General features: G+C 45.3%; 51 protein-coding genes, 4 tRNA genes, 1 riboswitch and 2 other annotated features (2 of these 58 cut by a window edge). Of the genes, 20 read left to right on the top strand and 35 right to left on the bottom strand.

The genetic code is table 11. The annotated features are described in order from the left end of the window. Positions 1-147, bottom strand: the 5' end (the start) of a protein-coding gene (locus tag AAA939_RS06615; RefSeq protein ID WP_338209182.1) for an EAL domain-containing protein. Its footprint begins 555 nt before the window's first position; the window shows 147 of its 702 coding nt (coding positions 1-147); it begins with the start codon at positions 145-147; the stop codon falls past the left edge of the window. A 138-nt stretch (positions 148-285) separates the two neighbouring features. On the opposite strand from AAA939_RS06615, the gene AAA939_RS06610 reads away from it, so the two are divergent. Then, positions 286-1,641: an FAD-dependent oxidoreductase gene (locus AAA939_RS06610; protein ID WP_338209184.1), complete on the top strand. Its 1,356-nt coding sequence runs from the start codon at positions 286-288 to the stop codon at positions 1,639-1,641. Between the two features lie 223 nt (positions 1,642-1,864). Here AAA939_RS06610 and AAA939_RS06605 read toward each other — a convergent pair whose 3' ends face one another. Together AAA939_RS06605 and AAA939_RS06600 are read right to left on the bottom strand one after the other, a co-directional pair. Then, positions 1,865-3,868, bottom strand: a complete 2,004-nt coding sequence (locus AAA939_RS06605; RefSeq protein ID WP_338209186.1) for an ABC transporter ATP-binding protein/permease — start codon at positions 3,866-3,868, stop codon at positions 1,865-1,867. A gap of 199 nt (positions 3,869-4,067) precedes the next feature. Further along, entirely contained in the window at positions 4,068-4,634 is a 567-nt protein-coding gene (locus AAA939_RS06600) for a TetR/AcrR family transcriptional regulator (protein ID WP_338209188.1), read from the bottom strand. 115 nt (positions 4,635-4,749) lie between these two features. Here AAA939_RS06600 and AAA939_RS06595 point away from each other — a divergent pair, with 115 nt between their 5' ends. Then, a complete protein-coding gene (locus AAA939_RS06595; protein WP_338209189.1) occupies positions 4,750-5,487 on the top strand; it encodes a sulfite exporter TauE/SafE family protein in 738 nt (245 codons plus the stop codon). 504 nt (positions 5,488-5,991) lie between these two features. Here AAA939_RS06595 and argS read toward each other — a convergent pair. The 6 genes from argS to AAA939_RS06565 all read right to left on the bottom strand — a co-directional run bounded on the left by argS (position 5,992) and on the right by AAA939_RS06565 (position 10,429). Further along, entirely contained in the window at positions 5,992-7,680 is a 1,689-nt protein-coding gene (argS, locus tag AAA939_RS06590) for an arginine--tRNA ligase (RefSeq protein WP_338209191.1), read from the bottom strand. Between the two features lie 268 nt (positions 7,681-7,948). Then, positions 7,949-8,395 carry a GNAT family N-acetyltransferase gene (locus AAA939_RS06585; protein WP_338209193.1) on the bottom strand — a complete coding sequence of 149 codons (447 nt, stop codon included), beginning with the start codon at positions 8,393-8,395 and terminating at the stop codon, positions 7,949-7,951. A 76-nt stretch (positions 8,396-8,471) separates the two neighbouring features. Next, positions 8,472-8,546 (bottom strand) — tRNA-Asp (locus AAA939_RS06580). Positions 8,547-8,590: 44 nt separating this feature from the next. Further along, positions 8,591-8,661, bottom strand: a tRNA-Gly gene (locus AAA939_RS06575). Between the two features lie 63 nt (positions 8,662-8,724). Continuing rightward, positions 8,725-8,970: a DUF2187 domain-containing protein gene (locus tag AAA939_RS06570; RefSeq protein WP_338209195.1), complete on the bottom strand. Its 246-nt coding sequence runs from the start codon at positions 8,968-8,970 to the stop codon at positions 8,725-8,727. Between the two features lie 67 nt (positions 8,971-9,037). After that, entirely contained in the window at positions 9,038-10,429 is a 1,392-nt protein-coding gene (locus tag AAA939_RS06565) for an MATE family efflux transporter (RefSeq protein WP_338209197.1), read from the bottom strand. A 283-nt stretch (positions 10,430-10,712) separates the two neighbouring features. Here AAA939_RS06565 and AAA939_RS06560 point away from each other — a divergent pair, with 283 nt between their 5' ends. The 4 genes from AAA939_RS06560 to AAA939_RS06545 all read left to right on the top strand — a co-directional run bounded on the left by AAA939_RS06560 (position 10,713) and on the right by AAA939_RS06545 (position 16,690). Further along, positions 10,713-11,504 (top strand): tyrosine-protein phosphatase, encoded by a 792-nt coding sequence (locus AAA939_RS06560; RefSeq protein ID WP_338209199.1) that lies wholly within the window; start codon positions 10,713-10,715, stop codon positions 11,502-11,504. 289 nt (positions 11,505-11,793) lie between these two features. Continuing rightward, positions 11,794-12,033 (top strand) — a binding site (T-box leader). Between the two features lie 49 nt (positions 12,034-12,082). Then, positions 12,083-14,389 (top strand): 5-methyltetrahydropteroyltriglutamate--homocysteine S-methyltransferase, encoded by a 2,307-nt coding sequence (gene metE / locus AAA939_RS06555; protein ID WP_338230640.1) that lies wholly within the window; start codon positions 12,083-12,085, stop codon positions 14,387-14,389. Positions 14,390-14,403: 14 nt separating this feature from the next. Further along, positions 14,404-16,260 (top strand): bifunctional homocysteine S-methyltransferase/methylenetetrahydrofolate reductase, encoded by a 1,857-nt coding sequence (locus tag AAA939_RS06550; RefSeq protein WP_338209202.1) that lies wholly within the window; start codon positions 14,404-14,406, stop codon positions 16,258-16,260. A 70-nt stretch (positions 16,261-16,330) separates the two neighbouring features. Beyond that, on the top strand, positions 16,331-16,690 hold the full coding sequence (locus tag AAA939_RS06545) for a DUF1516 family protein (protein WP_338209204.1): 360 nt from the start codon (positions 16,331-16,333) through the stop codon (positions 16,688-16,690). Between the two features lie 36 nt (positions 16,691-16,726). On the opposite strand, the gene AAA939_RS06540 is transcribed toward AAA939_RS06545, so the two are convergent. After that, the gene (locus tag AAA939_RS06540) at positions 16,727-17,200 is read right to left on the bottom strand and encodes a GtrA family protein (RefSeq protein WP_338225928.1); all 474 of its coding nucleotides are present in this window, start codon (positions 17,198-17,200) and stop codon (positions 16,727-16,729) included. A 162-nt stretch (positions 17,201-17,362) separates the two neighbouring features. Between AAA939_RS06540 and AAA939_RS06535 the strand changes: the two genes are divergently transcribed. The 4 genes from AAA939_RS06535 (at position 17,363) to AAA939_RS06520 (ending at position 19,724) form a co-directional block, all read left to right on the top strand. Next, entirely contained in the window at positions 17,363-18,379 is a 1,017-nt protein-coding gene (locus tag AAA939_RS06535; RefSeq protein WP_338209207.1) for a hypothetical protein, read from the top strand. 153 nt (positions 18,380-18,532) lie between these two features. Next, positions 18,533-18,952: a hypothetical protein gene (locus AAA939_RS06530; RefSeq protein WP_338209368.1), complete on the top strand. Its 420-nt coding sequence runs from the start codon at positions 18,533-18,535 to the stop codon at positions 18,950-18,952. 312 nt (positions 18,953-19,264) lie between these two features. Continuing rightward, positions 19,265-19,348, top strand: a tRNA-Leu gene (locus tag AAA939_RS06525). A 303-nt stretch (positions 19,349-19,651) separates the two neighbouring features. Further along, positions 19,652-19,724, top strand: a tRNA-His gene (locus tag AAA939_RS06520). A gap of 488 nt (positions 19,725-20,212) precedes the next feature. On the opposite strand, the gene AAA939_RS06515 is transcribed toward AAA939_RS06520, so the two are convergent. From AAA939_RS06515 to AAA939_RS06505, 3 genes are all read right to left on the bottom strand, one after another. Continuing rightward, entirely contained in the window at positions 20,213-20,950 is a 738-nt protein-coding gene (locus tag AAA939_RS06515) for a hypothetical protein (protein WP_338209209.1), read from the bottom strand. 141 nt (positions 20,951-21,091) lie between these two features. Further along, the gene (locus AAA939_RS06510; RefSeq protein WP_338209211.1) at positions 21,092-23,356 is read right to left on the bottom strand and encodes an ATP-binding cassette domain-containing protein; all 2,265 of its coding nucleotides are present in this window, start codon (positions 23,354-23,356) and stop codon (positions 21,092-21,094) included. 89 nt (positions 23,357-23,445) lie between these two features. Continuing rightward, positions 23,446-23,733, bottom strand: a complete 288-nt coding sequence (locus AAA939_RS06505; protein ID WP_057705861.1) for a hypothetical protein — start codon at positions 23,731-23,733, stop codon at positions 23,446-23,448. A 118-nt stretch (positions 23,734-23,851) separates the two neighbouring features. Here AAA939_RS06505 and AAA939_RS06500 point away from each other — a divergent pair, with 118 nt between their 5' ends. Together AAA939_RS06500 and AAA939_RS06495 are read left to right on the top strand one after the other, a co-directional pair. After that, positions 23,852-24,364 (top strand): hypothetical protein, encoded by a 513-nt coding sequence (locus AAA939_RS06500; RefSeq protein WP_338209215.1) that lies wholly within the window; start codon positions 23,852-23,854, stop codon positions 24,362-24,364. Between the two features lie 117 nt (positions 24,365-24,481). Next, positions 24,482-24,958, top strand: coding sequence for a MarR family winged helix-turn-helix transcriptional regulator (locus AAA939_RS06495; protein ID WP_338209217.1), 477 nt, complete (start codon positions 24,482-24,484; stop codon positions 24,956-24,958). 43 nt (positions 24,959-25,001) lie between these two features. On the opposite strand, the gene AAA939_RS06490 is transcribed toward AAA939_RS06495, so the two are convergent. From AAA939_RS06490 to AAA939_RS06450, 9 genes are all read right to left on the bottom strand, one after another. After that, positions 25,002-25,697, bottom strand: a complete 696-nt coding sequence (locus tag AAA939_RS06490) for a CPBP family intramembrane glutamic endopeptidase (protein WP_338209219.1) — start codon at positions 25,695-25,697, stop codon at positions 25,002-25,004. Positions 25,698-26,303: 606 nt separating this feature from the next. Further along, the gene (locus tag AAA939_RS06485; RefSeq protein ID WP_057705815.1) at positions 26,304-26,675 is read right to left on the bottom strand and encodes a hypothetical protein; all 372 of its coding nucleotides are present in this window, start codon (positions 26,673-26,675) and stop codon (positions 26,304-26,306) included. Positions 26,676-26,840: 165 nt separating this feature from the next. Continuing rightward, positions 26,841-27,185, bottom strand: a complete 345-nt coding sequence (locus AAA939_RS06480) for a hypothetical protein (protein ID WP_338209222.1) — start codon at positions 27,183-27,185, stop codon at positions 26,841-26,843. Positions 27,186-27,347: 162 nt separating this feature from the next. Beyond that, the gene (locus AAA939_RS06475; RefSeq protein WP_057705817.1) at positions 27,348-28,115 is read right to left on the bottom strand and encodes a LytR/AlgR family response regulator transcription factor; all 768 of its coding nucleotides are present in this window, start codon (positions 28,113-28,115) and stop codon (positions 27,348-27,350) included. A 7-nt stretch (positions 28,116-28,122) separates the two neighbouring features. Further along, positions 28,123-29,385, bottom strand: a complete 1,263-nt coding sequence (locus tag AAA939_RS06470; RefSeq protein ID WP_338230638.1) for a sensor histidine kinase — start codon at positions 29,383-29,385, stop codon at positions 28,123-28,125. 259 nt (positions 29,386-29,644) lie between these two features. After that, positions 29,645-30,247 (bottom strand): hypothetical protein, encoded by a 603-nt coding sequence (locus AAA939_RS06465; RefSeq protein ID WP_338209226.1) that lies wholly within the window; start codon positions 30,245-30,247, stop codon positions 29,645-29,647. A gap of 140 nt (positions 30,248-30,387) precedes the next feature. Beyond that, positions 30,388-31,209 (bottom strand): Cof-type HAD-IIB family hydrolase, encoded by an 822-nt coding sequence (locus AAA939_RS06460; protein WP_338230636.1) that lies wholly within the window; start codon positions 31,207-31,209, stop codon positions 30,388-30,390. A gap of 202 nt (positions 31,210-31,411) precedes the next feature. Beyond that, positions 31,412-32,347 (bottom strand): alpha/beta hydrolase, encoded by a 936-nt coding sequence (locus tag AAA939_RS06455; protein ID WP_338209229.1) that lies wholly within the window; start codon positions 32,345-32,347, stop codon positions 31,412-31,414. After that, positions 32,344-32,724 (bottom strand): MerR family transcriptional regulator, encoded by a 381-nt coding sequence (locus AAA939_RS06450; protein WP_338209231.1) that lies wholly within the window; start codon positions 32,722-32,724, stop codon positions 32,344-32,346. Before AAA939_RS06450 ends, AAA939_RS06455 begins: the two co-directional genes overlap by 4 nt. A gap of 268 nt (positions 32,725-32,992) precedes the next feature. Between AAA939_RS06450 and AAA939_RS06445 the strand changes: the two genes are divergently transcribed. Next, a complete protein-coding gene (locus AAA939_RS06445; protein WP_338209233.1) occupies positions 32,993-34,108 on the top strand; it encodes an SWIM zinc finger family protein in 1,116 nt (371 codons plus the stop codon). A gap of 92 nt (positions 34,109-34,200) precedes the next feature. Here AAA939_RS06445 and AAA939_RS06440 read toward each other — a convergent pair whose 3' ends face one another. The 4 genes from AAA939_RS06440 to AAA939_RS06425 form a co-directional block, all read right to left on the bottom strand. Continuing rightward, positions 34,201-35,244 carry a WxLIP family cell surface protein gene (locus tag AAA939_RS06440; protein ID WP_338209235.1) on the bottom strand — a complete coding sequence of 348 codons (1,044 nt, stop codon included), beginning with the start codon at positions 35,242-35,244 and terminating at the stop codon, positions 34,201-34,203. Between the two features lie 62 nt (positions 35,245-35,306). Then, on the bottom strand, positions 35,307-35,918 hold the full coding sequence (locus AAA939_RS06435) for a WxL domain-containing protein (protein WP_420914922.1): 612 nt from the start codon (positions 35,916-35,918) through the stop codon (positions 35,307-35,309). Then, on the bottom strand, positions 35,915-36,274 hold the full coding sequence (locus AAA939_RS06430) for a cell surface protein (protein WP_338209237.1): 360 nt from the start codon (positions 36,272-36,274) through the stop codon (positions 35,915-35,917). Before AAA939_RS06430 ends, AAA939_RS06435 begins: the two co-directional genes overlap by 4 nt. Before the next feature lie 105 nt (positions 36,275-36,379). After that, complete coding sequence (locus AAA939_RS06425; protein WP_338230634.1) at positions 36,380-39,097, bottom strand: BspA family leucine-rich repeat surface protein; 2,718 nt, start codon at positions 39,095-39,097, stop codon at positions 36,380-36,382. Positions 39,098-39,804: 707 nt separating this feature from the next. On the opposite strand from AAA939_RS06425, the gene mscL reads away from it, so the two are divergent. Further along, positions 39,805-40,188: a large-conductance mechanosensitive channel protein MscL gene (mscL, locus tag AAA939_RS06420; RefSeq protein WP_338209241.1), complete on the top strand. Its 384-nt coding sequence runs from the start codon at positions 39,805-39,807 to the stop codon at positions 40,186-40,188. A 365-nt stretch (positions 40,189-40,553) separates the two neighbouring features. Then, the gene (locus tag AAA939_RS06415; RefSeq protein ID WP_338209243.1) at positions 40,554-41,201 is read left to right on the top strand and encodes a deoxynucleoside kinase; all 648 of its coding nucleotides are present in this window, start codon (positions 40,554-40,556) and stop codon (positions 41,199-41,201) included. A 191-nt stretch (positions 41,202-41,392) separates the two neighbouring features. On the opposite strand, the gene AAA939_RS06410 is transcribed toward AAA939_RS06415, so the two are convergent. The 3 genes from AAA939_RS06410 to pepV form a co-directional block, all read right to left on the bottom strand. Then, on the bottom strand, positions 41,393-42,079 hold the full coding sequence (locus tag AAA939_RS06410; RefSeq protein WP_338209245.1) for a glycerophosphodiester phosphodiesterase: 687 nt from the start codon (positions 42,077-42,079) through the stop codon (positions 41,393-41,395). 254 nt (positions 42,080-42,333) lie between these two features. After that, the gene (locus AAA939_RS06405) at positions 42,334-42,840 is read right to left on the bottom strand and encodes a universal stress protein (protein WP_338209247.1); all 507 of its coding nucleotides are present in this window, start codon (positions 42,838-42,840) and stop codon (positions 42,334-42,336) included. 25 nt (positions 42,841-42,865) lie between these two features. Next, entirely contained in the window at positions 42,866-44,269 is a 1,404-nt protein-coding gene (pepV, locus tag AAA939_RS06400) for a dipeptidase PepV (protein ID WP_338209249.1), read from the bottom strand. 125 nt (positions 44,270-44,394) lie between these two features. On the opposite strand from pepV, the gene AAA939_RS06395 reads away from it, so the two are divergent. Continuing rightward, positions 44,395-45,234, top strand: coding sequence for an NAD(P)H-hydrate dehydratase (locus tag AAA939_RS06395; RefSeq protein WP_338209250.1), 840 nt, complete (start codon positions 44,395-44,397; stop codon positions 45,232-45,234). A gap of 116 nt (positions 45,235-45,350) precedes the next feature. Here AAA939_RS06395 and AAA939_RS06390 read toward each other — a convergent pair whose 3' ends face one another. Further along, positions 45,351-46,091: a 16S rRNA pseudouridine(516) synthase gene (locus tag AAA939_RS06390; protein WP_338209251.1), complete on the bottom strand. Its 741-nt coding sequence runs from the start codon at positions 46,089-46,091 to the stop codon at positions 45,351-45,353. A gap of 8 nt (positions 46,092-46,099) precedes the next feature. Then, complete coding sequence (locus AAA939_RS06385; protein WP_338209253.1) at positions 46,100-47,770, bottom strand: putative polysaccharide biosynthesis protein; 1,671 nt, start codon at positions 47,768-47,770, stop codon at positions 46,100-46,102. 239 nt (positions 47,771-48,009) lie between these two features. On the opposite strand from AAA939_RS06385, the gene AAA939_RS06380 reads away from it, so the two are divergent. After that, on the top strand, positions 48,010-48,348 hold the full coding sequence (locus AAA939_RS06380; protein WP_338209255.1) for a bacteriocin immunity protein: 339 nt from the start codon (positions 48,010-48,012) through the stop codon (positions 48,346-48,348). A 371-nt stretch (positions 48,349-48,719) separates the two neighbouring features. On the opposite strand, the gene leuS is transcribed toward AAA939_RS06380, so the two are convergent. Continuing rightward, complete coding sequence (gene leuS / locus AAA939_RS06375) at positions 48,720-51,143, bottom strand: leucine--tRNA ligase (protein ID WP_338209258.1); 2,424 nt, start codon at positions 51,141-51,143, stop codon at positions 48,720-48,722. A 115-nt stretch (positions 51,144-51,258) separates the two neighbouring features. Further along, positions 51,259-51,468: a binding site (T-box leader), on the bottom strand. A 144-nt stretch (positions 51,469-51,612) separates the two neighbouring features. Here leuS and AAA939_RS06370 point away from each other — a divergent pair. Next, positions 51,613-52,269, top strand: coding sequence for a phosphatase PAP2 family protein (locus tag AAA939_RS06370; RefSeq protein ID WP_338209259.1), 657 nt, complete (start codon positions 51,613-51,615; stop codon positions 52,267-52,269). 8 nt (positions 52,270-52,277) lie between these two features. Beyond that, positions 52,278-52,865 carry a tRNA 5-(aminomethyl)-2-thiouridylate-methyltransferase MnmM gene (gene mnmM, locus AAA939_RS06365; protein WP_479464431.1) on the top strand — a complete coding sequence of 196 codons (588 nt, stop codon included), beginning with the start codon at positions 52,278-52,280 and terminating at the stop codon, positions 52,863-52,865. Positions 52,866-53,288: 423 nt separating this feature from the next. Here mnmM and AAA939_RS06360 read toward each other — a convergent pair whose 3' ends face one another. Both AAA939_RS06360 and metK read right to left on the bottom strand, forming a co-directional pair. After that, a complete protein-coding gene (locus AAA939_RS06360; RefSeq protein ID WP_338209260.1) occupies positions 53,289-54,797 on the bottom strand; it encodes an MDR family MFS transporter in 1,509 nt (502 codons plus the stop codon). Positions 54,798-54,967: 170 nt separating this feature from the next. Beyond that, the gene (gene metK / locus AAA939_RS06355; protein WP_338209261.1) at positions 54,968-56,158 is read right to left on the bottom strand and encodes a methionine adenosyltransferase; all 1,191 of its coding nucleotides are present in this window, start codon (positions 56,156-56,158) and stop codon (positions 54,968-54,970) included. Then, positions 56,156-56,260, bottom strand: a riboswitch (SMK box riboswitch). Its footprint overlaps the gene before it by 3 nt. A gap of 110 nt (positions 56,261-56,370) precedes the next feature. Here metK and AAA939_RS06350 point away from each other — a divergent pair. Then, complete coding sequence (locus tag AAA939_RS06350; RefSeq protein WP_338209262.1) at positions 56,371-57,090, top strand: hypothetical protein; 720 nt, start codon at positions 56,371-56,373, stop codon at positions 57,088-57,090. Positions 57,091-57,542: 452 nt separating this feature from the next. Here AAA939_RS06350 and mmuM read toward each other — a convergent pair whose 3' ends face one another. Further along, a protein-coding gene (mmuM, locus tag AAA939_RS06345) for a homocysteine S-methyltransferase (protein WP_338209264.1) crosses the window boundary here: on the bottom strand, positions 57,543-57,671 show its 3' portion. Its footprint extends 798 nt past the window's final position; the window shows 129 of its 927 coding nt (coding positions 799-927); its start codon lies off the right edge, out of view; the stop codon is at positions 57,543-57,545.

Below are 57,671 nucleotides of genomic sequence, written 5' to 3'. Positions count from 1 at the left end.
AAAGACCTCTGGATCAATGTCATCAAATGAGGCTGGTAAGCGCCAACCTTGGGCCGTTTTTTGCCGAATCAAAAGTTCAAAACCACTAATCATTTTCGTTTGTGTATAAATTTGTGGTTGCACAAAGAAGCGATAAACTGGTTCCATATGAATCCCCCCGCTTACAAACTTGTTTTTACTAAAAAAGGTCAATACAATGTGCTAATTTAGTGCGTAAATACAATTAAACGTATAGACTTGACTATATAGTAATCTTATCTGTAAATTAATTAAAGGGGCTTTTTTATGAAAGTTATCGTCATTGGTTGTACGCACGCGGGAATTGCCGCTATCAAGCAAATCTTAATCAATTATCCAACGGCTGAAATCACCGTTTATGAACGTCAAGAGAACATTTCTTACCTCTCTTGTGCGACATACTTACATATTGAGGGGACCGTAAAAAGTCTGGATGAAACTTTTTATGCTGAACCAGACGAATTTGTGAAACAAGGCGTCAACATGCGTATCAGGCACGATGTCATTAAAATCGATGCTGCGACGCACACCTTACTGGTACAAAATTTAATCACTAAAGAATTTTTCAACGACACTTACGACAAATTAATCATGGCAGCTGGTTCAACCACCGCAATTCCAGCAATTACGGGGATTGAGAATCCTAGGGTACTGCTCTGTAAGACTTATGATCAAGCCCACGACCTTTGCCAAAAAACGGTGTCACAACCACGGATTGGAATTTTAGGTGGCGGCCGAATTGGAATTGAACTGGCAGAAGGCTATGCCAAAAGCGGCCATGAAGTCACACTATTCCAGCGACCTAAATACTTACTCGATAAATACGTCGAACCGAATTTGTCGCTAGCAACCGCTAAACTGCTCATGAAACACGGCATTAAAGTGTTAACCAATACAACGGTCACAAGCTTTGATGAAGATCCAGATGGCAGTTTAGTCATTGCGACTCAGGATGACCGTTACCACGTCGACATGGCGGCAGTTAGTGCCGGCATGTTACCTAACACTAAGCTACTCAAAGACCAAGTTAAGACAACGTCCGATGGTGCGATTATTACGGATGACTACATGTACACCTCCGACGAAGCTATTCTGGCCGCTGGGGATGTGGCGGCCGTCCGTTTAAACATTACCGATCAAAATACCTACTTGCCATTAGCCTCACAAGCCGTTCGTCAAGGCGCACTTGCTGGAATGAATGTTGGTGAACGCCGCGTTCGGACGCTGGGCTCTCAGCTCACCTCCGGCATGTTAGTCTTTGGTCATACCATTGCTGAAGCCGGGCTGACTTTAGAAGCAGCCAAAGCGGCCCATTTAAACGCTGCAACCGCACATTATGAAGGTCCTTACCGGCCAAACTTTATGCCGGATGCTTACGAAGTCAACATTAATCTGGTTTATGATCGCAATAATCGCCGGGTACTCGGTGTACAACTGATGAGCCAACACGATGTCTCCCAGTCAGCCAACGTGGTCTCCATGCTGATTCAAAATCACGGCACCATTGATCAGTTAGCCATGGTCGACATGTTATTCTCACTTAATTTCAACAATCCTTTTGACTATTTGAATTTAGTAGGCCAAATTGCCGTGACACAAGAAAACGGCTATGCCCGCAGTTAAAGCCTGTGCCAAAAGACGGTTAGCTTGTGAGCATTAACGTGCACTCAGTGATTATTCCTGGGTTTGGAATGGTCGCTGAGTGCGGGTTAAGCGGAACAAGTTGCCTTTTGGCGCACGTTTCGACCATAATAATCGAAAACAGTCCTTTCAGAAATATTTCTGAACGGACTGTTTTCGTTTTGTCACAGCTATTTATGGAAAACTTGTTTCATCTAGCTTAATGCTACCGAGCAGCTAACGCCTTAATTGGGTTAGCACGTGCAGCGCGCCGGGCAGGTAAAATTGCGGCCAACCACGCAATGACGATTGCCAAAATAAAAATCATTCCAATGCTTTGAAGATGAATTTGGACGAGCGGATACCCCGCAATTTTATACAGCCAATGGTTGAGCAAGGCTCCGAATCCATAGGTCAAGCTAGTTGCCAAGACTGCACTCAGGCCGCCTAGCATCAACGCTTCACTGGTAAACAACCGCCGAATGTCGCGCCGACTTTCACCGAGCGAACGCAAGACGCCAATCTCCTTCATCCGCGCACTGACGGACATGAACATCGTAACAATGATCATCAGTGCCGAAACAATCAGCGAAATACCAGCAATTGCCGCAAGCACCGTCGTCGCAATTCCTACATACGTATTCACACGGTCTAGGGTCGTTGAAATACTGTTGGCAGAAAATTGTTGCTTTCCATTGACCTTTAGCTGGTTGATTTCATCGACGACCGCCTCATTCTGGTTACGCATGGACACCCGCACCGTTGCAAAGGTCGGCTGTTTAGACATCCCGGCCCCCTGCGCCATCGCTTGCATGGTCGCATAGTTCACGGCATTTAAGCTCGCACCCGACGGACTATCCACAATCCCTGAAACGGTCAATTGCCGGGTCACAGTAACCGGCTTGCCCTTCGCATTGACCGTCTGATACGACACGGTCACCGCACGACCGACCAAATCCCGCCAATTCGTTGCGGACCATTTTTGGGCAATCGTCCGTTTATCCAAAACAATCTGATTATCACCCGAAGGACGGTGCCCTACTTTCAAGCTTGAGTTAGGGTCCGTACTGGTCCAGGTCGTCAATTCTGGGGCAGAATACCGGTCATTGCCCACCATCACGGTCGCATTAGTCGCAGAAATTCCGGGCTCAACGTCAATCACGTGGTGCAGTTCCCGCAAGGTCTGTAGTTGTTTTTGAGAAAAGGTCTTCATGTGTGAAGCAATCGTCCCCGCAAGCGCCGGGTCAACTGCGACCGACTGTTCCTCTTGATCCTTACCATTGCTACTGTAGCGCATGACCGTGATCGACTGCGGATCAACAACGTTGTTGACTTGGTGGTTAATGTACCCCCGAATCCCATTTCCTAGACCGGTAAACAGCATCACCGCAAATAAACCAATGGCGGTTCCTAGCACGATCAAGCTGTTCCAACTCCAAGTAAACCGCATGTGCCGAAATGCCGTCGCAAATGAGACGTGCCATGGCAATGGCCGCGCAGCAATCGTTTGCTGCGGCGTTTCCGCTGAATTTTGGGCTGGGGTTGCGGGTCGCAAAACGTGCTCGTCTTTGATTTGACCATTTGCTAAGCGTTCTACCCGGTTAGCCGCCTGAGCCACCCGTTCAGAGTGGGTCACGCAAATCACCATCCGCCCATCCGTGGCAATTTTTTGTAAAATTCGCATCACTTCAGCCGTATTTTCAGCATCGAGGGCGCCGGTTGGTTCATCCGCCACGACAATTGGCGGGTTACCGGCAAGGGCCCGGGCGATGGCGACCCGCTGTTGCTGCCCACCAGAAAGCTGATTGGGATATTTTTTGACTTGGTCCGCTAACCCCACCTGCCCTAACAACTCGTGTGCCCGGCGGAGTCGTGCCGCACGACCCAACTTGGTCATATCTAGGGCCAGCATCACGTTTTCTAGGACGTTCAAATGTTGAATTAAGTTATAACTCTGTGAAATATAGCCAATCGTTTCACGGCGGTAACGGTCTAGTTGGCGTTCCCGTAAGTGATCCAGTGTCTGCCCATGGACGGTAACCGTCCCATCAAAGTTGCGATCCAGCCCGCTAATAATATTCATTAGGGTAGTCTTGCCCCCTCCAGATTCCCCTAAAATTGCAACAAATTCACCTAACTCAACCGATAAATTAATCCCTTTCAAAACCGGAAAGGCCTGCTTACCAATGTAGTAACTTTTGCGGACATCCTGCACTTCCAAATAAGCCATACCGTTGCCCCCATTTTCCTATACCAATTCTGTCTAAGCTTAGCACCCACTAGCTTAGACGGGGGGATTAATCCGTTGGTACCGCATGTTTACTTATTTAGGGCGTGTCGTAATAGATGGTTGGTTTGTGACTATTAACGTGGCATCATCGATGATTAAAGAAGGACATTCTGTTATTGCTGAATCCAAGCCATTTAGATCAGCACTCAGCCCTGATCATCAAATGACTAATTGCTGCGGCGATTTGCGCCCGTGACAACCCTTGTTGTTGTCGTTGATAGGCGTAGCTGTCACTTTTTAACATCGCAAGGACCATGTCAGCTCTAAAAGTGAGTTCGGTCGCATCAATTTCACCGCTAACTGGTGCCAAGACACGTTTAAATAAGTCGACCAGTTGTTGGTACAACGGACTCTGATAATAAGTCGCCATCACAGTTGGACCAGTTTCAACCGCCGTTAACAATTGTAAGCGCCGCTCACGAAAAGCTAAATATTGCGCTAACACTTGCTGAAACTGCGTCACTGGTTTGGCCGTTGTTTGGGCCAGGTACTGTTGACCCGTAGTGATGAATTGTTGAATAAAATCAAATGACAAGGCCAAGCATAATTCGCTCTTATTGGGATAGTTACGATAAAGCGTCCCCGTACCAATCTGTGCTGCGCTGGCAATATCTTTCATGCTCACCGCACTAACTGAGCGTTGTTGAAATAGTTTAGCCGCCGTCGCCATGATTTTAGCTCGATTTTGTGCTGCATCTTTACGCATTTTGACACCCACTTCACGTTTTTTACTCAGCTTACGCTAACTAGACTAGCTTGACAAGTGGAGCATGCTCCACTTATAATCAACTTACTTTTACACTTTAAAGAAGGTCAACTAAATGCTTATTTTCGCCTATGGTTTAATTATTGGTATTTTTGTCAGTTTAATCGGTGGTGGTGGCGCTGCTTTATACCTCGGCGTCCTCACCAGCCAAATCGGCTTAACAACTGCGGTGGCAGTGCCGACTTCCTTATTAGTGGCCCTACCCGCATTGTTCTTCGGTTTTCTAACCCAAATGCGCATCAAGAATGTCAACTTTCATGTCGGCAATCAAATGATTTTGGCCGCTATTCCTGGCATATTAGTGGGAACAATCAGTGCGCAATTCATCCCACAAAAGTTATATAACTGGATCGTTGGTACTATCTTTATCGTGATGGGTGACATGGTACTACTTAAAGCTATTCGGCGGCAAAAGAAATCCCATAAAACGGCTCAGCAAATTTGGATTGCCCGTGGTTTCGGCTTACTCAGTGGGCTGATGGTCGGTATCGGCGGCTTAAGCGGTGGTGCGACCACGGCGGCTGGGCTCACCATTTTGGGGTTGACCGCAGTCGAAGCTGCCGGCACCGCCACCTACGTACTGACAACGATGTCGGCAATTAGTCTAATCGGACACCTATTCACCAGTACTTTTGCTTGGCAAGCTGGTTGGTTATTGATGATTGGTGCCATTATCGGTGCAATCATAACACCCCTTGTGATTCGCCGATTAGATTTGGACAAAGTCAATCGGGTCCTAACGCCATTTCTCGGTTTACTGATCATTTACTTTGGCGTCAAAATGTTTATTTAGCACGCCAGTTTAAATCTTAGGTTTTTTCGGCGCTTCGCCGGCAGAATCAGTGGGCCGTGGGGTCGGCTACGCTAAGGTTGTTTTAAACAAACTAGTCAAGTTTGATAGAACCCTCAACATAGCTGGAAGTTGTCTATGATAAATTTGGCCTTCATCGGATGCTCGGAGGTTGCCACTGATGGCATTGGTCGTGAAGGTGGCCTTAGACCGGTGAATTTCCGGCCTTAGACCACGGACGGTCCGGGACAATTGCGGGTTTTGCAACTGTTCCGGGCGAGGGGCTAGACCGCTCCCCAGGCTAGCCCCGGTCCCACGACCGCTTGTCATCAGTGGCAACCGGAATAGCTTACAAATAGCTGATCTTTATGGCTTTTAAATTTGACTTTCAGCCTTTAGCTATAATCAAAAAAGTTCCCATTCAGAAATGTGATCATCATTTCTGAATGGGAACTTTTTGATTATCTCAGACGTTAGTCAGATAACGTCATTTTAAATGTCACAGATTTACATTTCGTCTGGTGCTTTAACACCTAATAAACGAAGTGATTCTTTCAAGACGATGCTGACACTCTTAACGAGGGCCAAACGTGCATTTAATTCATCATCTTCAACTAAGACCTTGGTATTTCCGTAATACTTGTTGAAGGCCTTGGCTAAATGAATCGCATACTTAGCAACGACGGATGGTTCATATTCGGCACTAGCGCGAACCACCGTTGCTGGGAATTCACTCAATAACTTCAAGGTATCCCAAGCAGCGGGATCACTCAGGGCCTGGCCGTCAGCTGCAAGTTCTGGGCTACCGGCTTTACGTAAGATGCTTTCAGCGCGGGCGTGTGCGTATTGAACGTAAGGACCAGTTTCACCTTCAAAACGAACAACTTCTTCCAAGTTGAAATCAAAGCTGTTCATCCGTTCGTTCTTCAAGTCATGGAAGACCACGGCGCCAATCCCAACGGCATCGGCTACGGCGTCCTTGTTATTCAAGTCTGGGTTCTTAGCTTCGATTTGTTGATGGGCCAAGCTGACCGCGTCGTCTAAGACCTTGTCTAACAAGATTACACGACCACTCCGCGTTGACAACTTCTTACCACCAGAAGTAATCAAGCCAAATGGAATATGGTGAATCTGGTTAGCCCAATCAAAGCCCATTTCAGTTAAAACAGCCTTTAATTGCTTAAAGTGATTGGTTTGTTCGTTCCCTACGACGTAGAGTGATTGAACAAAGTCGTAAGTCCGCTTCCGGTAGATGGCAGCGGCCAAGTCCCGGGTAATGTAAAGCGTTGCGCCGTCAGATTTTTTGATTAAAGCTGGGTTTAAGTCGTACTTGCTTAAATCGACAACTTCCGCACCCTGGCTCTCATGGAGCAAGTTTTTGTCTTCCAAGATATCGACAACTTCAGCCATCTTATCGTTGTAGAAAGCTTCACCCTTGAAGGAATCAAAATCAATGTCCAACCGTTTGTAAATTTTCTTGAAAGCTTTTAATGATTCAGAACGGAACCATGACCATAAATGGGTGGCTTCTTCATCCCCATTTTCCAACTTTTTGAACCATTCACGGGCTTCGTCGTCCATTTCAGGATGGTCCACGTCTTCTTTATGGAAACGCACGTAATATTTCAACAAGTTGTTGATTGGGTCAGCTTTAACTTCTTCTTCGCTCCCCCACATCTTGTAGGCGGTGATCAGCTTACCGAATTGCGTTCCCCAATCCCCTAAATGGTTGATCTTAACAGGTTGGTAATCCAGTTTGCTTAAAATGTTTGCTAACGAGTTCCCAATAACGGTTGACCGTAAATGACCCATTGAGATGGGTTTAGCGATATTTGGTGATGACATGTCGATTGGCACTTGGCCCTTGGCACCCAAAGTTCCGTCACCAAAATGACCTTCTTGCGTCAAGACTTGGTTTAAGATGTCCGCTGAAAAAGCATCCTTTTTCAAGAAAAAGTTGACGTATGGTCCCATGGCAACGACCTTTTCAAACTGACTTTGGTCAATCTTTTCAACCACGTCGCCAGCAATCATCTGTGGCGCTTTGTGCATGATTTTAGCTAACGTAAACGTTGGGAAAGCCAAGTCCCCTTGTTTCGACGTCTTAGGTTGTTCAATTTTGCTTAAAATGTCGTCCTTTGATAAATCTGGTAAGGCTGGTGCTAATGCATCCGCCACGAGTTGTTTGTAATCCATGTTTTCCTCCTCAGGTATTGGGAACAAAAAAAGTCCCCTACACATCGTTAAATATGTAAGAGACGAGACGTTCCCGCGGTACCACTCTAATTGATATTACATCCACTTTTATTATCGAATTGTCGTCTTCAAAAGCGCGCTTCGAACGGGACTGGGTTCGGCTTCCATCAACCCGAACTTGCTAAACCAGTACTTGGTCCTACTATTCTTTCTCGTTAGACGTGTAAATTTAACCAAGCGTTAGTATAACAGACTTTACTAACTTTGACTAGCGTAACGCTAAAACCATATTCTGGTGTGCAATCCCATCTTCTAAGTAGACCGGTGACACTGGCTGAAAACCAAATGAGCGGTAAAACTGGTCTAAATAGTGTTGGGCTGCAATGTTGATCTGCGTGGTAGCTGGCCACGACGTCTGAATCTGTTGAATCGCCTGTTGAACCAATGCCTGTCCGTGGCCACCGCCGCGAGCCGCCTGACTAACGATCACCCGCCCAAAACGGGCCTGCTGATCTGGTTCCTGCATTAATCGCGCGTACGCACAAAGTTTTCCCTGTTCATCGGTACCAAGTAAGTGCACGGCCGTTAGATCCAACTCATCCACTTCTTGGTACGGACACTGCTGTTCGACCACAAAAACGGCGACTCGCAACTGGTAAATGGCATGCAATTGCCGGGGTGTCAACGCATCGAATTGAATTGCCTGAAATTCCATATTAGCACTTCCTAAATCATTATTGAATAATCGTTTCAGGCCACAAAAAAAGACATTCAACTGAATGCCTTAATGACGGTCCGTACGAGACTCGAACTCGTGATCTCCTGCGTGACAGGCAGGCGTCCTAAACCAACTAGACCAACGGACCATGGGTTACGGGAGCTGTGCGAGACTGCTCCGTATTGAAACTAAAGCGGGTGACGAGAATCGGACTCGCGACGCAAGCTTGGGAAGCTTGAATTTTACCACTAAACTACACCCGCATTCGACAACAGAAGTTAGTATAGCATACATTTTTTCTGTTGTCATGGTTATTTATAAATTTTTTATGCTTCTGGTTCTGGAACTTTTTCTGGCTGAGGTGCGGCCTTAATGAGTTTCGCATCACCCTTGCGAACAACCGCACGGTGATTATATTCATTCACAACTGGTTCATCGGCTTTATCAAATTCCTTGATTAAAATCAAGACTGAATTTTCATACACTTTTTCGATTTCACCTTTGAAGTCGTGTTCCAGTGAAGCAAATTTCTTACCTTGGACGTAATCGCCATTTTTTAATTCTACAGCCATGTGTTAACTCCTTAATTAAAATTGATAACAAATATTATCAAAAAAGTTCCGCGCATGCAAGCCTAAATTACTCTTTCACGGCATTTTCTAACGTCGATTCAGCTTCTTCACTGCTCAATTGTTCGTCTTTAGACCGTTGACGCAGTTCGCGAACGGCTTTTACGTACGCTGGTAGTAACACTGCACACGACCCGATCCACGCCAATGGTTCCGACATACAAGCGCCGGGATAAGCCAAAAGGCGAACTAAAATTAAGGCCGCAAAGACCCGCATGAACAGTTCTGCCGCTCCGGCTAAGGTTGGAATCGCACTGCGTCCCAACCCTTGGAGCGTATTCCGCATAATGAAGAGCATTGAGAGGAAAATATAAGTACTTCCAATAATGTTGAAGTACGTCTGTGACAAGTTTAAAACGGCCATGTCTTGATGACCAACGAATAAGCCGACTAACTGTTTGCCCCAAATAATTTCGATCAACCCAGCGGCAACACTAAAACTTCCCGACAGCCACATCGTCTGTTTGACCCCTTTGATAATCCGCTCATACTTGTGAGCACCAAAGTTTTGGGCGGCAAAGGTCGCCATCGTCACACCAAACGACATTAGTGGTTGGGTCGCCACTTGGTCGATTTTTTGAGCAGCCGTGGTTGCGGCCACTGAATTGGTCCCAAGACTGTTCAGTGCCGCTTGTAGGACGATCGTGCCAATCGCAATGATCGACATTTGAAACGCCATCGGTAACCCGACGTTCAAGTGGGCCTTAACTTCTGACCAAACCAATTTGAAATGACGCCGGCCAATGTGTAAAATCGGCACTTTCACAATGATGTAAACCAAACACATCACCGTTGCAATCAACTGTGCCAAGATGGTCGCCCAACCGGCACCCGCAATGCCCCAATGGAAACCTAAAATGAATAGGAGTTCCAATCCAATGTTAATTAACGAACTAATAATTAAAAACCACAACGGTGTCCGACTATCTCCCAGGGCACGAATAATGTTTGATAACAAGTTAAACGCAATCGGGGCTAGCATCCCGCCTAACATGATTTGTAAAAAGGTCCGTGCATCGTTCATGATATCCGGTGGTGTCTGCATCAGGACTAGGATATGATCCACAAAGAACATGGACAAAATCGTTAAGATAATCCCAACAATCAGACTGACCACAATACTGATGGCAAAACTACGCCGAACGCCCTTATAATCCTTGGCACCAAAGTACTGGGCCGTGAGTATTGAAAGCCCGGCCGTGAGTCCTTGAGCGAACCCGATAATTAAGAACTGGACACTACCAGTTGACCCAACGGCAGCTAAGGCTTTAACGCCTAGCGTCTGTCCCACGATCAGTGTGTCTGATAAACTGTAAAATTGCTGAAAAATGTTTCCGATTAGTAACGGAATCGTAAACCAAAAAATTAGTTTTAACGGTTTCCCTTTTGTTAAATCGTTCATTTTCGCACCCCTTTCATATATTAAGATGGTAGCCAAGCAACCGTTTTCAACATCTACGAACTGCTAAGCAAACTTTGCTAGTATATCAACTTTAGATGGGGAATACTAGTGATTTACTCGAAAATATTAAAGTACTTATTTTTTTGACCATTTATCCGCATTTTAATGAATTAGCCCTCAGCAATTGTAATAAATTAGCCTACCGCACAAAGGAAGTCCCCCACCACGTTACGACTAATAAAAGCTACTATACTAAGGCCAAATCATTCAGGGGTGTGATATTATGCGACAATTTTTACAACGATTAACGCTGGTCCTCCTAGCGACTGGCTTACTAACGGGCTGTACGGCACAAGCTGCTCCAATCAGTACCACGTATGGTCAACATATTAGTCTCCAAGGTGGCAGTAACGTCCAAGACTTGGGCGGAATTACGACAACCACCGGCCGTAAAATAAAGGCCCACCGCTTGATTCGCAGTAATCAGTTGGCGCACCTCACGAAAGCGGACACTAAAATTTTGACCAACCGCTATCAAGTTAAAGTGGTCACCGACTTGCGTGCTCGTAACGAAATTCAAACGGCACCGGATGTGGAACTCGCAAACGTGACCTATGACCAAGACAGCGTGGTCACTAACGGTCAAGTAACGAGCAACACGCTTCAATATTACCGTGACCTCGTTGCCACCCCCGTTGCACGCCGCGGGTACACGGCCCTGTTTCACCAACTCCTGACTAATCGCAGTGGGGCTTTGCTGTACCACTGCACTTATGGAAAAGACCGCACGGGAATTGCGACTATGCTGATCTTATCCGCTTTAGGCGTTTCAAAAAAGACCATCCTGAAAAACTACCTGTACTCAAACGTCAATCTCGCTCGGGGCTCCCGACTCGCCTTCAAAGATCCGGCAAAACCTAACCAATCGTTTAAACACGTCACGGCCGCGGACCTCAACGCCGCCTATCAAGAAATCAATCATCAATACGGGTCGACGACTAATTTTCTCCGACGCCTAGGTCTCACCCCGGCCAAGCAGCACCAACTCCAGCAAATGTACCTAACCAATCGTTAAATGACCATTCTCTTACCGCTTCGTCAGGTAGGGTTGCGTGCCTGAGTGTTTACACTAAAACTTTCAAGTCTAAATTTTCTCTTTCAATCATTAATTAGAAAAGATAAATTAAAAAATAAAAAATTTATATTCATCGCTTATTCTTCTTTACTTAAGCTCCAAATGACACCTAGAGCACCTCATAGCGTGTTATAAACAAAATAATATCAATCCAAAAAGATGAGTAAACGATTAAATTTTTATTTGACCAAATGAGATTATGGTGGTATTTTCTAATCAAGCATAATTATAGAACGTATCGATGAGGAAAGTAGTCTTGCAATCCCGTTCAGTGAGCCTGGAATAGTGGAAACCAGGTCGGCGAGCACTTGATGAAAATGGCCTCTAAACGGCACCGCCGAGCATTTGCTAGGTGATGACAGCCAGCTCCTGTTACCCAGCTACCGTATGAAAACGTACGGGATAAGATCAATATCGTGAGGTATTGATAAACTAAGGTGGTACCGCGAACGGCAACTTCGTCCTTTTGAGACGAAGTTGCCGTTTTTTATTCTCACTAAATTAAAGGAGTGGTCATTATGACTGTTATTAGTAGTAATTTAGGGTACCCCCGCTTGGGCGAACATCGCGAATGGAAACATTTATTGGAACACTTTTGGAAGGGACAGTTGGATACTGCCACGTTCCACGCTCAGGCCAAACAACTCCGGTTGGCTAATCTTAAAAAGCAACAAGCATTAGGTATTGATCTCATTCCAGTCGCCGACAACTCCGATTATGACCACGTGCTTGATACAATTGCGTCTTTTGGCGTCATCCCCGCCCGCTATGGTCACTTTGACCGGCGACTCGATTTACATGATTATTACGCGCTTGCCCGCGGCACAAAGGATGCGGTAGCTTCCGAAATGACAAAGTGGTTCAATATCAACTACCACTACATCGTGCCTGAATTTGACGACGTTCACTTTCGATTATTAGATAACCGGTGGCTTCGCTACTATCAAGAAGCCAAAGACGAGCTCGGCATTACTGGTAAACCCGTTATCCTAGGGCCCGTCTCATTCTTGAAACTTGGCAAACGTAATGGCCAATACTTAGACGACGCGACAGTCGCCGAACTGCTCCCCCAACTGCTCCCACTCTACGTGCAAGTCTTTCAAGAATTAGCCGCAGCTGGCGTCCAATGGATTCAACTAGACGAACCGACCCTCGTCAAAACGACGCAGCCAGCTGAACTCAAGCCTTATCAAGATGCTTTAACCCAGCTACACGCAGCGGCACCAACGTTGAACATCGAATTACAAACTTATTTTGACAGCTTAGATTTATATGATCAGATCGTCACGTTGCCAGTCCAAGCCATTGGGTTAGACCTCGTCCACGACCACGGTGAAAACTTAACCCATCTTTTACAACGTGGCTTCCCGGCCGACAAGGTTCTCGCGGCTGGTATCATTGACGGTCACAACGTCTGGGCGTCCGATTTGTCAGCTAAACTGGCCCTCATTCAACAACTATTAGCAGTTGTGCCTAGCGACCACCTGTGGTTACAACCAGCCAACTCCTTGCTACACGTGCCAATCACGACCGCAAATGAAACTAAAGCTGATTCCGTTTTGCTTGGAGGCTTAGCCTTTGCGGACCAAAAATTGGCTGAACTCAGTACGCTGACTGAAGCTGCTAACAAGGGAACTGCCAGCGTCCAAGCTGCTTTTGACCGCAACCGTGCCAACCTGGATGCCCTCAATCAATCCAGTCACCGTAATAACCAAGCCGTTCGTGAGGCGGAAGCACACCTTGCTGATCAAACGTTTGAACGTCAGGCACCGTTTGCCACTCGAATTCAGTTACAACACGACCGGCTGAACTTACCGTTACTACCGACAACGACGATTGGGAGTTTCCCACAAAGCAGTGAAGTCCGGTCTAAGCGCGCGGCATGGCGCAAGGGCAACTTATCCGACGAAGACTACCAGGCCTTTTTACACGCCGAAACGAAACGCTGGATTGAAATTCAAGAACAGCTCGGCTTAGACGTACTCGTACACGGTGAGTTTGAACGCACTGACATGGTCGAATACTTTGGTCAAAAGCTGACCGGATTTTATGCCACCCAAAATGGCTGGGTTCAATCATACGGCTCCCGCGGGGTTCGGCCACCAATTATCTTTGGTGACGTTGCCTATACGCAACCAATCACGGTCGCCGCTTCGGTTTACGCGCAAAGTTTAACCACTAAGCCAGTCAAAGGGATGTTAACTGCCCCATTAACCATCATCAACTGGAGCTTCGTGCGTGACGACATCCCTAAGGCCCAAGTTCAAAACCAAATTGCGCTGGCTTTACGCCAAGAAGTGGGTAATTTGGAAAAAGCGGGCATTAAGATTATTCAGGTCGACGAACCCGCGCTCCGTGAAGGGCTCCCCTTGAAGGCCCGTCACTGGCAAGCCTATTTAGACGAAGCCATCTACTCTTTTAAGATCACAACGACTGGCGTCCAAAATGACACCCAGATTCATACCCACATGTGCTACTCGAACTTCGCTGACATTATTGGGACCATCAAAGCCTTAGACGCCGACGTCATTTCGATTGAGACCTCCCGTTCACACGGTGAGATCATCAGCGCCTTTGAAACGACCGGCTACGACAAAGAAATTGGTCTAGGAGTCTACGACATTCACAGTCCCCGCGTCCCAAGTGTCGATGAAATCAAGGCCAATATCCAACGAGCCTTACGCGTCATCGATGTTCACCAATTTTGGATCAACCCGGACTGTGGTTTAAAGACGCGGCAAGAACCTGAAACCCGTGCCGCATTGGCCAACATGGTCGCCGCCCGTGATGCCATTCAGTCTCAACTGAACACGCCCGCCAAGTAAAGGGGTGATTTTCTATGGATTTAAGACAAGCACTCAAGCAGCGTGTCCTGGTCGCGGACGGTGCCATGGGGACCCTCTTATATGGTAACTACGGTATCTCCTCGGCCTTCGAAAATCTGAACTTAACGCATCCCGACACGATTTTGCGTGTCCATCAAGCTTATATTAGTGCGGGTGCCGATATTATTCAGACGAACACCTACGCCGCTAACCGGTTGAAATTAGCCCGCTACGACTTACAAGACCAAGTGACCGCCATTAACCAAGCGGCGGTCCAAATCGCTAGTTCTGCCAGGCAGCACGCGGATCACCCGGTCTACATTTTAGGCACGATTGGCGGACTAGCCGGTGATACCGACCAAGAGATCCAACGGGCAACCCCCGCCGCTATCGCTGCTAGTTTAACGGAACAACTCGACGCGCTCCTAGCAACCAATCAGTTGGACGGCATCTTACTCGAAACTTACTACGCCTTACCCGAACTGCTGGCGGCCCTCAAACTCGTCAAGGCTAAAACCAATTTACCGGTCATCACTAACGTTTCAATGCTGGCACCGGGCGTCTTGCGGGATGGGACGACCTTTGCTGCGGCCATTCGGCAACTCGCTAAGGCGGGCGCCGCTGTCGTCGGGACCAATTGTCGGCTAGGACCGTACTACCTGGCCCAATCGTTTGAACACCTGGCCATTCCCGAAAACGTCCAACTCGCTGTCTACCCTAACTCCGGGCTACCGGGGACCGACCAAGACGGCGCGGTCGTTTATGACGGCGAACCCAGTTACTTTGAAGAATACGCGGAGCGGTTCAGACGGTTAGGGCTCAATATTATTGGGGGCTGCTGCGGGACGACGCCGTTGCACACCGCGGCGACCGTTCGCGGATTGACTAGTCGCACGATCATTCACCACAAAACGCCGACCCATCAGCCGTCAGCGACGCCATTAGCCCCAACTAAGGGCCAACACCCGTTTTTAGCAAAGGTTGCGACGGCTAAAACCGTCTTGGTGGAAATGGACCCGCCCCGAAACTTCGATACGACTAAATTTTTCAAAGGGGCGCAACGCCTAAAGGCTGCCGGTGTCGACGGGATTACCCTATCCGATAACTCCCTCGCCGAAGTACGAATTGCAAACGTCACGATTGCCGCGCAGTTAAAACTAAACTACGGTATCACCCCGGTCGTTCACCTGACGACCCGCGACCATAACTTGATTGGCCTGCAGTCTGAAATCATGGGCTTACACAGTCTTGGAATCAACGACGTCCTCGCAGTGACCGGCGATCCCGCAAAGTTAGGCGATTTCCCTGGGGCCACTTCAGTCAGTGATGTCCGTTCCGTTGAACTGATCAAGCTCATCAAACAGTTCAACAGCGGTATTGGCCCAACCGGGAAGTCCCTCAAACAAGCAAGCGACTTCCGCGTGGCCGGGGCTTTCAACCCGAACGCTTATCGCACCGACGTTTCCGTTAAGTCTATTGAACGCAAATTGGCGTACGGGTGCGACTACATTATTACCCAGCCAGTATTCGACCTCACTAACGTCTATGCCATGGCTGACGCCCTTAAAGCAAGTGATATCCACGTCCCAGTATTTGTTGGCATCATGCCGCTCGTGTCCAAACGTAACGCCGAATTTCTGCACCACGAAGTTCACGGCATCCGGCTACCGAAAGCCGTTCGCGACCGGATGGCACAAGCGGAATTAGACGGCAACGAACGGGAAGTCGGTTTACAAATTGCTAAAGAATTAATCGATGGGGTTTGTGAAGTCTTTAACGGTGTTCACATCGTCATCCCATTTAATCGCTTTAAAACGGCCATCGAACTCGTGAACTACGTACAACAAAAAAATCTAACCACAACCCATTAAAACAAAACGCCTCTAAAGTCCACTTTCATGCTAAAATTAGACATGAACTGCGAACTTGGAGGCGTTTTGAATGTTTCTCATAATTCATATTATTGGCTGGTTATGGCTAACCGTAATGGTGGCCCTCGGACTCAGCCGCAAAGCGGTCAAATCAGCTAACCGCTACTTAATTTTAAGTCGGCTTGGTTATTTACTTCTTATTGTAACGGGCGTTTATTTGGCCACTAAAACGTTCACCGGTAACTGGTGGCTGACGTTGATCAAGGCCGTTTTGGGTATTGGAACAATCGGTTTGATTGAAGTCGCCTTTGCCCGCAAACAAGAGAGTCATCTCACGGGTCACCTACTGGCGTTGCTCAGCCTCGGTATTTTGGTGACGGTGATTTGCGGCGCCCTTCTGCACTGGAATCTAACTGGTAATTGGATCTAAAAAAGCACCTAGAATTTAAATTCTAGGTGCTTCCGATTACGAATTGCGATTACTCAAACGTTTCATTAAATTGCGACGCATGCGCATCTTTTGGTTATGCTCCATAAAGATCAGGCGTGAGGTTCCGTAGTTAAACAGCCCCACGAGGACTTGATCAATGATTTTGACCAGTAATGGTCCCCAGAACAATAATGAGATCCCTACGAACATAATCAGGGTATCAAAGAGGTACGATAAGCCCCGTGTCAGCATAAACCCGATGAACTCGCGGCACCAGTGCCAAAAGTCAGTCGATTTAGAGTGGAAGACGACCGCTTTATTGGTAAAGAAACTGAATAAAGTGGCCAGAATCCAAGCAATTGTGTTTGAAAACAAGTAGTGTTCGAATAAAATAGAATGTAAAATCCAAAAGGCCAACACGTTTACGAGTGCGGCCATAAAACCAAAGATTGCGTATTTCCAGAAATACTGATATCGCCGGTAGACTTTTGTTAACCACTGCACTGTCATTCGCCGCCGTTTCTAAAGTATTATAGTCCCAGTTATTAAAACAATAGCAATATCATAACGCATTTGGTGTCGTGCTGACAAGCACGCACCCAAAAATTGGTGTTCGTTATGAACGTCAATTATACTTAAACTAATCTGCAATTCTTTTTGGAGTGAATTCAAATGTCAACTTTACCTTTAATCTTTGGGCTCGGTTTGGCCTGCCTACTACTGCTGATGATCTTGATCATCGCACTGGTTCACGGGCACCGCGTCAAACAAGATGCACAAAAACAGGCCACCTTACTGAAATCCATTCGAACCCGGTTAGTTCAACAAAGTTTGGCAAACCAAGAACAGGAACGGCGGTTAACGAAACTGCAAACCCAAAACAACGGTTTTCGTGAACGCCTTCGCCAATCGGTGCCTCATCCAATCGAAGTCCCACATACACGGCGGATCACCGCTAATTCACGGGCAATTTTCCGTTCCTACGTCATTGGGCTGGACTATTACCAAAAAGAATTCGAAGCTGCTTTAGCCGATGCCAGCAAGCGCGGTTATTTCAAAATGTACGACGACTACAATGAATCCGGGCTTAAAGCCGACTACTTATATGATAAGAAGTATAAAGTTGACGCCAATGCGAACATTGGTGAGATTCAACTCGTTGAAGAAGTCGATGGTCCCCAACGGTCCGTGCGCGTTGAATTAAAAGTTGCTGATCACGGCTACACCATTGGTTACCTACCTAAGAAACAAGTCAACGAAGCCTTTAACGTCATTGATATTTACGCTAATTCCGTCATGACGTTGTCTTCCAAGACCCATTTAACGGGTGGCGAATGGAAAATGGCAATCGATGCGGTTGACGAAATGCAATACTTAAACGATCCCAACGCTAAGCACCGGGATTTACAAGATTACGGATCCATCGATACCCCACTGAGAATCAAGACTGGGAAAAAATCCTACTTCTTGCAATTCACCTTATACGAAATGGAAATCAACAACGATCAGATTCCACTGTATAGCCTCGTGGATACCATTGATGGCCAGCGGGGATCCGTCGTTCAAGTGGACGCCGCACCAATCACGTATACGGTATCAGTTGAAGCGGGATCTAAGCTGGGCAGTAAGGTCAGCGTCATTCCTGAACAAATTGACCGGGTTATCTGGGTGCCCAACTGGAAACAATGAGGACGATTACCGATGAAAAAATTATTATTAGTCACGCTTTTATTAATTAGTATCGGGGTCATGGCATACGTCGACGTTCAGATCATTAGCCAAACGCCCTACCCAAGTTTATCGCAACAATAACCGTCATAAGGAGGCTGCGACGTGTCAAAAATGCTTACCATTAGTGCTTGCGGTTTGCTCTTGTTATTAGCGGGATGCACGTCACAGGCGCAACCGAGTCTCTCAACGACTCAGGAAAATACCATCGCAGCTAACAACCGCAAAACGGCGGCTGACCAGCAAGCGAAGGCAGAGGATGCTAGTGCGGCCAAACGGGCTGGCACCCAGTACCAAGCAACCGACGACCACATTACTGGCGCTGACAAAGCGGCCGCTGCGGTCGATCAAGTCCTGAACGCCCCTAAAGCACAACTTTTTGTTGCGGTACCAAACGTTAACGTCGATGGCAGCGGCCACCACTATTACCAGGTGAACGCCTTCGCCAAAACGGCTAACGGCCAACGGGGACAAGTTTTAGCCCACTACTTCGTTTACTTGGACGGTAAAATTACCACTAAACAGATCGACTAATCATCAAACAAAATATCGCGCCCACTTCGTTTATCACTTAACGAAATGGGCGCGATATTTTTGACTCTCAAGTCAGGTTCAGGACCATTTTTTAGCTTGAATCGAGCGCCAATCATGGATGACTGGAAGCGGGAAGCATGCCAATTTTATTACTACTAACGTTGTTATATCGGTTAATTAGTAATCATTTTTACCTTTCACCCTTTAGCTAAATCAATTGAAGCAACCATTACTAACCGTTAGATATTCATCAAAAAAGGTTTCTTTTTTTCTGCTTTTTAGTTATAATTAACAATGGTGTTAAATATTTATGCCCCAGTGGCGGAACTGGCAGACGCGCAGCGTTCAGGTCGCTGTATTGGCAACAATGTACAGGTTCGAATCCTGCCTGGGGCAATTTTTAACAGATAGTCGGTTTAGACCGACACGAACCTCCGACTTGTCGGGGGTTTTATTTTATTAAAAATGCTCTAATAGTTTCCTGACGAAACATTAAGGACTGCAGTACTAATGAATTACTTTATTCAATAATTATTCTTTTAGAAAATGTTACACCAACACTATTTCACGTACTTTAGTCTCCACATCCACCTTTTTGGTTATATTTATGCAAAAAAGTTTCAGAATTTCATGAAACAGGCTTTGCAAGCTTCCAAAGAGGTGTATACTAGTCAATGTTGATAAGAAGTCAACGTGATGGCGGTATTGGCGAAGTGGTTAACGCACCGGATTGTGGCTCCGGCACGCGTGGGTTCGATTCCCACATACCGCCCTTGGTATTAAAAGCAATTGCTTTGTAATGAACAACAGTTTTAGTGGAACTATTTCATTGTAAAAGAGGCATATCAGTCAAATGCCAAAATTGAAATATATTGTTTTAGATTTGACGCTTATTTTCTTTGTTATCAGTCTAGTTTTTGTTTGGCAAGTGGTAGTGTTTGGGCCTTTGAGACACTACGCTGTTTTGCCAATAATCATTACTGGTATTTTGTTTTTTTACTGGTTATATTTAGTTCTTAAAGATTATAAAGCATAAGTCGAGTAGTCTGTTTGTGATAAGGTATCGTATAATTGGACTGTAGTCCGGCATTATAAAGTAAGACATGAATGTGTAGATTTTCATGTCTTACTTTTAATTTTGTATACTTTAAAATCCTAAATTCGACTTGAAGATATAGTAGCTAGGTACTCGATTACAAATCAAGTACCTAGCTACTTTTTTACTTCAGAAGAGAAAGTTCACAATAAAACTAATCTACATTATTTGTTAAACCACCAATGATAGGAACTACGATACCCCATATAATTTCCATGCACAGATGCGTTCATTTCACCCGTTTGGGCATGAACTCCAGAAAGATATCGTTTCCAACGTGCTCGAGTATACGCATGATTCTTAGTTACATGCCGCCATGTCTTGTTATGCTTATAATTAACAAGAGGATCTAGATCCTTAATCACTCTATCATCAGAACTCGTAGTCCGCAAAACCTTTTTTCCCTTAGTCTTGTAGTTTACTTTCACACGAACCTTTACACAAAAAGTCTTATTCACTGTATAATCAGTGATAGCAGTGTATTGAGTCGAACGCTGTCTCTTTGATTTACTGTAACCATAAGCAGAGCTATAAGGAACAATCAGAGGCGTATCAGAACTAGATTTAAAATAATCACCAGCTGCATCCTTTACTGCTACAGCTCCCAATTGACTAACAATATCTTGTTTTTCAGCATTAGACATCGATTCAAACTTTACATAAGCACTATGTGCATCGCTTACAGCTTGATCAGCATCGGAATCAGAGATTCCACTTTTCTTTGCCGTTGTAAGATTATATTCTCGCAACCAGCTCGCATATTCTGGAACAGTATACTTTTTCCCCAATACTGGCTCAGACACTTTCTTACCTATAGTATCTGCACCCGCAGTAGCAGTCATAGTTCCAGATGCAATTGCACCACCAATCATAACTAATGCGATTCCTCGTTTTACAAACATGCTAAAGCTTTCTTTCTATAAAAAACAATCCACATTTAATTAAAACATTGTGATTTTCCCTTCAACATTCACAGTAGCACAAACACTTAAGTTTGTTAATTTTCTTTATTAAAATGACTGGCCCTAGCCAGTCAACTTTTTTCACTCTTCAAACCATTCTTTTAAAGCCATCCCCGTCCGCGACGTCGGAACGTCAACCGACGCACGCGGTGTCCCACTATACATGATTTGACCGCCATACCGGCCAGCGTCTGGGCCCACGTCAATCAACCAGTCCGCCTGACTGATCACCGCTAAATTATGCTCAATAATAATTAACGAGTTCCCCGCCGCAACTAGTTCATCGAATAACTTCAATAACCGGGCCGTATCTTGCAAATGCAGCCCTGCAGTCGGCTCATCCAACAAATAAACGGTCCCCTTTTTCCCTAATTCGACCGCCAACTTCAACCGCTGAAGCTCACCGCCAGACAACGTTGTCAACGGCTGCGCCAAGGTCAAGTAGCCTAGACCGACCCGGTCCAAATCATTTAACTGGGTCGCGACTTTAGGCGTCTCCTTAAAGAAGTCCTTTGCAGCCGTTACGGACAGCTGTAAAACGTCCGCGATGGTTTTTCCGTGATACGAATAGGACAACGCCGTCTCGTTATACCGTCGGCCGTGACACAACTCACAGGTCTGCACAACGGGGTCCATAAACGCCATATTCGTAATCGTGACACCCTTCCCCTTGCACCGGGGACAAGCACCCTTACCGTTATAGCTAAACCAACTTGTCGCCACGCCGTTCGCTTTACCAAACAACTGGCGCACATTATCTAAGATTCCTAAATACGTCGCCGGGGTTGAGCGGATATTGATTCCCACCGGTGTCTGTGCCAAGTCAATATACTCCGTATGCAGTTCCTGTTTTAACGCCGTTACTAACGAGCTTTTCCCCGAACCGGCTACCCCGGAAATCACCGTCATGATTCCCAACGGCACGTCAACACTCACGTCGCGCAAATTATTTTCTTGCACGTGGGTTAAATTAATTTGACCGGTTGCGGTACGCTCTGATCGCCAAGTATGTGACCGTCGTAACCAGTTTCCGGTCAAAGTGTCTGATTTCAGTAACTCGGGATAAGTCCCCGTGAAAGTCACCTGACCACCAGCCGCGCCCGCCTGGGGTCCCATTTCAACAATGTAATCCGCAAACGCAAACATTGCCGGGTTATGTTCCACGATCAATATCGTATTGCCTTTATCCTTTAGCTTAGTCAGCGCCCGTTTGATTAGCTGAATGTCATGCGGGTGGAGCCCCACACTCGGTTCATCCAAAATGTAGACCATGTCCACCAAGGCACTCGTCAGGTACTTCGCAATCTTAATGCGTTGCGCTTCCCCACCGGACAACGAACTGGTTCCCCGATCAAGCGTCAAATAGCCTAATCCAATATCCACTAGTGACTGGATCTTAGTGGTTAATTCCCGCACGACGTCAACTGCTAACGGCACGTTAACGGCCGCTAAGAAGGCCAAACAGTGTTTGAGGTCCATCGCGCTCACTTCAGCGATATTCTTCCCATTAATCTGATTCGTCAATACTTCCGGCTTTAACCGGGTGCCGTGACAAGCCGGACAAGGTTTACGCGTCACGATTGCCGCGATGGCATCGCGATGATGCTGCGCTTCCTTCTTGCCAATGATCGACCGCCGAATTCGTGGAACGACCCCTTCGTACAAAGCCGTGCGCGGGAACCCTTCGCCCGGATGATCCAGCTTCTGTTGGGGGGCGTGCATCAATAACTCGTACTCCGCTGCAGTGTAGTCCTTAATGGGCTTGTCATCGTCGAATAAGCCGCTCGTCGCGTACCGCCGCCAACGCCACGTGTCTGGCGAGAAACTCACAAACGTGATGGCCCCTTGATTCAGTGACTTCTCCGGGTCAATTAACTGATGTTCATCAATATCGTCAACGTAGCCGAGACCTTGACAGGTGGGACACATTCCTTGGGGCAAGTTGAATGAAAACGTATCGGAGTAACCGATAAACGGCTGGCCAATGCGTGAAAATAACAACCGGAGCAAGGAATAAATTCCCGTATAAGTCGCAAGGGTCGACCGCGCATTTTTCCCTAACCGTTGCTGAGCAATCACAATGGCAACGGGTAAATGTTCAATTGCTTTAACATGGGGTTGCCCGTACTTGGGTAAATATTGTTGCGTAAAACTTGGAAACGTTTCGTTCAGTTCTCGACGTGACGCCGCGGCAATCGTATCAAATACTAGCGACGATTTACCAGAACCAGATAGGCCAACGAATACCGTTGTCGCGTACTTCGGCACCTGCAAACTAACGGACTTCAAATTATTTTGTTGCGCCTCTTGAACATCGATAAACCCATGTGTAAATTTTGTTGCCATAGCAACCCCTTCCCGTGCGAACGAACGCACCACGAAAAAAAGGACTGAAACCGAAGTTCAACCCTTTGTCATTTCAAGCTAAAACTGAACTAAACAGACTCATCTACCAGTTTAACGACCGTGCCGTAACCGGTCACGACTAGAAACCGCGGTGCAACGCTCATTTGCGCAATATTCGTATTGAAGTTAACGTAAATTAACCCGTCGCCACCACTGTCCTCCGCTTTTTTTAATAGTGCTGGTTTAACTTGTTCGATTAAATCATCTAAACGTTCAAACTGATCAATTTCGTCCGATTCAAACATTAAGTGTTTCGTTACCGAAACGACCCCTTTAATCATGTGGGCCCGCTGTAGATCTCCGGTTGTCATAAACATCGTTACCAACCCCCTGTTTACTCTAATTTTACTTGATATTCACTTAGGTCGCAAACGTTGGCAAATTAATTGACCATTTTCAATAGAAAGACTAAATTAGGGCTTAGGGAGTGATATTTTGAAAACAGCAACACAACTTTTACAACAATATACGTTCGAACCGGTGACCCTCACGACTAAGTTTGAACAACACGCCTTAGCGGTCCAACATCAGGACCGCGAGATTCCATTCGGCCACTTTAAGGTTCGATTGAAAAACATCGACAATCAACAAGACTATGAGCTTGAATTGAAACAACGTTTACAAGTGACCGCCAGCTCCGGGTTCCAGTTACGTTCCCGGCTTCACGGCGTTCGGGTTCATCACGTGGCGCATGCGCCCCGTACTAGTTACCAAGTCCGTGCAACTTTGACCATCAAAACGGCCCCGAAAATGGCTGATTCGGTCAAGCATGACAAGGTCACCATTGACTGTCTCATTCCGGTTGAACACCACGTGGCAAAAACGTTACCTGATCAGGTTCCACTATATGCGTTTACGGATAACCACACACTTGCCATCAACCAGACAGCCATGGCCAAACTCTTTTTAAAGTGTATTGCGAATAGCTCACTTGCACTCGCAAGTTAATTTTCTTCTCTCTTATAATTATTTACATTAAGTGTTATAAGTAAATGTGATATTTAATTGCATTTGGCTAATTAATTGCGTACAATGTACTAGAAAGAGTTCAAGGAGGTCAGTTTAATGGCAACGCCAACAAAAAATATTTTATTGGACGAACAATTGTGTTTCGCCCTATACACCGCTAGCAAGCGGTTTAACCACTTCTACGCCGAGGCTTTAGCGCCATTTAAGCTTACCTATCCCCAATACATTACGCTACTAGCTTTATGGGAAAATAGTCCAATGACGGTCCGGGAATTAGGTTCCCACGTCAACTTGGACAGTGGGACCCTTACCCCGCTACTCAAACGGATGCAGACACAGGGATGGGTCGAACGCAAACGTGACGAAAACGACGAACGGCAAGTGAATATTTCACTATCACAAAAGGCCATCGATACTAAGCCTGAAATTTTTGCCCACGTTAATACGTGCATGGAATTATTAGGCATGGATGAAAAGACCTATAATGAGACCCGCGACACCGTTAACTTTGCGGCGGATCGAATTAAAAAAGCCGATCCAAGTACCGTTAAATTTACTGGTGATGAATTATAAAGTATTACGCTGAAGGCTCTTGGACAACTGTCCAGGAGCTTTTTTAGGTCTTCAGTTGTAACATCATCAGGCCAATCGCCGCGGCGTTAATGACAAAGTGCAAAATAATGGCAACTTGGATTTTACCCGATAATCGGTAAACCGTTGCTAAAATCAGTCCCATCATGACGTACGTTAAAAAACTAGGCCACGTGGAACTATTATGCAAGCTCCCAAAAACCAAGCCACTTAATAAAACTTTCAGCCACTCACGTTTGAAAAATAGATTCGTCAAGGCACCGCGAAAGACGTACTCCTCCATCAAGGGGGTTAAAAAGATTGCGCTGAGGCCCATCATCCAGAAGGCCAGCGAACTACCACTCATTAAATTTTTAATTGCGACATTATTCTGGGTCTGCGTCTGATGATAAATTAACCGGTTAATGATTTCAAAACTACTTTCGAGAATGACAATGAGTAAATAGCCACTGAAAATCAAGCGCCAGTCGCGGGCCTGCAGTTTGGCTAACTGATATACCCCCGTATAATGGCGCATCGCATTTGCCGCAGCAAAGCTGACCAGAAAAAAGACCGCAAAGTACAGAACGGTCATGGCAATCCGCCAGCCAACCATGCTTTGAACCCCTTTAAGTTGGTTAATTAACCTAAGTAACATTGGTGGGGTAATGACACCCAGAATCAGGCCTACCATGATAAGGACCCGCCAAATCCAGCTCAGACCGCGATCGACTATTTTCATTCGTTCTCACCTCTCGGCCCTATTTTACTGCAGGGCTGGGATTCAGACACGTGTTCGCAAGTCTAACTTTCAGGCGCATTCCCCTGTAATTTACAAATTAATCGTTTAAAATAAGTAAATAGAATAGAAAATAAAATCCATGGTTAAAGAATAATACAGAAATTTTTATGGTTTAGACGAAATCTTCACACTTTCTTCACAATTATGTAATAGTATATACTTGTACCTAATAGTTATACACTTGTTCATTTTACTCCCCCAAAGTGGATGGACAAGCAAGTACAATCCCCCATATTGTACTTAAACCTAACTCTTTGGCCCTACTGCTGTATAGCGGTAGAGTCATTTTTTTGTTTAAAAGTGCACCAAAAGTGCACCAAAAATATTTTTTAACAACTATTTCATATTTAAAACTTGTATTCAGACAAAACATTCCTTCTAAGATAAGTAAATAAATATATACAACTTATCTGTCTAAATACATGGTCTTACTGCTTCCAGTGGTAAGGCCATTTCTATAAGTCATCAAGAATTTACACTCGCTAGAGAAATGAATTCTGAAATTTTCCCACAAAAAAAACGGCACCCCACTCGGCTGCCGCTAACCTAACTCGCCATGTTGCCAAACCACACTAATAAAACGTCAAAAATCAAAAATAGTAAGTTAAACTGTAATAACCACCAGTTCATGAGTCCCTTCTCACGCACCATCCCCGCAATGGATAGTCCAATTCCAACTAGCGGAATCAACCCACCCTGAAATACCCGGTAAAGTGGTAGGTACGCCTGTTCCGCAATGAACGCTGGCCCCGTTAGCTGGCCTAGCAGGACAAAAAGCAAGAACACCCCGATATTTAGCAAGGAACAGGCAAACGCCGTCTCCGTCAAGGTTCCCATCGACAATCGAAAATGAAAACCCATGCGCAAGACGAACGTGCCAATGATCCCCACGGCTAAAATAACGCCAATAATTACCATAAAATAAAATGACTCTCCTTTATCTATCGTTTTCACCTTACGCCAAAAAGGCCTAGCCGCCTACTACTTGACCACAAGCTTAATCTTTTTTTAGCAAAACGCTGCCCAAACAAAAAAGCCTAGACCCCCGTCTAGACCTTGTCCCCATGGACTTATAAATGATCGTTAACTCTTTGACGCTGCCGGTACTTTTAATACCTTAGATTTTAACCCTACTACTTGAACCACAACTCGCTTCTGACCTTTAACGGACATTCGAACTAAGAAACGACCATCCTGCTTGTTAGAAATAACTTGCCGAACTTTTTTGCCACTGTGAAAAGTCACAATGACCCCGTGCTTTGTTCGACCGTGAATGGTCGCCGTTTCGGCGCTTGAATGATAAGCCATCTTGGCAGCAACTTGGTGACGACTATGCCGATGATAATCCCCTTGTAAACTATATTCCGAGCCAAAAATCAAGACACAGCCAGCAATCACCATTAATGTTAGTGACCAAAATTGTTTCAATCAACGCACCCCCCAGACCGGTCCCCATAACCGGTATCTTAATGACTTTATCATAAGCGAAGAAAGCGTTGACGCCACAAAAAAGGTGCAAAGCCTAAAATAGCCTGCACCAACGTTAATTTGTTTTTATTGAAAATAACGATTTTGTTACATTAGAGTCAATTAGCTCAATTCAATCGACCATTCGGACGTCTTAATCAGCTGCAACAGGTCGTGCATTTTACGAATGGCAATGTCGACCGTTTCCCCGTTCTCAAAGTAACCGAGCTGATGTTGCTTATCAACCCGCACAAGCATTTGCGGATTAACTAGGAAACTTTTATGCACCCGAAATAATTCTGGATGTGCGACCGTTTCATCACTGATCTTGCCGTTATATTGAACCAGTCGGTCAATTAAATGCAATTCCAACTTATTACGGCTCGCACCCGTCTCGATAAATAATACTTGGTCCAGGGGCAAGTTGAATAATTGGCCACCCTTAGAGTAAGAAAACATAACCTTACTGATAGCACCCTGCTTTGTATAGCGTTCATAAGCGACGCGGATATCCTTTTCAACCTTAGCCTTGACCATGTCAGGGCCCAAATCCTTAACAACAAAATCAAGGGGTTCAATCCGCCGTTCAAACGTCAAAAAGGCCATTTCCGAGTGGGTCGATACGAACACGATTTTTGCGTTAACGTCCAATTCACGAATCTTCGTCGCTAATTCTAAACCGTTTAACGTCTGGCCGGGATACTCAATATCCAAGAAATAGAGTCCTTCAACCGCGGGCTGCGCCATTAAGTAATCTAATAGCTGCTGCGCCCGGCCCGTTGCGAGCGTCACCTCCATGTCAAAATCATTAATCATAATATGATTCGTAATGGTCTGCTTTAACGTAGCTAACTGTTCCGGATCATCTTCAACGATAAAAGTTTTTAACATGCTTCATTCACTCACTTTCAATACTAATAATAAACTCGAATCGCTTACGCGCGCTGATTTCATACGTCACGTTAGGCAGTGGATCGAGTAATTCACGGACCGTTGCAAGCCCCTGACCGTGTCCCGCCCCTTTGGAGGTGTGACCAGCCACCATTAAGTTATCTAACCGCGCAATTGGTTCACGTAACGAATTGGTAAACATCAACTCAACCATGCAAGGATACTTCACGACGGCCACTGCAATTTGACCATCCGCCTGACTGGTGACGGCCTCAATCGCGTTGTCTAGTAAAATCCCACTGACCCGGGCTAAGGTGACTGGATCAATTGACAAGTGTTCAACCGGTGTATCAGCTTCCAACCGGACTTGAATACCGGCTTGGCGCGCAGCGGAAAACTTGTTTTGGATAATGGCCTTTAGCGATTTATCCTTAATCTGTTCCAAATTATCAAAATGCCCGAAGTCCCGCGTCAAACTTTGCTTTGACCGGTCAACGACCGAATCAAAATAGTGTTTCAGTTCCGGATCATGGGCTGTATTAATATACTCGCCCAGCGACAACAAAATATTTTGATAATCATGCCGGAATTTTCTTAAGTTTTGATAGCTACTTTCAAGGTTATCCACGTAAATATCATATTGATGCCGTTCCAATGCTTGCCGGTGAGCCTGCACTCGCATGGTATAGCTATAAAATAGATAAATAAACGTTCCCGCATTGATCATCAGAATGGCCACTAGAATGATCATTAAGATTCCTAAGAATCCCGACCCAATGTTGTAGTTATCCGCCGCAGTAGTAATCGCAAAAAAGGCGATTGCCACCACAACCAAGGCACTCACGATCACGTTTAGCATCAAATCATCACTAAACTGGTGTGGATGACGCTTTTGTATCATTTTAAAACTGAGCGCGACTGCCAACATGCAGGCGGTTACGATAATCTCGCCAACCACTTCAAATAGCCAACCACTCCACTGGTCCAGGCCAAAATTGAAGATGTGGAAAATCGTCTCGGTGGCGTAATTACCAAAGAAACTGAACAAAATGTAGGCTAACGTTGCCGTTAAGCTCGTTACGATAAAGTATCGTTTTCTACGAACAAACGCGAGTAAGCCCAAGTTCACTAAGAACGTAATAATGTCTGAATAATCATCATACAACATGTACAGTCCCGTTAAGAACGCTGCCATGAATACGACGCTGACGTAAACTTTGCGTTGCCGCAATTCACGATTCATCAGAATTTGTAGGATAAACACCAACATGACCGAATACCAATGGTCAAAGGCGGCGATGTACCAATAAACGTAAACGATGACTGCACCCCTTCCCCGCGTACCGATGGTTCAATACTCTTATTGTAGCGAAAGACTATCAGTTTGTATATTTAGGCTAACAAAACTTAATAATCTTTAACGTTTCGTTGCGTTTTAATCGGCCTTTGAAAGCCATACCAAAACAAAAGGGATGCGATTCAGAGTCGCATCCCCATATGATTAGCTTTAACAATAAAAATTAATTTTTCTAATGAAAGTCACCGGGCATAAAGCTTTCAATCACCGCGGTGGTATTGAACGTTTCAAAACTGTGTAGGCTCGCTTCATCGATTTCAGCGTAACGAACCGCAATTTGTGGGCGTTGCGTTAGATCAAACATATTAACGTAGTTGAATTCCACGTATTTTTTGTGTTCACTGTGAATGAAGCCGGTATAACTATCCCCATGCTTCTTGATCCGACCGGATAACTGAATGACTCGATCGTGTTTGAACGCTTGATTTAACAAGGTTTTCAGTAATGAATGCTTATCAGATTTCTTTAAGAACTTAACAACTAACCGTTCCGTGTTCCAAACGTCATAGTAACCGCGTTGTTGGGCTAGCGTAATAATCGTGGCCATACTCTTCAAATAATCCGTCCCACTAACGACCTTAGCAAGGGAAGCCTTGCGGAAGACGACCAAACCATCTAGTTCGCCATCAACGTTGATTGCTTTGACAAGTACAAATTTTTCGTCCTGTTGAACAACAAAACCAACACTAAATTGTTCGTTGGTCCCTTTAGAATAGATCTCAACGAGCTGCTTACTCTTAATCGCTTTAGCCAAATCGTCGCGAATCGCACTCATGCGTGTTCCCCCATTCAATGATGTTTAGCGTTACCTACTGGAAAATTTATAGTACGCCACCATATTTTCAATAACCATCATAACACTTGTAAAACGATTAATTCAAACGGTGAACGCTACAAATTGATTTCTTTTGATTATTATAGAATAAATTTGTTAATAATCTCTGCTAAAGCATCATGATTATTGTCCGCCGTAGTCACGTATTTGGCGGTTTGTTTGACCTTATCGATCCCGTTGGCCACACTGATTGGCAAACCGACTGCTTCTAGCATGGGTAAGTCGTTATTATTATCCCCAACAGCGATAATCTCACTTGGTTGAATGTTCAGTGATTTTCCAAGTTGAACAGCCGCACTCCCCTTATCAATCCCAGCGGGGTTAAATTCAACGTAGCGATCGGACGAATACGTCACGGCCAGCTTTGATGGATCAACATTAGCTTCCACATCCGCACGCATTTGCTTCCGTTCAGCCATGGTTGGTAACGCCATGATAATTTTCATCACATTCATGTCCTTAAAACGACTGAAATCCGTGTCATCAACCGTTTCAAAACTAACGCCCCGGTTACGTAAATAAGCGGAATCCTCCGGCGTCTGATTGTAAATATACAAAACGTCCTGAGTGTAAACGTGGGTCGCAGCGTTCGGATTAGCAATCCCAGCGGCGAACACTTTTTCACCCACCTCGTACGGCATTGCGTTGACGATCATCGGCCGGTTTCCCTTATTTTCAACGATTAAACCACCGTTATACGAAATCGAATACTGATTAGGTTGGTCCTTTAATTTCATTTTTGCTAAGTCATTTTGAAACGACGTATAGCTCCGGCCCGAATTAGGTACAAAGTAAACACCCTTAGCACTGGCAGCTTGAATCGCATCCGAATTACCATCGGATAACGAACCGTCGTCGTTCATCAAGGTTTCATCTAAGTCACAAACAATCATTTTATACATATCAATACCCTCTCAAAGTTAGATTACTATTCCACTCTATCGAAGTCACAGAGCAAATGCAACCGCTTTAATAAAGAATGGATATACATTAAAGAAGTAAAAACAAGTTAATTGATGATTCGATACCCATTTTATAAGAAAAAATTTCAAACGAGTTTTGAACGAAAAATGTCCTTTATTTTGTATTCAAATCAATGACCAGTTATACCTGAAGATATTGCGTATAAAAGTCTTGTAATTTACGCAATGTTCCTTCACCCATTCGGTCATAAAGCGTGACATGTCCCGCATCTTTTACGATGTACAGTTCTTTAGGATCATTTGCTTTTTCAAAAGCTTGTTGGCTAAAAATTTTAGTATTTGCTTTGTCGCCGGCAATCAATAGAATGGGGCGCGGTGAAATCTCATCAATGTGCTGCATCAGTGAATTACTCATGTAAGGGTACGCGACAGTGGCAGTCCAAGCACCATTTGACAAGATAGAATTTTCATGGAATCCACGAGAGGTGCGATAATAATCATAGACATCTTTGCCCTGTTCCGATTCGCCATCTGGGTATCCGTTTGGAAAACGATCTGGTCCCGAGTGCATCACATCATCGTCGATGTCCTGCCAACGTTGTTTGGCCAGTGCATCCAATTGTTGGCTTCGTTCCGTAGCATTGCCAGCTCCCAAGGTTGATACATCGAACATCGAAACGGTCGCAACTGCTTTAACCCGCTTATCAATTGATACCGCATTTAAAGCAAAACTCCCCCATCCACAAATACCAAGTATCCCAATTCGATTTCGATCAACATTACTTTGACTACCTAATAAATCAACCGCAGCCATAAAGTCCTCAGTGTTTATGTCGGGTGAAGAGACATTACGGACGTTACCACCACTTTCACCGGTGAAAGAACCATCAAACGCGACTGCGACAAATCCTCGGTGTGCTAATTCATTAGCGTAGTTGCCAGAGGCCTGTTCTTTCACAGCACCATAGGGGCCACCGACGACAATACCAGCTAATTTTTGATTGCCAGTAGACTTGGGTAAATAAATATCTGCCGATAATTCGATTCCAAAATGGTTCGTTACACGCGCTTCCGTACGAATCACGTCATCATATAGATCAAACACAAATTTTCTCATTTATTTACCCTTTTGTTGTTATGCTTCTCTGCCAATAGTTTGTCATAGTTTTCGATTTTGTGGTCAGCAAGCTCAATTGCATGCTTAATTTCATTAATCTGTTGCTGTAATTGATTGCGTTGTTTCACCAACATATTTTGAGCAAGTGTCGGATCCTGTCCCAAACGACTGGTAGTTGTGTATTTTTGAATCGTGGTAATTGGCACCCCAATTTCACGGATACACTTAACATACCTAATCCAATCAAGATCGTCTTGGTTGTAGTCTCGATACCCAGAAGTATCTCGTGTGATTTTAGAAATTATACCAATCTTTTCCCAATATCTAAGCGTATCGGCTTGAAGGCCAAAGTACGTGGCGACTTCATTAATTTTCATATTGATACCTCCTGTGAGATTACTATACAACCTTGGAGTTACTCCAAGGCAAGAACTTTTTTCGATTATTAGTTCCTTTTTCCGAAGATTGGGCTTAACAGTTAATGAAACTCCGCATCATCCACGAAAAATTTCCAAGCCAAAACTTAATAACATTGGTCTATGGACCTTCTGAATGGATTCATAACCCGTAACGCATTTATTGTGGATACTGTCCCGATAATTTACAATAACAATACAAGCATTCGAAACCGGGAGGCGCTCAGTCGTGAATTGGAAAACCAACTTTCAGCCCCAAATTTTGCAACGTGGATCTGACTATAATGACCGTGGCTTAGTCCGCCATTTCAAAATTGTTTTCAATCAAATAACGGCGACCGTGACGGGATCAAATGATTATTCCGTCACGATTAAAACTGATCCATTAATTTTTCACTGTACCTGTCCCTACGCTAGTAACGGGCACCTTTGCAAACACATGGCTGCGGTCCTTTTTCATAGTGAACAAGTCAATTCCACCACGGACCCCTTTAGCTCAGGCCAACTAACAAAATTTCAATTAAGCTTGCTACCATACCTAGTTGCAAAAGATTTTGCCGGAATCACCAATCTCACTGCTCAGCTTTTTGCTCAGTTTAATCAACAGCAGGTTAGCGACCGCCAACTCGACTTAAACCTTCAGTGGACTTTAACTCAACTGATAACCATCCCAGCCACGCACGCTGACCTGGTGGCATGTTTTCAATGGACTGGCGCAACGTATTTACAATTTGTTGACCGCGGCAATAACCAGACACGCCTTCATGATCAAATTTTGGATAGTGATTTTCAGACTGACTGCTCACTCGCTTGGCAGAATTGGTATCAGAAAAAAGATTCGCAATTTAATGACTTCATGTTTGGCTGGCTGTGTCAACATATCATCCAGCTTCCGTGGACAGAATCACTTGCATTAGGAAAAGTCCTTTTTAATTTTCATTTTTATTTACAGCCTAACGAACAAAAAAAGAAGTTAGCCGTTATCGATAACAAGCTAGCCTCGTTTTCAGAAGAAAGAGCTGAACACTTCGGCTTTCTTCAATTTTATCAGGGGACATGGATTCGTTATCGAGTTAGCGTGATGATCAGTTTAGACCTCCCTACCGCAGATACGCAGGATTTTTGCAATACCTATTGTTCTTATCCAGTTGTCCACCGATACTTTTTAAAACGTTGCCAAGATTTGAACGAAAAACAGACGGCTATCAGCTACCTCAAACGATGTCTCGACTCCCCACAGCTTGGCGCTGAGACCAAACACGTATTCAAAACATTGTTAACGAGTATCCTGTTTTCCTGGAATCAACCATTTTTTGTCGACCTATCTCCATTCGACAATGACTAATTGCCGTACAAAAAAGATAGCCTAATCACAACGATTGAGCTACCTTTTTTACTACGTATTAATCGGTTAGATTATTTTGTCACAAATACACACTATTTCTTTGCCTTAAGTTGTTCTTCTAATCGTTTGATCTTTTGTTGTTTACGATGGATATACCAAGCCACCCACAATAATACAAGTGTCAGCAACCCCAGACTGATCCACAACCACCAATTGACATGGTGGTCAATCACCGCCGTTTTATTGAGCTGCTTAGCACGAGCACTCGTTATTTCAAAGTCTTTCGTAAACGTCCAGTGCTGTTTCTTCGACGTTACAGCCAACTTAGCCGTATACGCTCCCGGCTTTAGAGCATTCCGGCCAACGCGCAATGGTAACTCATAAACTGAGTTAGGCGCAATTTGTCCGTGTTGGTTGACCTGCTTATAGCGCACCTTTTGTCCGCCACGACGATAAATCTTGACATCAGTTTTAACCTGGTTTAAAAAGGCCGCCGTTCGATTTTGCAAGGCTAGACTAATCTGGTTATAGCCATTATTTTGAGTCGCATCGATTTTACCCAAAGTCAACCGATTCTTAGCGAGTGGCTGATCACCATGCAACACGACCGCAACCGAATACGCGTATTGATTCTTGATTGCCATCGCGCTTTTACGCTGTTGTCCCGCTGCTTTTTTCAAGAAACTCAACCCACCAACCACGACTCCGTCATACTTATGGGCTGGCATCTTCACTTTGAACGTCACAATCTTGCTAGCCCCTTTAGCCAAAGTCAGCTTATCGTCCGTCGTCGTAATGAGCTGGCTCACATTGGCCGGTAAATCAATGTTCTTACCCGTAGGCGCCGCCTGATATTCAACGACGCCATTAGGATTTGTGGTCGCCGTCGCCACACCAGTGTGGACCGTGATTTCTTGCGTGCTCGTATTAGTGATTCTAACCGCCAGCGTGGTCGTCTGATCAGGCTTCAATTTCAAATCATAATATGAAACGGCTTTGTCTACCTGATACTTTGACGCCACCGGTGCGACTTCAAAACCAACCGTATTGGCCGAACCAGGCTGTCCCCAACTAAGCATGGCTACCCCGGCCAGCAATCCGATTCCCCACTGCCACCATCTTTTCATTAACATCATTTTCCCCCTCATGATTTGGAAGGTGACATTAACTAGTCCTTCCCTTTTAAGATCAGTAATTGTTATTTATTTACCGGTGTTGCGTTAAGACTCCAGGTTAAAGTCGTAGTGTAACTCCCTTGAGAACGTGCCGTTGTCTTTGGTACCATTAAGGTTGAAGTTGTAATATCAGCCACGTTTTTACCATTACCTTTACCGGTCGCTGCAACCATCAGCGTTTTATCACTATTGAGCGTATCTAAGGAAACACCGTCATTAACGGTTGCATCCGCACCAGTGGTTGAGGTACTTGCATCTAGGACCCCGTTCAACGTCAAAATTGCCCCGGTTAACTCTTTATTAGTCGCAGCAGTGGCATTTTTAAAGACTTCATTTTGCTTAACCTGTAGGCTCCAACCAGCGGCCGTTCCCCGTAAATCCACTACGGAGACCGCAGCCGATTTATTCGTATTCGCATATTTATCATCCGTATTAGCAGCTTTAATCTCATTCGTCCCAAAATCCAGGCTGGCACCTGTCAAGTCCGTATCCCCATTATCAATGGTGATCGAGCCCCCTTCAAAACCAACCGTTCCTTTTGACGTTTGCGGCGTATCCGCTGCATTTGCTGTTAAACCAGATGTTGCAATCAATGCTGCTGAAAATAAAAGTCCTAATAGTGTTTTTTTCATCATAATGAGCTCCTCTTTTTTAAGTAAGTAATTAATTGCCAACTAATTAAAATCACCAGTAACCCAATGCCCCCAATGAATGCACTCAACCACCACTGTTCATTTGTTTGTGGTAACCATCCATGTGTCTGCTGGGGTTTGGACTGATTATTCTTCGGTCTTGAATGACTGGATTTTGATGTTTCAGTAACGTGTAATTGATCATCGCCAGCACTTTGAGTTGATGATTCTGATTGCCCATCAAACCGAATCGTCGCCGGGCTATCGGCCGTGCTGGCCATACTGACGATTGGAGGTGACACCCACGCCCACAAAAGTAGGGTACTGATGCCAATTGTGATAACACTCCAATACTTCACCAACACCACTTCCTTTTCCGTCTCGCTGTTATATTGCAGAAACCTCATTCCTAACTTTGACTGCACCTGCCCAAACTGATTGATGGTCTACTGACCTAACGTTTATTACTGATTAGGTACGGCTTGATTGAGTGTCCAAATTACCGTCGTTTGGTACGTATCCGTTAAGACACGATCAGTTGGGACTTTTAAATACAACGCACCAAGCGGCGTCGTTGATCCAAGAACATTAACACCCTGATTTGAAACGGTATGATGGTCATTAACGATTAAACTGGAAACGCCTGGGAGCAATGACACATTACTCCCCGTCTGTTGATCTTTATAGCTGAGCACCGCTGCTAATGACTGTGCAGACGTTTCTCCCTTAAAACCGTTAGCCGCAAGGGTTGCAGTTAATGACCAAGTCGAACCCAGCGACCGATTATCCTGAATCACCAATCCGGTATCATACGTAGCACCGTAGTCTTCTGATTGGCCAGTAATTGGATTGTTTCCAAAATCGATTGTTTTCGGGGCCGAAACGAATACGAGATTACCAGAACTGTACGTCAACGTAATGGTCTCGTCTTTGTCTGTAAAGGCCCCCTGAACTCCATCAGGTTGATCAGGCTGATAACCTTCAATCTCAATTGGCTTAACATGGTAGTCTTCACCAGTGACACCCGCGATTTTAGTATCCGGCGCCAAGGACTTACCGTTGGCATCCACATACTTCACCGTAATGGTTCGCCCCGTCGCCCATTCGAATTCACCAACAATGTTTGTGCCATCATACTTAGTCATCAAATCAGTCGACGTGTACACTTTGTTGTCATTTAGACTATGCCATCTTCCGACGTAGGGGGCTTCATGACTAGGGTCCGGTAATTTCCAGTCAGTACTGTTATGGAAACTAAAGCTTTTACCCAACAAAAGTCGTTTCGGAGGCAGCTTTCCACTAAAAGCGTTGGTATAACTTTTTGCATTAGTGGTATTCCAGCTCTGCAAATCAAGTTTTTCCAGATTAGTATTTGCAAATGTGGATTCATAGTTGGTCACTTTAGCCGTGTTCCACTTACCAAGATTTAGCGTTTGTAGTCCCGAACACGCCGCAAACATCTGCGAGAAATTAGTCGCCGAGCTAGTATTCCAATTATCGATTGGCAAACTTGTTAATTGAGCGTCACCCAAAAATAGTTGCGTCATGTTAGTCACTTGACTCGTATCCCACTTAACAATCGGCAGATTTCCCACTTTGGTGACATGTTGAAAAGTCCCTGCCATTGTTGTGACTTTTCCCGTGTTCCAATTATCAATTGGCAACGCCGCAACCTGATGCATTTCTGCAAAAGTATTATTCATGTTTTTAACATTCTGCGTATTCCAATTCGTGACTGGCAACATCGTTAGGCTGCTGACCCCTGAAAAAGTCGCACTCATGTCCTGAACATTCTGCGTATTCCAATTAGCGATTGGCAACGTCGTTAGACGACTCATTCCTGCAAAAGTAGAGCCCAATTTTTCATTGCTTTGCGTATTCCAATTAGCAACAGGTAACGTCGTTAATTTGGCACAATTTAGGAAGGTCGCATCCAACGTAGTCACGTGACTGACATCCCACTTACCAATGGGTAGCGTTGTTAAATTGGGTAAATTGGAAAAAGTTCCTTGCATACGCGTTAATTTACTTGTGTTCCAGTTTTCAATTGGCAATGTCGTTAGACTGGTCATTCTGGCAAAAGCGTTATCTAGTGACTCCACCTGACTCGTATCCCAGTTACCAACATTTACGGTTTCCAAGCTCGTGTCATTAGCAAAAATGAGTTGCATGTCATAGACACGTCCAGTTTGCCACTTGTCGATTGGTAGTGACTTCATATTGGTCAATCCCCTAAAAGTCTTGCCCATTACCGTGACGTTTTGCGTGTTCCAATCAGCAACATCCAACATCGTTAACGCCGAGCAGTAGCCAAAGGTATATTGCAAATTTGTCACGCGACTTGTATTCCATTTATCAATAGCAAGTGTCGTTAATGAACTTGCACTGTAAAACATGTAAGCGAGATTCGTGGCACTCGTCATTTGCCACTGACCGATATTAGCAATATTGGTCAACGCCGAGCAGTTATAGAACATGCCCTCAAAACTCTGCACTTTTGAAAAATTTTGCTGACCGAAGTCAATTTGCTGTAAGTGCTGATCTTCTTTGAACAAGTACTTTAAGCTAGTAACATTCGAGAGGTCTAAATTAGCTAAACCATCAATATTGGTTAAGTTAACTAACCCTGCAAACAAATAATCGTAACTGTTAATGCTACTGGTCGTAATTCGCCCATCAATCACGACTTTTAAAACCTGAGCCGGGCTATTGCCATTAGCCGTCAACGCTTGGGCAATCCAGCCCCCAGTTGTATCATTCCCAACCGAGCTACCAAACGAACCACCGCTTAAATGTAAGGTTCCGTCCGCATCCAATGTCAGCTTAACGGTGCCGTTAACCATCCCCGGCGCCCGCGTAATGGCAGTATCTGGTTGTTGGTCTTTATCGTCACTTTCCTGCATTGTACTTGAACGATTACTCAGTTCTGAATCATGCTGATCTACCGGTTGCTGGTCCACCTGCGAATCAGGCAACGATGGGGGTGCCTGATGACTAGATGTGCTTGGTAATTCTGATTTTTCATCAGCAAACACACTTGCAGTCGACGACATCGATTGATTAACGCTCGCTTGCGATTGGGGCACAGCATAAATAGTCGCTTGTGGTTCCAAGTAACTGACCACACCAATTGTCAACGCGAGACCTAGGCCGCCCCGATACCATAATCGCCGGCACTGCATACTCACCACTCCTTTCAATATATTTGAATCTAATATTCAATATATTCGTTTATAAAATTTTCACATCAATTATCTTACATTATTTCAAGATGGCAATAGTGACAAAGTGTCTTATAAATTTCGCTAAAACAAAAATATAAAATATCCTTCAAGTCAATATTAATAGCAATAATTAATCATTGTTCATTCCATAGTAATCATTACAAAAATTGAATCAGTTATAACAGTTTTATCTAATCGAGCACTGCCATACCTTCTTATTATTTCCTGTTTAGATCGGTTCGTCTATGCAATATTAGCAATTACGCCTTAAAATTAAATTTTTATCAGGTTTATCAGACTTCAAACTTCAATTTCATTTCAAATGACCATTACTAATAAGCAACGATATCTAAAAACAAATTTATTTATTTCAATGATAACGCTACCTACCCCTAGAATTGATTGGTCACATTATGATTAACACCCCATCCTTTGCAAACGTAAAAAATAAAGCTTACTTTCGAATTTATTTTTAGCGCTCTATTCCTGTTGATTGCTCTACCCGCAAACTAATCGAAAGTTTGTGCCTCCCTACGCTGTCATATTTATCCGCAAGACCTGATAAAACGGACATTTATTAGCCATTATGCTTTCTAGTTGAGCCCACCCGGAATTTTCGCTATACTAAATCAAAACTAAAACTCAAAGGAGCATTTTGGATAACTATGATTAAAGAATTCAAGGAATTTATCGCTCGCGGCAACGTGATTGACTTAGCAGTTGGGGTTATCATCGGGTCCGCATTTACGGCCATCGTGAAATCACTGACCAATAACTTGATCAACCCGTTAATCGGGATCTTCTTAGGGCGGATCGACTTATCCAACCTAAAAGTTAGCATTGGCGATGCCACGTTCAAATACGGCGCTTTTCTGAACTCCGTCATTAACTTCTTCATCGTCGCCATCGTCGTTTTCTTCCTCGTTAAAATTATTAATAAGGTAGCTAACAACAAGCCTGAAGAAGAAGTCGAAGAAACGCCAGAAGCTTCAGAACAATACCTAGCTGAAATTCGTGACCTTTTAAAAGAACAATCCAAAAATAAATAATTCGTTTCCAAGCAAAGTTTCTGCCAAATGTCTATCTGGTATCGAAACTTTTTTTGTTATCCATTGGATAGTGCTGTGTTTTACTAACCATTACAGCTGAGAACCACCACTAGATTTAACAATCTTAAAGTAATTTTCAATGAAACTCTTCGATTTTTCATTCACAACGTTCTTGCAAGTCACCCATCCGTCGACTATAATTTTTATATTGTGCTTACAAGATTAAATGAACGATTAATCGGATTGTCTGGTTCTAAATGTGTAACATTATTAAAATTCGATACTAAAACCACATAATATATATGGTGTAAAGAGCTTTTTTGTTATACAATATGTTGTGCAATTTTCTATAAAGAGGGGCTATCATGGTGATAATAACAGCAGGAATGATTGGAGTCGGCAAGACCACGTTAACGGGGCTCATTGCCGATCACCTTGGAACTAAAGCATTTTACGAACCAGTCGGTGACAACCCAGTTTTGCCACTTTACTACTCGGATCCTAAAAACTACGGTTTCTTATTACAGATTTATTTTCTAAACAAACGGTTTGCAATGATCAAGAAGGCCTTGGCCGATGACAATAACGTTCTCGACCGTTCAATTTACGAAGACGCCCTCTTCACTCGCGAAAACAATGCTGAGGGAAACATCTCAGACACTGAACTGAACGTCTACCTGCAATTGTTAGACAATATGATGACCGAACTAACCGAATTGCCTAAAAAGGCGCCGGATTTGATGGTCTACTCCGAAACCGACTTCGATACGATTCTCTACCGGATCAAAAAACGTGGTCGCGATTACGAACAATTCGATCATAATCCTGAATTGGAATCATACTACTTCAAGATGTGGACGGCTTACCGTAAATGGTTCGACGAATACGATGCTAGTCCTAAAATGAAGATTGATTTACAAAAGTACAACTTAGAAAAACCTGAAAATCAAAAAGCCGTCTTAGCTCAGATTGACGCTGAACTGGGTAAGATCCGCAACCCTGCAAACGTCTAACCTAAAATGGTTTGGGACAACACTAAAAAACCGTTCAGAAATTTAACATTTCTGAACGGTTTTTTCTATTCCTTTGGTCGAAACGTGCACTAAAAGGCAATTTGTTCCGCTTAACCCGGAATCAGCAATCATTCCACGTTAATGCTCACAAACTAACCGCCTGTTGGTCCACTCTTTTATTATCATAAATTTCAAACCGCAGCTCGAACATCCTGCGCTAACTCAAAATCATTTGTAATGACCGCACTAACGGCCCGGTCAAATAACTGGCGCATTTCACTAGGATCATCGACCGTCCAAACCCGTTCAGCAACGTGGTGTACCGGTTGATAATGTTCTAAATGTAGGCCTTCCAGATGCTCACTTTTGGCAAACGCTTCTGGTGCCCCAATCTTAGCAGAAGTCAAAAAGGCGTACTTTTGCGTTGGGTCAATGGCATAACTCCGTTTTAAGCTCTGCATGTTAAACGATGAGAACACTACGGGGTAAACGAGGTCCGTTTGTTGCACCATCCGGAGAACCTTGTGTTCAATTCCCGGATAGTACTGCCGGTCAGTCTTAAATTCCAAATTCAAGTGGACGTTTTCACCACTTACTAAGTCTAAGAATTCCGCTAGTGATGGCACTGGTTCACCATTACTTAACGTACACTGCCGCAACTCCTGAAAGGTGTAATCAATGATCTTGCCGTGACTGTTAGTCGTGCGATCCACCGTTTCGTCATGCATAATGACTGGAACCCCATCCTTCGTTAAGTGCACATCAAACTCTAACCCATCAATATGCTGACTGATGGCGTAAGCGAACCCCGCTAATGAATTCTCTGGAAACTTCACTGGGACACCACGGTGACCATAGATCAACGATTTACTCGTCATTTAAATTCAACCCTTTCTGTCTATCCCGGCCATTGGCACGGTATCTTGATTCTACCACGTTAAGCAACTAATTTTCAGTGACAGGCAACATAATCCCTTGCGACATCCGTTACCTACTAAAAGCATGCCAGACTAATCCGTTGAAATCCCCACGATTCCGTAAAGATTACGTATCTTTTTAGTAACCATCCCACTAAAAAAGGAAGCCACCGACCATCCAGCCAGTGCTTCCTTTTCAATTACTTTTACACCAATCAGACGTTGCGCGTCGATCGTTTCGGTAAATCAATTGATTTTTGTTGTAAATCCGTTCGGACAACCAGCGTATCACAAGTGGCGTTTCGAATAACATACGACGCGTTGGACCCAATTAAGATCCGGGTCACGTTATTGAGGCCCGTCGCACCGACCACAATTAAATCCGTCCCGTATTCAGCGGGTAGCGCGGTCGCTAACAACGTTTTCGAGTTACCCGAGTGTAAGTGGACGAAGACATCCTTAACACCCGCCTGCACGGCCACCTGACGTGATTTAACTAGGTTAGCCTTCAACTGCTTGGTCATTTCATCCAACATCTGTGGGGTTGCCGCGCCAAACCCCATTGGTCCTTGCGTGATACCAATAAACTTTTCCGTATTAATGATCGTCACAATGTCTAGCTGAGCGTCACACTCAACCGCAATCGCAATGGCCTTTTCTAGCGCCAATTTTGATTGGGGTGACGTATCAACACCGACTAAGATTCGCTGATATTTGGTCATGACAACTTCCCCCTTAAATATTAGATTATTTGTCCGTTGCTAAAACAGCAATTGATTCTGCGTAGATCGCCATTGCAGCCATCAAGTCATCAACTGGCTGGAATTCATTGGCTTGGTGCATCGTATCTTCCGTGTGTGGGAACAAAGCCCCAAAGGCCACGCCCCGTTCCATCATTCGGCCGTACGTCCCACCACCAACGATTTCTGGTTGTGAATCGTGGTCACCAGTTTGGCGACGGTAAACGTCCATCAAATCCTTAACAATGGGGTCCTCTGGGTCAACGTAGTGCGGTACCATGAAGTCACCCTGGCTAACCGTTGTGCCAACTGGAACTTGGTTTTGAACCCCGGTCGTCAAATCAGTCGGTTCGATGCCCTTAGGATAACGGAAGTTCAACGTCAAATCGCCACCATTTTGATGGTCGAAGTGTAACAAGCCGACGTTCATCGTCAAGTCACCCATCACGTCATCGGTGTACGCCAAACCTAAATGGACGACCCGTGAATCATCGTGTAACTTTTCAGCGATGAAGTTCAAGAAGCCCGCAGCGTCGTCCGCAAAAGCGTAACCACTCAAGAAGCTGGCTAAGTAAGTCCCAGCATTGATCCCGTTACGTGGTTCCATCCCGTGCGCCGCTTTACCGATGACTTCTAACCGCACGCCTTCAGGGACGACCGTCAATTCACCAGTCACTGGTTGTTGGTCTAAGAATGACGTGAAGTCAGCCGCCATTTTTTCATTGTCATCAGTGGCAACAACGGCAACGGCTTCCCGTGGTACCATGTTTTCACGCAGACCGGAGTCAAAGGAAATTAAGTTAAAGTCACCGGAATCTTGATGGCCGAAGTGTAACTTCAAGCTAACGTTACCCTTTTCACCGTTGATCAATGGAAATTCGGCGTCGGGTGAAAAGCCCAAGGTTGGTGCGGGTTCAACTTCAAAGTACCGCTTCATCCCTGTCCAGTTACTTTCTTCGTCAGTCCCAACAATGAAACGAACCTTCTTGTTGAGCTTCAAGCCTAATTCTTTAACGATCTTCAAACCGTAGTAGGCCGCCATCCCAGGACCTTTGTCATCCGAAGCGCCCCGCGCGTATAATTTGCCGTCCTTAATGGTTGGTTCAAACGGATCGGTATCCCAACCGTTACCAGCGGGCATTTCATCAACGTGCGCCAGTACGGCCAAGGTTTCATCACCTTCACCGTATTCGGCGTAACCAACTAAGTTATCGATATTTTTAGTTTTAAAGCCATCGCGCTCTGCAATCGCTAAAAAGGTCGTTAACGCTTCTTTAGGTCCGGGACCTAATGGCGCGTCGTCCGTAGCCTTACTGTCATCTCGAAAACTAGGAACGCGTAACATCGTGGTTAAATCCGTTAAATAATCATCTTTATGCTTACCTGCTTCATTTTGCCAATCAATTGTCATTGAATCATTCCTCCCATATATTATTATCTTAATTTTAGCATAGGTCGCTTAAACTTAATAATCGGAAGCCACCTCCGTTTTTCGATGGTATACTCGAAGTAAACCTTTTGAAAGTTGGTGACAATATGCAACCCATTACATCTAAATTGGTCACGCAAACGATCATCGAGCGTCCCGCTGAATCCTATAAAGGAAACTATGGTCGCGTGCTCCTCATTGGCGGCAATCAGAATTTTGGCGGTGCCATTATCATGGCCGCTACCGCCGCTACTTATAGCGGTGCCGGACTAGTCACCGTCGCAACTGATCCGCAAAACTTCACTAGTCTGCACGCCCGTTTGCCAGAAGCAATGGTCGTGGATTTTCATCAGACAGATTACTTACTCGACCTCGCCGCTAACATGGACGTCATCGTGATTGGTCCCGGTCTTGGCACGGACGCGTTTGCTGAGCGGTTATTGACCACCGTGCTTAATGCGGTGCATCAACCCCAACGCCTAGTAATTGATGGCTCAGCGCTGACATTACTCGCCGCACATCCCCAGCCACTACCCGCAACGCCCATCGTTGTGACGCCACACCAAATGGAATGGCAACGGCTATCCGGCCTAAAAATCAGCGAACAGACACCGACCGCTAACCATCAAGCCCAACAAAAACTCGGTGTCATTGCGGTCGTTAAGGCCCACCACACGACCATTTACACGGACCAACAAGTCTGGTTTAATCCCGGGGGGACCCCGGCCATGGCAACCGGCGGCATGGGTGACACCTTAGCTGGCATGATTGGCGGATTCAGTGGCCAGTTTGCCGATTTCACCAACGCTATTTTAAGCGCGGTGTACTTACACAGCACGATTGCCGATGACTTAGCCGCTAGCCGGTACGTCGTCTTGCCCCATCAAATCAGTGCCCTGATTCCTAAGTACATGCACGATTTTAGTCAGTCAGAACTGGATGACTAAGCCTTAGCAACTTCCCGTTTGTCTTAAAAAATGAAAAATAGTTCTGAGAAATCAAGAATCGATTTCTCAGAACTATTTTTTTGGCATCTAGGACTTTTATCCCAAACTCGTTTTATTTATTCCGCTACGGGTTGATCCGCAGCCGTTTTTAACGCCACTAATTCATCATCCGTTAAAGTCCGGTAGTTGCCGGCCAATAAGCCCACTGGCAATTCTAAGGAACCAAACTTGATGCGGCGTAACTGCACCACCCGTTCACCCAGGGTCCCAACCATCCGTTTGACCTGATGGTACTTACCTTCGTGAATCATGATTCGAATGGTCGTGAAATCTTCAATCTCATGAAATTCCACAATTTCAGCTTGCGCCGGTTGTAACTGGGTCCCGTCTTTCAACGTAATCCCATCGTTGAACCCAGCCACTTGGTCTGCCGTAATTTCACCGGTGACTTCAGCTTCGTACACCTTAGTCACGTGGTGTGCCGGCGCTAACAACGCGTGCGATAACGCACCATCATTAGTAATCACAAGCACACCTTCCGTATCCTTATCTAAACGCCCCACCGGAAACAAGTCGTCCCGATAATCGGTTGCATTAAAGAGGTCCATGACCGTTTTAGCCGTCGCATCACTCGTCGCTGTGATCACGCCAACTGGTTTATTCATGACGTAATAAAAATACTGTTGGTAGCGAACCTGCTCATCGTCTAAAAATACGGCGTCACTACCAGGATTGATCTGTTGCTTGCCAGAAATCACTGGTTCGCCATTAGTCATAATATGACCGTCTTTGATCAACCGGCGCACCTGCGTTCTGGTCCCAATCCGCATGGCGTGTAAAAATTTATCAATTCGCATACTTTCACCTACTTAATCTTTAACTTGCGCCGTAAGCCCGCGGCCCGTCCACCAATCATTAAATCAACTAAGCGCGACTTCAACGCAAAGTAAGCGTACACGCCACCACCAACGGCAACGGCGAGAACGACGATCAAAAAAGCCTGAGTTTTACTCTGTTCATTTAATAAGAAGTTTAATCCGTAGACCGTTACTCTGGCCGCTAAATAAGTCATGATTGAATAAACTAAGATCCGGTTGACCTTAGGCAATAACTTAACGTAACGAATACCAAAGTTAACTTCCAAGTCATACATGGCCATGACACAAGCGACCATCATCCCAATGGCCGTCGCAACTAATGGACCGGCCGTTGATAAGAAGTAAATACATGGCCACTGTACAATTAGCTTAACAATTAAACCAATCAGATAGTAGCGGATGATGTCACGGTTCCGTGATAACCCCTGCATCAACGCGGACACAACGGTAAATAATCCCAATACGATGGCAGTAAACGCTGAAATTTGTAAAATCAACGTGCCAATCTGGTTATAGCTATAAAATAACGTATTTAATGGTTGGGCAATGGCCGCCATCCCTAGCGCACCAGGAATCATAATAAAGAGGAACAGGATAATCGAGTCCTCAAGTTGTTTCCGAATGTTGCGCATATTATGGCTAGCCAATGATTCTGACAAAATCGGCACAACGGTCACCGCAATGGCCGAAGCTAACGAAACAATGATCATGACTAACTTATTGGCGTTGAACGCAAAGTAGGCGTACAACGCATTAATTTTAGGCACGTCCATGTGGTAAATCATCTGCATCATTGGTTGGAACGTGGCTTGGTCAAGTAAGTTAAAGACCGTCGTCGCCGTATCAATGACGATAAATGGAATCGCCTGCACGATAATATCACGGAATAATTGCCAAATTGGAATGGCTAATTTATGTTCACTTTGCGCTGCGAGTTCGTTTAATTCTGGGCGTTTGCGATAATAGTACCAGCCCAGTAGTAAGAAACTCGCCGCTGCCCCGATAAACGCGGCAAAGGTTGATTGGGTAATCGCATTGACCCAGTCACCCCGTTGCACGCGCATAATAAAGTAAGTGGCCCCCAACATGTAGAGGACCCGAAAGACCTGCTCAACGAACTGAGAAATCGCGGATGGTGCCATCTGTTGATACCCTTGGAAAAATCCCCGGGTTAGTGACATCGATGGAATAATCACTAAGGCGATCGCTAACGCCCGCAAAACGGGAATCACGTTCGGATCACCGCCACCAAAGGCCGCAGCGATTAAGCCCGCACCAAACCACATGACGAGGCCAAAGAAGATCCCAAACGCGGACGTCAGTAACAGCCCCCGTTTAAAGAGTCGTTGCCCCACTGCGTATTCATTTTGCGCGTTATATTCAGAGATTTGTTTTGAAATGGCGGATGGAATCCCACCAATTGCGACTAACAGGAAGAAGCTATAAATATTGTAACCCTTAGCGTACAACGCATTCCCCTGGGTCGAGTTACTGCCCAGCCAAAGTACCCATGGAATAATGTAAATGGCCCCGAGTACCCGTGAAAAGACGCTACCGGCCGTCATCCAAGCCGACCCACGCACCATTTTTTGGTGTGCTTCAGCTTCGGAATTAACGTGTGCATTTTGCGGCTGATGAGCTTTCGATTCCTCAGACATGTTCGTACCTACTTTCTTAGTTCAATCTTAACTATTTTAGATGAAATGCCGTGAAGTTGCAATTTAAATCCCAACTTATCGCCGAGCTTTACTGAACCTTAATCATACTTAGTGAAATTGAATTTACAACTTAAAGTCATGCCAATTCAAAATTGGTTTGACATTAAGACCTAGTTTGCCTTTTCAACGTCAATGGGTATAGACTAAATTTAGATCACCAATTATGGGGGGAAAACACGATGGACGACGAACAATTGAACGCTTTTATCTCACAACTAAGCAAACTGTATGAAGACGCAGATGTTAAAAAGAATCCAGCACTCCAGAAGGTCTTGTTGGACACTGCTAGTCGCTTAAACCGCGACGAAGATTTTGGCAAGGTCGTTTCTGACTTGTCACACGCCATTTCACAACGTTACGTTGCACACCACGACGTGCCAGTTGTACTGATTAAATTTTATAATCAAATTCAAAAGGATGTTCAAGCCGGTAAATACGATGATACTAATATTCGTAACTACTTCATCGGCACAGGTTTAATTTCACTCTCAATTTCATTCGGAGGGTTTTCACTTTAATCTTTAACAGTTAGGCCCGCACGTCGTTATAATGACGTGCGGGCCTTGTTAGTCGCTCCGTTAGGCAAATCAGATTTACTATTGTTATTACTGTCGAGTAATCGGAGATCGTCACTGATGACATCGGTCGTGAAGGTGGTGTTGGGGTGGCGCTTTTTTGCCGACCTTTACACCACGGACGGTCCGGGATACTTGCGCATTTTGCAAGTGTTCCGGGCGAGGTTCAAGACGTTTCTCAGGCTTGAACCGGTCCCACGACCGCATGTCATCAGTGACGACCGGAATAGCTTTTTATGCCAACAAGAAATCCCCACCAAATCATCAGCTGAACTGGTGATTTAGTGGGGATTCCTTAGTTTTAATTGCGCGTATTAGTTGGCAACAATGTTAACCAATTTACCAGGAATGGCAATGACTTTGCGAACCGTTTTACCGTCCGTAAACTCTTTGACCTTTTCGTCAGCTAAAGCTAACGCTTCAAGGTCGTCTTTACTCATATCCTTAGCAACCGTTGCGTGTGAACGAACCTTACCGTTAACTTGAAGCACGATTTGAACCGTATCTTCAACTAACTTGGATTCGTCGTACGTTGGCCAAGTTGCATAAGTAATGGTGTTGTCATGACCTAACAATGACCAAAGTTCTTCGGCAACGTGTGGTGCGATTGGGGATAGCATCTTAACAAAGCCTTCGATGTAAACGACTGGCAAGTCATCAACTTTATAAGCTTCGTTAACGAAGACCATCATTTGTGAAATGGCGATGTTAAAGCGCATGTTTTCGTAGTCTTCCGTCACCTTTTTAACGGTTTCGTTATAGACTTTCGTCAACTTGCCATCGTTAATCGTCGTAACCCGGTCGCGGACCCGGTTATTTTCATCAATGATGAGTCGCCAAACCCGTTCGATCCACTTGTTAGCCCCGTGCAAGCCTTCAGTGCTCCACGGAATGGATGCTTCCAATGGTCCCATGAACATTTCGTATAACCGTAACGTATCGGCACCATATTGTTCCACGATTTCATCGGGGTTCACAACGTTACCGCGTGACTTGGACATCTTTTCGTGGTTCTTACCCAAGATCATCCCTTGGTTAACCAACTTCTGGAAAGGTTCCTTTGTTGGAACGACGCCGAGGTCGTACAGGAACTTGTGCCAGAAACGAGCATAGAGCAAATGTAAGACGGCGTGTTCAGCACCACCAACGTACAAGTCAACTGGTGACCAGTACTTCAGCTTGTCATAGTCTGCCAAGGCGTCAGGGTTGTGCGGATCAACGTAACGCAGGAAGTACCACGAACTCCCAGCCCATTGTGGCATGGTGTTCGTTTCACGTTTCCCTTTACGGCCATTTTTATCGACAACGTTAACCCAATCGTCAATGTTGGCTAATGGGCTTTCACCAGTCCCAGATGGTTCTAAGTTCTTGGTTGCTGGTAAACGTAATGGTAATTCGTCTTCTGGTACTAAGGTCATTTCGCCGTCTTCCCAATGAATAATTGGAATTGGTTCACCCCAGTAACGTTGACGTGAGAAGATCCAGTCCCGTAAGCGGTAGTTGACCTTCTTTTCACCACATTTGTGGGCTTCTAACCAGTCGATCATCTTATCGATTGCGGCCTGCTTGTCGAGACCGTCCACGAAACCGGAGTTGATATGTTCGCCATCACCCGTGTAAGGTTGTTGGTCATAATCATTGTCCCCAGCGATGACGGGATGGATTGGCAAATCAAATTTTTGTGCAAATTCAAAGTCACGTTCGTCGTGGGCTGGAACGGCCATAATGGCCCCCGTCCCGTATGAAGCTAAGACGTAATCCGCAATCCAGATTGGCAGCTTTTCACCGTTAACCGGGTTGATCCCGTAACTTCCAGTGAAGACCCCGGTCTTATCCTTGTTCAAATCAGTCCGTTCAAGGTCTGACTTGCTAGCAATCTTTGCTTTATAAGCTTTGATTGCGTCGGCTTGTTCAGGCGTCGTTAAGGATTCAACCAAGTCGTGTTCAGGTGCTAAGACTAAGTAGCTAGCGCCAAATAACGTATCTGGGCGGGTTGAGAAAACTTCAATCTTAGTATCGTCATGGTCGGCAACTTGGAACTGAATTGAGCCCCCAACTGAGCGGCCAATCCAATTACGTTGTTGTTCCTTGATGTTTTCTGGCCAATCAATGTCGTCCAAATCATCGATTAAACGGTCAGCGTAAGCCGTAATTTTAAGGCTCCACTGTTTCATTGGGACCCGGTAAACGTCGTAGCCGCCCCGTTCCGTCTTACCATCGATAACTTCTTCGTTGGAGACCACGGTACCGCCCATCATGTCAGGCGCCCAGTTAACGAGCGTTTCTGATTCGTAAGCTAAGTCCTTTTTGTATAATTGTTCGAAGATCCACTGGGTCCACTTGTAGTAGCTTGGGTCCGTCGTGTTCACTTCACGGTCCCAATCATATGAAAAACCTAACGAGCGAATTTGACGCTTGAAGTTTTTAATATTTTTAGCCGTAAAGTCTTTCGGGTTATGCCCCGTCTTCATGGCATATTGTTCAGCTGGCAAGCCAAACGCATCCCAGCCCATTGGATGCAAAACGTTGTACCCTTCCATCCGCTTGAAACGCGACATAATGTCGGTAGCGGTGTAACCCTCGGGATGTCCCACGTGCAAGCCTTGGCCTGATGGGTATGGGAACATGTCTAACGCGTAATATTTTTTCTTATCCGTGTTATCCATTGCCTTAAAAGTCTTGTTTTCTTTCCAATAATGCTGCCATTTACGTTCAATGACCTTATGGTTGTATGCCATAATAGTGCCCCTTTCTTGCTGCTGTATGTAAGCTAGCATTGCGACTGTGACTGAAATGGTCCGGTTGAATGTGCGGCAGTACTGCATAAAAAAACGCCCTATCAGCCACTTAAGCTTATAGGACGAAAATGATTCCGCGGTACCACCTATGATTCCACGTTGCCGTGGCCTCTTGATTTTCTTAACGCGAAACCACGTCCGTACCTACTATTGCTTTCAGTCGGAAGACTCGAAGGTGAGTTCAGCCAGTGTGAATCCCCGTTTGCAACGACCACGGAGTTTCTGCAAAACACACCAACTTACTAATCCTTCTCGGAGTCGTAAAGTTATTGTTCTCATGGTAGCAAACCCGCCCCCTTTTTTCAAGCGTCTAACCATCAAAAACCAGAACTTTCATAGGTTCCAAGATTAAAAAGATTATAAAGAATGCTATAATAGGCGAAGAAATTTTTTTATCGGAGGTAACTGAATGACGAAATATTGGCACCGCCGCGATACTGCGATGCTGGGCCTATTCGCCCTCTGGCTCTACTGGGTCTTTGCGGTCTGGTCACAAGCCACTTGGATCCACCACTTTGACCGCGGCGTCGCCCTTAGCCTGCACCACACACCCGCTTGGTTTCAGTCCGCTATGCTGACTTACACCCTGTTCGGCAATCCCCATAGTATGACCATTATTATCGTGATTGTGACCCTTTTGTTAGTTATTTTTAGACAAAGCAAGGGCGCCGTCTTCTTTGTTATCAACGCGGGACTGCTCGCAGCTTACGGTAATTATTTTATTAAACAAATTATCCAACGCCCACGGCCAACCGCGTGGCGTTTAACTAACATCGGTGGGTTCAGCTTTCCAAGCGGTCACGCAACGACCACCACGGTTTTAATCGGTAGCCTACTCGTCTTAGCCTATGATCTAATCCAAAATCCAACGTTAAAACGCTGGTTATTGGGATTAGGGCTCTTACTAATCGGATTGATGCTCGTCAGCCGTGTCATCGTGGGCGTCCACTATCCTAGTGACGTATTAGGTGGCGCCGTACTCGGGAGCCTGCTCCTGTACGTTAGCACCCGCCTAACCACCGGACACCGGACCGGTAACTTTCACTTTAAGCGGCACTCGTCGTAACTTAGTTCATTTTTTGGGAGGGATTCACTATCCAACTCAGTTCTGCTCTAAACTATAGTCATACACTAATCAACCAAACCGTTAATCCGGGCGACATCGCTGTCGATGCCACCGTTGGCAACGGCCATGACACCACTTACTTAGCTAAACTCGTTGGTCCCAGTGGCCACGTTTACGGGTTCGATATTCAAGCCGCAGCCATCAAAGCTACTACCAGCGCACTCGCTACGGAAAAGCTGACGCATCAAGTCACCTTGACTCACACGGGTCACGAAAACTTGGCCAAAGTGCTCCCCGCAGAAGCCAAGGTCAAATGTGCCATTTTTAACCTCGGCTACTTGCCTGGAGGTGACAAATCGGTGGTCACCCGAGCCTCGACCACGTTGACCGCAGTTAAGGCACTAGAAGGGCGTCTGGCGACCAATGGTTTAATCATTTTGCTCGTTTACACCGGTCACCCCGGCGGTCAAAACGAAGCCAACCAGTTGATGCAACACGTGACTGAACTCGATCAACACCAATTCCAAGTCTTACAGTACGGCTTTCTCAATCAGATCCACACCCCACCGTACCTGATTGCCATTCAAAAAAGATAGTCCCAACTAAAATAAGCGCTCCACCCTAAATTTAGAGTGGAGCGCTTATTTTGTACTAAAGATTGAAAAGTCAAAAATTGTAATAACCTGATAATTATACTTAAATTAGCCGCTTCGTCAGGCAGGACCGGTGTGCTAGGGGGAACGGTTCCAGCCAAAGTGCGGTCTGGAACCTCGCTTCAAAGCCGACAGACCACGTCTTTGAAGCGCCCCGCAAGATTAGCGCGAAATTCACCCGCTAATCTTGCCGACACAGCACACCAATCCTGCCTGATTTCGCTAAAATAATCTTATTATCGTTATTTTAGTCGGATAATCGGAGTAGCCCGATTTGTATTCAGCTAGGTCATAATACAGCAGTAATTAATCGTCCTATTTACCTATTAGCCTCAGCATTTTTAATTTAAGTCACTAACTAACAAGCTAAAATTCATGCTTACTTTTGTTCAATTTCTCAGCGTGCTGTGCCGCCGTCAATTGCGGGCCACGGTCCATGGCGTTGACGATGAATGCTAAAATCACGAGGACTAATCCAATCCAATAGACCCAGTGGAGTCCGGTATAAAGAATACCGTGCAAGGTTGGTAACAAGTCTTTAGGCAAGCTAGTTGCCGTTTTCGGATTGATCAACTTGTTCATCATTGCCATGTTAGTGCCACTATGTTGCGCAATTCCTTGGTTCATCCCAACGTTAAGCGCAATCCCAAAGATAGAGATCATCAACGTTTGCCCAATGGTCCGGCTCAACGTATTAAACGAAGTTGCGACCCCAACGTTGTCCGCTGACACCAAGTGTTGTGAGGTGACCGTGGTTGCCGTAATGGTAATCCCAAAACCAATTCCGCCGATTGCGGTAATCAAGAAGAACCAGAGGAACGGGGTGCTAACTGGCAATAGTGCCAAACAAACACTCGTGACCAGAATAAAGCACAGGCTTAAAAAGAGAATCCGGCGCGGGGCCCACTTTGCAAGTAGCCGGCCCGTCACAAATGATCCGACGATCCACATCAGTGAGCTGGGCGTTACGGCAAATCCGGCTAACGAAGCGGGAACGCCTAAAATCCCCTGCGTCCATGTTGGAATGTAGACTTCTACCGCCATTAGAAAACCGCTGACTAAGGCTGCCACGGCATTTTGGATCACAAACGTGTGGTTTTTAAATAATTCCATGGAAATGACGGGTTCATCGGTCCGCTGCTCACGGCGAATAAACAGCCATAAGCTGAGGGCGCTCACGATCCACACAATAATAACGGTGCCCCAACTAATCGTGGCGTTTCCAAGTAGTTGGAAACTAAGCATGAGGCCGAGTAAAAATAGCATCAGCCAAAAACTGCCCAAGTAGTCAACCTTAACGTGATTATGGCGTTTCGGTTCACGTAAATAAAATTGAAATAAGAATAGCGTGATTAAGCCAACCGGCACGTTGATAAAGAAGATCCAGTGCCAGCTCAATTTATCAACAATCAATCCCCCAATTAACGGGGCCAACACGGAGGCAATCCCCCACGCGGAACTGTTGAAGCCTAGGACCTTCGCCCGACGTTCAAACGAATAGATGTCAGCAATAATAGTCATCGAAACTGGCATCAAAGCGCCGGCACCAATCCCTTGAATGGCGCGCCAGAAAATCAATACCGGCATTGAATCGGATAAGCCACTCATCATGGACCCGATAATAAAAATGATCAAACCGGCCTGCATCACTGGTTTACGACCAACGAGGTCCGTTAGTTTCCCATAAATTGGTGTCATCATGGCATTCGTCAACAAATAAATGGAGAATACCCAGTTCATTAAGGCGACCCCGTGCAGGTCACCGACAATCGTTGGTAGCGCGGTCGAAACAATGGTTCCTTCAATCGCACTCATAAACGTTGCCACGTAGATAGCAATCGTCACTGCTACGACGTTAGTTTTACGTTGTTGCATGTTTTAATACCCCTTCACTCTCAAAACTCTTCTTCTAAAACTTTCTAACCGCGGCCATCACCCCTTGGTCAACCCTACTTTTGTCCGCAAAAAAAGCGACCCCGTGTAAAGAGGTCGCTTTTAGCGTCGAGTACCTACAGACCGTAACGATCCGTAGCTCTCGTTACTGTTTATTTATTAAATTCAGCTTTTAAGGCGTCAACCTTATCCGTGTGTTCCCACGGTAAGTCGATGTCAGTCCGACCAAAGTGACCGTAAGCGGCCGTTTGGCGATAAATTGGACGTTGTAAGTCCAACATCTTGATGATCCCAGCTGGACGTAAGTCAAAGTACTTCCGGATGGCACCGATTAAGGCATCATCACTGACTTTCCCAGTACCGGCCGTATCAACGGCGATTGAAACGGGTTGTGCAACCCCAATCGCATAGGCTAATTGAACTTCAACCTGGTCAGCTAAACCAGCCGCAACGATGTTTTTAGCAATGTAACGGGCAGCGTAACTAGCTGAACGGTCAACCTTAGTGGCATCCTTACCAGAAAAGGCACCACCACCATGATGGGCAAAACCACCGTAAGTATCCACGATGATCTTCCGACCCGTTAAACCAGCATCCCCTTGAGGACCACCGATAACGAAACGGCCGGTTGGGTTAACCAAATAACGCGTCTGATCATCTAACAAGTCCTTAGGCAACACGGCCTTGATGACTTGGTCAATAACCGTTTGGCGAATTTCATCCAGTTCAACATCGGGGTCGTGCTGCGTCGATAAGACGACGGTGTCGATCCGTTGTGGCTGGTTTTCTTCGTCATATTCAACTGTAACTTGGGCCTTAGCGTCCGGACGCAACCATTTGATGGTGTCGTTCTTCCGTAATTCCGCAATCTTACGCATTAAGCGGTGGCTCAATGCGATTGGTAGTGGCATTAGTTCAGGAGTTTCGTTAATGGCATAGCCAAACATCATCCCCTGATCCCCAGCACCAATTTGGTCCAGTGGATCAGCATCACCCGTCCGCGTTTCCAAAGAGTCGTCGACCCCTTGCGCGATATCCGGTGATTGTTCATCCAAAGAAACGAGGACGGCACAGTTGTCACCGTCAAAGCCGTATTGGCCATCAACATAGCCAATCGACTTGATCGTGTCACGCACGACCTTTTGAATATCAACGTAGGCCTTGGTTGAAACTTCACCAAAGACCAGCACTAACCCAGTAGTCACTGAAGTTTCAACGGCTACCCGTGCTTGTGGGTCTTGTTCCAACATTGCATCTAGGATGGCGTCACTGATTTGGTCCGCGATTTTATCGGGATGGCCTTCAGAAACGGATTCCGATGTAAATAAATGTCTTTCACTCATTGTAAATTCCCCCTTGATTAGTTCGGTTACAAGGCATCTAAGTCCGTTTAAATGGCTTCCAAATAAACAGACTTATCCTCTCGGGAACGGCTCATAACTATATCAGACTATCACAATCCTTGTTTTTTTAAAAGAATCTTCCTAAAATATTGACGGTTTTAACGGTGACCGTTAGGATTAAAACATTACTTCTATTAGAAAGATGTTGAGCTATGATACGAATTGGAAAGCTTAAACTTAAACGTGATTACGTTCATTTAGCCGTTTTCACTATTTTACAAAGCATCATTAGCTGGTGGGCCGCTTTAGATTACGGTCGTTCATTTCAAACAGCGGAATTTTCAGCCGCTCAGCTACCCTTAATTGGGTATACGCTGGCCGTTTCCGCCGCCATTTTTATCGTTTTGGACCAACGCATTCCGGCGCAATGGAGCCTGATCGCCATTGGCACTTCAGTGGCCTTCGCCTTCACGAACATCATTGCCCGCGAATCCGAGTTGTTGTATCTGTTGCTCACTTGTAGCGTCTGGTTATTCGTCATGGCAGTCCCCCGTTTTGGGATGCAAAATTACTTTGGCCTCGTGGTCTTTAGTATTATCATGACCTTTACGATTCCAGTCGCGGTCTTCAACTTACAAAACAACTACCTGTCGACGACCTTCTTATGGAAACTGGCCCCACTATTTACTAGTTACGTATTTTTATACGTTCCCAGTTTTAGTCACCAGCGTCAGATCAACCAGTTAGTTTCGGCAATTACCGGCGCACTTCTGGTCATTACCATTTTTTTACAACCGCTGACTTGGCAAACCATTACTGCCATTGTGATCGTGATTGCCACCTGGTTCAGTCAACAGTCGTTTGGCCGGACTCGCTGGCACTTGATGGTCAACGCAGCGATTCAAGTCGTTTTAATGTTCTTACTCTATTAAATCTATACAAACAGGCGCTTAAAACCGGGATGGTTACCGATTTTAAGCGCCTGTTTTTTTATGGCTGAAGGTTGAAAGTTAAATTTATAGCTTGGTTACTATTGTGTCAATATCTAGATTAATCTAAATTAGCTACCTGTGAGTAGTTATTCCGGTTGCCACTGATGACATGCCTCCGATTATTCGATAATAATAGTAAAGCTAATTTAGCGAAGGCGGACAGAATCGATGTGCTGTGTCGGCAATGGTAGTCGATGATTTTTATCGACTACCATTGCGGGGCGATTCAAAGACGTGGGCTGGCGGCTTTGAATCGAGGTCGCAGACCACACTTCGGCTGCGACCGTCCCCCATAGCACATCGGTTCTGTCCGGCGAAGCGCCGAAAATTACCAGTGCTTCAAAAAAGCATTGAACTATCAGTGGCAACCGGACGAGTTTTTTACCGAAACGTTACTGAACTAATCGTGCAATCGTTGCAATATCTTCTGGGGTCGTGCGGCAACAGCCCCCAATAATTTGAGCACCATTGGCGAGCCATTTTGGCACGTAACTATCGAACTGGTGGCTCCGGGCCGTTGG

The sequence above is a fragment of the Lactiplantibacillus paraxiangfangensis genome, from assembly GCF_036246185.1.
Classification (GTDB): Bacteria; Bacillota; Bacilli; order Lactobacillales; family Lactobacillaceae; genus Lactiplantibacillus; species Lactiplantibacillus paraxiangfangensis.
This window is presented reverse-complemented; position numbering and strand designations above follow the sequence as displayed.

Coding starts and splice junctions, on each gene's coding strand:
- AAA939_RS06610 (WP_338209184.1), top strand. CDS start 286: ATGAAAGTTATCGTCATTGGTTGTACGCACGCGGGAATTGCCGCTATC.
- AAA939_RS06605 (WP_338209186.1), bottom strand. CDS start 3,868: ATGGCTTATTTGGAAGTGCAGGATGTCCGCAAAAGTTACTACATTGGT.
- AAA939_RS06600 (WP_338209188.1), bottom strand. CDS start 4,634: ATGCGTAAAGATGCAGCACAAAATCGAGCTAAAATCATGGCGACGGCG.
- AAA939_RS06595 (WP_338209189.1), top strand. CDS start 4,750: ATGCTTATTTTCGCCTATGGTTTAATTATTGGTATTTTTGTCAGTTTA.
- argS (WP_338209191.1), bottom strand. CDS start 7,680: ATGGATTACAAACAACTCGTGGCGGATGCATTAGCACCAGCCTTACCA.
- AAA939_RS06585 (WP_338209193.1), bottom strand. CDS start 8,395: ATGGAATTTCAGGCAATTCAATTCGATGCGTTGACACCCCGGCAATTG.
- AAA939_RS06570 (WP_338209195.1), bottom strand. CDS start 8,970: ATGGCTGTAGAATTAAAAAATGGCGATTACGTCCAAGGTAAGAAATTT.
- AAA939_RS06565 (WP_338209197.1), bottom strand. CDS start 10,429: ATGAACGATTTAACAAAAGGGAAACCGTTAAAACTAATTTTTTGGTTT.
- AAA939_RS06560 (WP_338209199.1), top strand. CDS start 10,713: ATGCGACAATTTTTACAACGATTAACGCTGGTCCTCCTAGCGACTGGC.
- metE (WP_338230640.1), top strand. CDS start 12,083: ATGACTGTTATTAGTAGTAATTTAGGGTACCCCCGCTTGGGCGAACAT.
- AAA939_RS06550 (WP_338209202.1), top strand. CDS start 14,404: ATGGATTTAAGACAAGCACTCAAGCAGCGTGTCCTGGTCGCGGACGGT.
- AAA939_RS06545 (WP_338209204.1), top strand. CDS start 16,331: ATGTTTCTCATAATTCATATTATTGGCTGGTTATGGCTAACCGTAATG.
- AAA939_RS06540 (WP_338225928.1), bottom strand. CDS start 17,200: ATGACAGTGCAGTGGTTAACAAAAGTCTACCGGCGATATCAGTATTTC.
- AAA939_RS06535 (WP_338209207.1), top strand. CDS start 17,363: ATGTCAACTTTACCTTTAATCTTTGGGCTCGGTTTGGCCTGCCTACTA.
- AAA939_RS06530 (WP_338209368.1), top strand. CDS start 18,533: ATGCTTACCATTAGTGCTTGCGGTTTGCTCTTGTTATTAGCGGGATGC.
- AAA939_RS06515 (WP_338209209.1), bottom strand. CDS start 20,950: ATGTTTGTAAAACGAGGAATCGCATTAGTTATGATTGGTGGTGCAATT.
- AAA939_RS06510 (WP_338209211.1), bottom strand. CDS start 23,356: ATGGCAACAAAATTTACACATGGGTTTATCGATGTTCAAGAGGCGCAA.
- AAA939_RS06505 (WP_057705861.1), bottom strand. CDS start 23,733: ATGTTTATGACAACCGGAGATCTACAGCGGGCCCACATGATTAAAGGG.
- AAA939_RS06495 (WP_338209217.1), top strand. CDS start 24,482: ATGGCAACGCCAACAAAAAATATTTTATTGGACGAACAATTGTGTTTC.
- AAA939_RS06490 (WP_338209219.1), bottom strand. CDS start 25,697: ATGAAAATAGTCGATCGCGGTCTGAGCTGGATTTGGCGGGTCCTTATC.
- AAA939_RS06485 (WP_057705815.1), bottom strand. CDS start 26,675: ATGGTAATTATTGGCGTTATTTTAGCCGTGGGGATCATTGGCACGTTC.
- AAA939_RS06475 (WP_057705817.1), bottom strand. CDS start 28,115: ATGTTAAAAACTTTTATCGTTGAAGATGATCCGGAACAGTTAGCTACG.
- AAA939_RS06470 (WP_338230638.1), bottom strand. CDS start 29,385: ATGTTGGTGTTTATCCTACAAATTCTGATGAATCGTGAATTGCGGCAA.
- AAA939_RS06465 (WP_338209226.1), bottom strand. CDS start 30,247: ATGAGTGCGATTCGCGACGATTTGGCTAAAGCGATTAAGAGTAAGCAG.
- AAA939_RS06460 (WP_338230636.1), bottom strand. CDS start 31,209: ATGTATAAAATGATTGTTTGTGACTTAGATGAAACCTTGATGAACGAC.
- AAA939_RS06455 (WP_338209229.1), bottom strand. CDS start 32,347: ATGAGAAAATTTGTGTTTGATCTATATGATGACGTGATTCGTACGGAA.
- AAA939_RS06450 (WP_338209231.1), bottom strand. CDS start 32,724: ATGAAAATTAATGAAGTCGCCACGTACTTTGGCCTTCAAGCCGATACG.
- AAA939_RS06440 (WP_338209235.1), bottom strand. CDS start 35,244: ATGATGTTAATGAAAAGATGGTGGCAGTGGGGAATCGGATTGCTGGCC.
- AAA939_RS06435 (WP_420914922.1), bottom strand. CDS start 35,918: ATGATGAAAAAAACACTATTAGGACTTTTATTTTCAGCAGCATTGATT.
- AAA939_RS06425 (WP_338230634.1), bottom strand. CDS start 39,097: ATGCAGTGCCGGCGATTATGGTATCGGGGCGGCCTAGGTCTCGCGTTG.
- mscL (WP_338209241.1), top strand. CDS start 39,805: ATGATTAAAGAATTCAAGGAATTTATCGCTCGCGGCAACGTGATTGAC.
- AAA939_RS06415 (WP_338209243.1), top strand. CDS start 40,554: ATGGTGATAATAACAGCAGGAATGATTGGAGTCGGCAAGACCACGTTA.
- AAA939_RS06410 (WP_338209245.1), bottom strand. CDS start 42,079: ATGACGAGTAAATCGTTGATCTATGGTCACCGTGGTGTCCCAGTGAAG.
- AAA939_RS06405 (WP_338209247.1), bottom strand. CDS start 42,840: ATGACCAAATATCAGCGAATCTTAGTCGGTGTTGATACGTCACCCCAA.
- pepV (WP_338209249.1), bottom strand. CDS start 44,269: ATGACAATTGATTGGCAAAATGAAGCAGGTAAGCATAAAGATGATTAT.
- AAA939_RS06395 (WP_338209250.1), top strand. CDS start 44,395: ATGCAACCCATTACATCTAAATTGGTCACGCAAACGATCATCGAGCGT.
- AAA939_RS06390 (WP_338209251.1), bottom strand. CDS start 46,091: ATGCGAATTGATAAATTTTTACACGCCATGCGGATTGGGACCAGAACG.
- AAA939_RS06385 (WP_338209253.1), bottom strand. CDS start 47,770: ATGTCTGAGGAATCGAAAGCTCATCAGCCGCAAAATGCACACGTTAAT.
- AAA939_RS06380 (WP_338209255.1), top strand. CDS start 48,010: ATGGACGACGAACAATTGAACGCTTTTATCTCACAACTAAGCAAACTG.
- leuS (WP_338209258.1), bottom strand. CDS start 51,143: ATGGCATACAACCATAAGGTCATTGAACGTAAATGGCAGCATTATTGG.
- AAA939_RS06370 (WP_338209259.1), top strand. CDS start 51,613: ATGACGAAATATTGGCACCGCCGCGATACTGCGATGCTGGGCCTATTC.
- AAA939_RS06360 (WP_338209260.1), bottom strand. CDS start 54,797: ATGCAACAACGTAAAACTAACGTCGTAGCAGTGACGATTGCTATCTAC.
- metK (WP_338209261.1), bottom strand. CDS start 56,158: ATGAGTGAAAGACATTTATTTACATCGGAATCCGTTTCTGAAGGCCAT.
- AAA939_RS06350 (WP_338209262.1), top strand. CDS start 56,371: ATGATACGAATTGGAAAGCTTAAACTTAAACGTGATTACGTTCATTTA.